The 57,671-nt window shown below is 72.1% G+C and carries 48 protein-coding genes, 1 tRNA gene and 1 pseudogene (1 of these 50 running past the window's edge); 31 read left to right on the top strand and 19 right to left on the bottom strand.

Features of this window, described 5'->3' with window-relative positions; translation table 11 throughout:
- On the bottom strand, positions 1-354 hold the start of the coding sequence (locus IE318_RS21890; protein WP_189902853.1) for a bifunctional SulP family inorganic anion transporter/carbonic anhydrase. It extends 2,223 nt beyond the left edge of the window; the window shows 354 of its 2,577 coding nt (coding positions 1-354); the start codon lies at positions 352-354; its stop codon lies off the left edge, out of view.
- A gap of 274 nt (positions 355-628) precedes the next feature.
- On the opposite strand from IE318_RS21890, the gene IE318_RS21885 reads away from it, so the two are divergent.
- Entirely contained in the window at positions 629-1,900 is a 1,272-nt protein-coding gene (locus tag IE318_RS21885; protein WP_189902850.1) for a polysaccharide deacetylase family protein, read from the top strand.
- A gap of 14 nt (positions 1,901-1,914) precedes the next feature.
- Here IE318_RS21885 and IE318_RS21880 read toward each other — a convergent pair whose 3' ends face one another.
- Complete coding sequence (locus tag IE318_RS21880) at positions 1,915-2,895, bottom strand: ATP-binding protein (protein WP_189902849.1); 981 nt, start codon at positions 2,893-2,895, stop codon at positions 1,915-1,917.
- A gap of 100 nt (positions 2,896-2,995) precedes the next feature.
- Between IE318_RS21880 and IE318_RS21875 the strand changes: the two genes are divergently transcribed.
- Positions 2,996-3,820, top strand: a complete 825-nt coding sequence (locus IE318_RS21875; RefSeq protein WP_189902846.1) for a Fic family protein — start codon at positions 2,996-2,998, stop codon at positions 3,818-3,820.
- Between the two features lie 399 nt (positions 3,821-4,219).
- Here the strand turns inward: IE318_RS21875 and IE318_RS21870 are convergent, their stop codons facing one another.
- Positions 4,220-5,053, bottom strand: coding sequence for an HAD family hydrolase (locus IE318_RS21870; RefSeq protein WP_030177246.1), 834 nt, complete (start codon positions 5,051-5,053; stop codon positions 4,220-4,222).
- A gap of 580 nt (positions 5,054-5,633) precedes the next feature.
- Here IE318_RS21870 and ssd point away from each other — a divergent pair.
- From ssd to IE318_RS21835, 7 genes are all read left to right on the top strand, one after another.
- Positions 5,634-6,737, top strand: a complete 1,104-nt coding sequence (gene ssd / locus IE318_RS21865; RefSeq protein ID WP_189902845.1) for a septum site-determining protein Ssd — start codon at positions 5,634-5,636, stop codon at positions 6,735-6,737.
- Positions 6,738-6,928: 191 nt separating this feature from the next.
- Complete coding sequence (locus IE318_RS21860; protein ID WP_189902843.1) at positions 6,929-8,122, top strand: TadA family conjugal transfer-associated ATPase; 1,194 nt, start codon at positions 6,929-6,931, stop codon at positions 8,120-8,122.
- Between the two features lie 74 nt (positions 8,123-8,196).
- The gene (locus tag IE318_RS21855) at positions 8,197-9,042 is read left to right on the top strand and encodes a type II secretion system F family protein (protein ID WP_189902984.1); all 846 of its coding nucleotides are present in this window, start codon (positions 8,197-8,199) and stop codon (positions 9,040-9,042) included.
- Complete coding sequence (locus tag IE318_RS21850) at positions 9,039-9,833, top strand: type II secretion system F family protein (protein ID WP_189902841.1); 795 nt, start codon at positions 9,039-9,041, stop codon at positions 9,831-9,833. The genes IE318_RS21855 and IE318_RS21850 overlap by 4 nt, the downstream gene beginning before the upstream one ends.
- 97 nt (positions 9,834-9,930) lie before the next feature.
- Positions 9,931-10,131, top strand: coding sequence for a DUF4244 domain-containing protein (locus IE318_RS21845; RefSeq protein WP_078917295.1), 201 nt, complete (start codon positions 9,931-9,933; stop codon positions 10,129-10,131).
- Positions 10,118-10,588: a TadE family type IV pilus minor pilin gene (locus IE318_RS21840; RefSeq protein ID WP_189902839.1), complete on the top strand. Its 471-nt coding sequence runs from the start codon at positions 10,118-10,120 to the stop codon at positions 10,586-10,588. Before IE318_RS21845 ends, IE318_RS21840 begins: the two co-directional genes overlap by 14 nt.
- Positions 10,585-10,977 carry an Rv3654c family TadE-like protein gene (locus IE318_RS21835; protein ID WP_189902837.1) on the top strand — a complete coding sequence of 131 codons (393 nt, stop codon included), beginning with the start codon at positions 10,585-10,587 and terminating at the stop codon, positions 10,975-10,977. Before IE318_RS21840 ends, IE318_RS21835 begins: the two co-directional genes overlap by 4 nt.
- 4 nt (positions 10,978-10,981) lie before the next feature.
- Here IE318_RS21835 and sftH read toward each other — a convergent pair whose 3' ends face one another.
- Positions 10,982-13,477 (bottom strand): DEAD/DEAH box helicase, encoded by a 2,496-nt coding sequence (gene sftH, locus IE318_RS21830; RefSeq protein ID WP_189902835.1) that lies wholly within the window; start codon positions 13,475-13,477, stop codon positions 10,982-10,984.
- An 80-nt stretch (positions 13,478-13,557) separates the two neighbouring features.
- Here sftH and bldG point away from each other — a divergent pair, with 80 nt between their 5' ends.
- From bldG to IE318_RS21775, 11 genes are all read left to right on the top strand, one after another.
- Positions 13,558-13,899 carry an anti-sigma factor antagonist BldG gene (bldG, locus tag IE318_RS21825; protein WP_009189842.1) on the top strand — a complete coding sequence of 114 codons (342 nt, stop codon included), beginning with the start codon at positions 13,558-13,560 and terminating at the stop codon, positions 13,897-13,899.
- A gap of 106 nt (positions 13,900-14,005) precedes the next feature.
- Positions 14,006-14,437 carry an ATP-binding protein gene (locus IE318_RS21820; RefSeq protein ID WP_189902833.1) on the top strand — a complete coding sequence of 144 codons (432 nt, stop codon included), beginning with the start codon at positions 14,006-14,008 and terminating at the stop codon, positions 14,435-14,437.
- Positions 14,438-14,749: 312 nt separating this feature from the next.
- Positions 14,750-17,155 carry a sodium-translocating pyrophosphatase gene (locus tag IE318_RS21815; protein WP_030177267.1) on the top strand — a complete coding sequence of 802 codons (2,406 nt, stop codon included), beginning with the start codon at positions 14,750-14,752 and terminating at the stop codon, positions 17,153-17,155.
- A gap of 196 nt (positions 17,156-17,351) precedes the next feature.
- Positions 17,352-17,963 (top strand): small secreted protein, encoded by a 612-nt coding sequence (locus IE318_RS21810; RefSeq protein ID WP_189902831.1) that lies wholly within the window; start codon positions 17,352-17,354, stop codon positions 17,961-17,963.
- 152 nt (positions 17,964-18,115) lie between these two features.
- Positions 18,116-19,645 carry a DUF7059 domain-containing protein gene (locus tag IE318_RS21805; protein ID WP_189902829.1) on the top strand — a complete coding sequence of 510 codons (1,530 nt, stop codon included), beginning with the start codon at positions 18,116-18,118 and terminating at the stop codon, positions 19,643-19,645.
- A 265-nt stretch (positions 19,646-19,910) separates the two neighbouring features.
- A complete protein-coding gene (locus IE318_RS21800; protein WP_189902827.1) occupies positions 19,911-20,108 on the top strand; it encodes a hypothetical protein in 198 nt (65 codons plus the stop codon).
- 256 nt (positions 20,109-20,364) lie between these two features.
- On the top strand, positions 20,365-23,193 hold the full coding sequence (topA, locus tag IE318_RS21795) for a type I DNA topoisomerase (RefSeq protein WP_189902825.1): 2,829 nt from the start codon (positions 20,365-20,367) through the stop codon (positions 23,191-23,193).
- A gap of 99 nt (positions 23,194-23,292) precedes the next feature.
- Complete coding sequence (gene tmk / locus IE318_RS21790; RefSeq protein WP_189902823.1) at positions 23,293-26,784, top strand: dTMP kinase; 3,492 nt, start codon at positions 23,293-23,295, stop codon at positions 26,782-26,784.
- A 175-nt stretch (positions 26,785-26,959) separates the two neighbouring features.
- Positions 26,960-28,165: a DNA polymerase III subunit delta' gene (locus tag IE318_RS21785; RefSeq protein ID WP_189902821.1), complete on the top strand. Its 1,206-nt coding sequence runs from the start codon at positions 26,960-26,962 to the stop codon at positions 28,163-28,165.
- Positions 28,166-28,447: 282 nt separating this feature from the next.
- On the top strand, positions 28,448-30,019 hold the full coding sequence (locus IE318_RS21780; RefSeq protein WP_373311240.1) for an alpha/beta hydrolase: 1,572 nt from the start codon (positions 28,448-28,450) through the stop codon (positions 30,017-30,019).
- Positions 30,020-30,137: 118 nt separating this feature from the next.
- Positions 30,138-30,211 (top strand) — tRNA-Thr (locus IE318_RS21775).
- Between the two features lie 166 nt (positions 30,212-30,377).
- Here IE318_RS21775 and IE318_RS21770 read toward each other — a convergent pair.
- Both IE318_RS21770 and IE318_RS21765 read right to left on the bottom strand, forming a co-directional pair.
- On the bottom strand, positions 30,378-31,124 hold the full coding sequence (locus IE318_RS21770; protein ID WP_189902817.1) for an SDR family oxidoreductase: 747 nt from the start codon (positions 31,122-31,124) through the stop codon (positions 30,378-30,380).
- Positions 31,125-31,170: 46 nt separating this feature from the next.
- A complete protein-coding gene (locus IE318_RS21765) occupies positions 31,171-31,941 on the bottom strand; it encodes an oxidoreductase (protein WP_189902814.1) in 771 nt (256 codons plus the stop codon).
- A 285-nt stretch (positions 31,942-32,226) separates the two neighbouring features.
- On the opposite strand from IE318_RS21765, the gene IE318_RS21760 reads away from it, so the two are divergent.
- Positions 32,227-33,147 carry a LysR family transcriptional regulator gene (locus IE318_RS21760; protein ID WP_189902812.1) on the top strand — a complete coding sequence of 307 codons (921 nt, stop codon included), beginning with the start codon at positions 32,227-32,229 and terminating at the stop codon, positions 33,145-33,147.
- A 108-nt stretch (positions 33,148-33,255) separates the two neighbouring features.
- Here the strand turns inward: IE318_RS21760 and IE318_RS21755 are convergent, their stop codons facing one another.
- Together IE318_RS21755 and IE318_RS21750 are read right to left on the bottom strand one after the other, a co-directional pair.
- Entirely contained in the window at positions 33,256-33,543 is a 288-nt protein-coding gene (locus IE318_RS21755; RefSeq protein ID WP_189902810.1) for a hypothetical protein, read from the bottom strand.
- A 42-nt stretch (positions 33,544-33,585) separates the two neighbouring features.
- Positions 33,586-33,885 (bottom strand): hypothetical protein, encoded by a 300-nt coding sequence (locus tag IE318_RS21750; RefSeq protein WP_189902808.1) that lies wholly within the window; start codon positions 33,883-33,885, stop codon positions 33,586-33,588.
- Positions 33,886-34,026: 141 nt separating this feature from the next.
- On the opposite strand from IE318_RS21750, the pseudogene IE318_RS46330 reads away from it, so the two are divergent.
- Positions 34,027-34,407: pseudogene (locus tag IE318_RS46330) on the top strand (helix-turn-helix domain-containing protein); the annotation flags it as partial.
- 423 nt (positions 34,408-34,830) lie between these two features.
- Here the strand turns inward: IE318_RS46330 and IE318_RS21740 are convergent.
- Positions 34,831-35,796 carry a D-2-hydroxyacid dehydrogenase family protein gene (locus tag IE318_RS21740; RefSeq protein ID WP_189902806.1) on the bottom strand — a complete coding sequence of 322 codons (966 nt, stop codon included), beginning with the start codon at positions 35,794-35,796 and terminating at the stop codon, positions 34,831-34,833.
- Between the two features lie 397 nt (positions 35,797-36,193).
- Here IE318_RS21740 and IE318_RS21735 point away from each other — a divergent pair, with 397 nt between their 5' ends.
- The gene (locus IE318_RS21735) at positions 36,194-39,328 is read left to right on the top strand and encodes an AfsR/SARP family transcriptional regulator (protein WP_189902804.1); all 3,135 of its coding nucleotides are present in this window, start codon (positions 36,194-36,196) and stop codon (positions 39,326-39,328) included.
- Positions 39,329-39,384: 56 nt separating this feature from the next.
- Here the strand turns inward: IE318_RS21735 and IE318_RS21730 are convergent, their stop codons facing one another.
- From IE318_RS21730 to IE318_RS21720, 3 genes are all read right to left on the bottom strand, one after another.
- Positions 39,385-41,100, bottom strand: coding sequence for a bifunctional 3'-5' exonuclease/DNA polymerase (locus tag IE318_RS21730; protein WP_189902801.1), 1,716 nt, complete (start codon positions 41,098-41,100; stop codon positions 39,385-39,387).
- A gap of 49 nt (positions 41,101-41,149) precedes the next feature.
- Complete coding sequence (locus IE318_RS21725; RefSeq protein WP_506005417.1) at positions 41,150-41,689, bottom strand: Clp protease N-terminal domain-containing protein; 540 nt, start codon at positions 41,687-41,689, stop codon at positions 41,150-41,152.
- Between the two features lie 268 nt (positions 41,690-41,957).
- Positions 41,958-42,584, bottom strand: a complete 627-nt coding sequence (locus IE318_RS21720) for a LysE family translocator (protein ID WP_030177318.1) — start codon at positions 42,582-42,584, stop codon at positions 41,958-41,960.
- A 158-nt stretch (positions 42,585-42,742) separates the two neighbouring features.
- Here IE318_RS21720 and IE318_RS21715 point away from each other — a divergent pair, with 158 nt between their 5' ends.
- Entirely contained in the window at positions 42,743-43,882 is a 1,140-nt protein-coding gene (locus tag IE318_RS21715) for a DUF2786 domain-containing protein (RefSeq protein WP_189902796.1), read from the top strand.
- Positions 43,883-43,918: 36 nt separating this feature from the next.
- On the opposite strand, the gene IE318_RS21710 is transcribed toward IE318_RS21715, so the two are convergent.
- Positions 43,919-44,458: a DUF4232 domain-containing protein gene (locus IE318_RS21710; protein WP_189902794.1), complete on the bottom strand. Its 540-nt coding sequence runs from the start codon at positions 44,456-44,458 to the stop codon at positions 43,919-43,921.
- Between the two features lie 93 nt (positions 44,459-44,551).
- Positions 44,552-45,079: a hypothetical protein gene (locus IE318_RS21705; RefSeq protein ID WP_229903658.1), complete on the bottom strand. Its 528-nt coding sequence runs from the start codon at positions 45,077-45,079 to the stop codon at positions 44,552-44,554.
- Between the two features lie 429 nt (positions 45,080-45,508).
- On the opposite strand from IE318_RS21705, the gene IE318_RS21700 reads away from it, so the two are divergent.
- Positions 45,509-45,778: a DUF397 domain-containing protein gene (locus IE318_RS21700; RefSeq protein WP_030177328.1), complete on the top strand. Its 270-nt coding sequence runs from the start codon at positions 45,509-45,511 to the stop codon at positions 45,776-45,778.
- A gap of 137 nt (positions 45,779-45,915) precedes the next feature.
- On the opposite strand, the gene IE318_RS21695 is transcribed toward IE318_RS21700, so the two are convergent.
- A complete protein-coding gene (locus IE318_RS21695; protein WP_229903657.1) occupies positions 45,916-46,410 on the bottom strand; it encodes an ATP-binding protein in 495 nt (164 codons plus the stop codon).
- Between the two features lie 360 nt (positions 46,411-46,770).
- On the opposite strand from IE318_RS21695, the gene IE318_RS21690 reads away from it, so the two are divergent.
- The 3 genes from IE318_RS21690 (at position 46,771) to IE318_RS21680 (ending at position 49,832) form a co-directional block, all read left to right on the top strand.
- Positions 46,771-47,607, top strand: coding sequence for a Sco1979 family transcriptional regulator (locus tag IE318_RS21690; RefSeq protein ID WP_494487402.1), 837 nt, complete (start codon positions 46,771-46,773; stop codon positions 47,605-47,607).
- A 77-nt stretch (positions 47,608-47,684) separates the two neighbouring features.
- Positions 47,685-49,145: an aldehyde dehydrogenase family protein gene (locus tag IE318_RS21685; protein ID WP_189902790.1), complete on the top strand. Its 1,461-nt coding sequence runs from the start codon at positions 47,685-47,687 to the stop codon at positions 49,143-49,145.
- A gap of 45 nt (positions 49,146-49,190) precedes the next feature.
- The gene (locus IE318_RS21680; RefSeq protein WP_189902788.1) at positions 49,191-49,832 is read left to right on the top strand and encodes a PadR family transcriptional regulator; all 642 of its coding nucleotides are present in this window, start codon (positions 49,191-49,193) and stop codon (positions 49,830-49,832) included.
- A gap of 19 nt (positions 49,833-49,851) precedes the next feature.
- Here the strand turns inward: IE318_RS21680 and IE318_RS21675 are convergent, their stop codons facing one another.
- Complete coding sequence (locus IE318_RS21675; protein ID WP_189902786.1) at positions 49,852-50,088, bottom strand: type II toxin-antitoxin system RelE family toxin; 237 nt, start codon at positions 50,086-50,088, stop codon at positions 49,852-49,854.
- On the bottom strand, positions 50,085-51,377 hold the full coding sequence (locus tag IE318_RS21670; protein WP_189902784.1) for an ion channel protein: 1,293 nt from the start codon (positions 51,375-51,377) through the stop codon (positions 50,085-50,087). The genes IE318_RS21675 and IE318_RS21670 overlap by 4 nt, the downstream gene beginning before the upstream one ends.
- 130 nt (positions 51,378-51,507) lie before the next feature.
- On the opposite strand from IE318_RS21670, the gene IE318_RS21665 reads away from it, so the two are divergent.
- Positions 51,508-52,269 carry a MerR family transcriptional regulator gene (locus tag IE318_RS21665; protein WP_189902782.1) on the top strand — a complete coding sequence of 254 codons (762 nt, stop codon included), beginning with the start codon at positions 51,508-51,510 and terminating at the stop codon, positions 52,267-52,269.
- A 157-nt stretch (positions 52,270-52,426) separates the two neighbouring features.
- Positions 52,427-53,422, top strand: a complete 996-nt coding sequence (locus tag IE318_RS21660; RefSeq protein ID WP_189902780.1) for a DedA family protein — start codon at positions 52,427-52,429, stop codon at positions 53,420-53,422.
- Positions 53,423-53,447: 25 nt separating this feature from the next.
- Here the strand turns inward: IE318_RS21660 and IE318_RS21655 are convergent, their stop codons facing one another.
- Positions 53,448-55,214: a threonine/serine exporter family protein gene (locus IE318_RS21655; protein WP_189902778.1), complete on the bottom strand. Its 1,767-nt coding sequence runs from the start codon at positions 55,212-55,214 to the stop codon at positions 53,448-53,450.
- Positions 55,215-55,343: 129 nt separating this feature from the next.
- Entirely contained in the window at positions 55,344-55,835 is a 492-nt protein-coding gene (locus IE318_RS21650) for an inorganic diphosphatase (RefSeq protein ID WP_030177342.1), read from the bottom strand.
- Between the two features lie 79 nt (positions 55,836-55,914).
- On the opposite strand from IE318_RS21650, the gene dacB reads away from it, so the two are divergent.
- Positions 55,915-57,546 (top strand): D-alanyl-D-alanine carboxypeptidase/D-alanyl-D-alanine endopeptidase, encoded by a 1,632-nt coding sequence (dacB, locus tag IE318_RS21645; protein ID WP_189902776.1) that lies wholly within the window; start codon positions 55,915-55,917, stop codon positions 57,544-57,546.
- Positions 57,547-57,671 lie beyond the last annotated feature (125 nt).

Below are 57,671 nucleotides of genomic sequence, written 5' to 3'. Positions count from 1 at the left end.
GAGGCCGGCGAGAACGGTGATGGCGCAGGTCGTACGCCACCCGTAACGGTGGATCAGGTCGGCGGTGACCACCGTGAGTCCGGCGGCGGGGCCGCTGACCTGCAACGGGGATCCGCCGAGGCGTCCGGCGACGAGTCCGCCCACGGCGGCGGCCACGAGGCCCGCCTGGAGCGGGGCGCCGGTGGCGAGGGCGATACCGAGGGACAGGGGCAGGGCGATCAGGAAGACCGCGACGGCGGCCGAGACATCGGCGCCCGCGAGTCGGGGGCGGCGCCGCGGGGGCGGGCTGTGGGGTGGGTGCGAGTGCTGGGGCCGAGTGGAGTCGGCCGCGTGTGTGGGGGCGCAGGCTGACATGTATCCGGTCTCCTCCGGATCTCTGGTCTTCTCCGGATCAGCTGAACCAATGCTGAGTAAAGCAATCGTAATGCAACGTAAAGCCCGCACATGGATTTTCGGAGCAAACGGGGCAGTTAATCATCTCGATGGGTGAATTTGGTCTTTTATCGGCTTGTCGTACTAATTCCTTCTCGCCCTCGTGCGACCTTGGCGGCGCTGCCGGAATGCCCGGCACCTCACCAGCACACGCCGCCTCGGCGTTGGACGAGAGAAGGAAGAAGGTGGGCCGAACATGGCCGCCATCCAGAGGATCGCCGCGAGCGTCGTAGCCGCCGCGGCCTGCGCCTCGTCGCTCGCCGGGTGCGTGAGCGACACCGACGGTCCCTCACCGGGCCCGCAGGGCGCGCACGGTGCTCCCAAAGCCGTGCAGCAGCCGCCCGGGAGCGTCGTCCGCCTGATCGGGGACGGATCCACCGCGTACACCGGGGCCCAGCCGCACCTGCCCCGGCCGGAGCGGCTGAGAGCGGGTGAGAAGCCCCCGCAGTTCGTCGTGTTCTCCTGGGACGGCGCCGGCGAGGACAGGCAGAAGCTCTTCTCCCACTTCCGCAAGGTGGCGAAGGCCAACAACGCGACGATGACGTTCTTCCTCAGCGGCGTCTACATGCTGCCCAAGGACAAGCGCGACCTGTACGAGCCCCCGCAGCACGCGCCGGGCAGCTCGGAGATCGGCTTCAACGACGCGCAGGGCATCGCCGACACCGCACAGCAGGTCCGCCTGGCGTGGCTGGAGGGCAACGAGATCGGCACCCACTTCAACGGCCACTTCTGCGGCCCGAACGGCGGGGTCGGCCAGTGGTCGGTCGACGAGTGGAAGAGCGAGATCGCCCAGGCCAAGGGCTTCGTGAAGACCTGGAAGACCAACAGCGGCCTGGAGAACCTGGCCCCGCTGCCCTTCGACTACGACAAGGAACTCATCGGCGCCCGCACCCCCTGTCTGGAGGGCCAGAAGAACTTCGTGAAGGCGGCGAGTGAGCTCGGCTTCCGCTACGACAGCAGCGGCGTCGACAACCAGGTGTGGCCGAAGAAGAGAGCCGGCCTGTGGGACCTGTCCATGCAGCTCGTGCCGTTCCCCGGGCACACCTTCGAGCAACTGACCATGGACTACAACTTCATGGTCAACCAGTCGGGGACGCTGACGCAGGGCGACCCCGACAAGTTCGAGTACTGGGGCGACCAGATGCGCGACGGTCTGCTCAAGGGCTTCTACCGGGCCTACGACGGCAACCGCGCACCACTGATCATCGGCAACCACTTCGAGTCCTGGAACGGCGGCACCTACATGCGTGCCGTCGAGGACGTCGTGAAGGAGGTCTGCAACAAGCCCGAGGTGCGCTGCGTCTCCTTCCATCAGCTGGTCGACTGGCTCGACGCCCAGGACCCGCGGGCCCTGGCCAAGCTGCGCACGCTGGAGGTCGGCGAGGCCCCCAAGCAGGGCTGGGCGTCCTTCCTGTCGGCCGACCCGGCCCCGGCGCCCAAGGGTGTGCCCGGGGCGCCGAGGTCCTAAGGGGGTGTCGGTCGTCAGGCGAGGGCGGTGACGCCCTCGCCGAGGACGAAGCCGGGGTCGACCTGAGCCGCCAGGTCGGCCCCGGTCCGCTCGTTCCCCCACGAGGCGGCGTTCTTCAGGTGGAAGTGCACCATCTGCTGTGTGTAGCGCTGCCAGTCGCGCAGCTCGTGCGTGGCGTCGGCGGCGACCTGGAGCGTGCGCAGCGCACGGCGGTTGGCGTCCTCCAGGAGCTCGAACCGGGGCGGCCGGCCCTTCTCCATGGCGCGCACCCAGTCCGAGTGCCCGACGGCCACGAGCAGGTCGTCCCCGACCTCGGCCCGCAGGAAGTCGAGGTCGTCCTGCCCCTGCACCTTGTTGCCGACGACCCTCAGCACGACGCCGAAGTCGCGGGCGTACTCCTTGTACTGGCGATAGACGGAGACCCCCTTCCGGGTCGGCTCGGCGACGAGGAACGTGATGTCGAAGCGGGTGAACATGCCGGAGGCGAAGGAGTCCGAACCCGCCGTCATGTCCACCACGACGTACTCGTCGCGGCCGTCCACCAGGTGGTTCAGATACAGCTCCACCGCACCGGTCTTGGAGTGGTAGCAGGCGACGCCCAGGTCGGCGTCCGTGAAGGGCCCGGTGACCATCAAACGGACGGCGCCGCCCTCGAGTTCCACCTCGCGCGCACAGGCTTCGTACAGCGGGTTGTCCTCGCCCACCCGCAGCAGCCGCGAGCCCTCGCCGGGCGGAGTCGTCTTGATCATCGTCTCCGCGGAGGCGATGCGCGGATTGCTGCCCCGCAGATAGTCCTTGATCAGCGTCAGCCGGTCGCCCATCGCGGGCAGGGCGGCCGCCTCGGCCTCCTCCAGGCCCAGCGCGGCGCCCAGATGCTGGTTGATGTCGGCGTCGATCGCGACGACGGCCGCCCCGGCCGCCGCGAGATGGCGGATGAACAGGGAGGACAGAGTGGTCTTGCCGCTGCCGCCCTTCCCGACGAAAGCAATTTTCATGTTCACCAAGGGTAGTGGTGCGATAGCTGTACGTGGCACCGTGCGTGAAGAAGACCACTCCTTCGGGGACCGGGCTGCTCGGGTGCGTAGGGTCGTACCCATGAGTACGCAAGGCGCGACCGCCGATCCGCTCGCGGCCCTGGGCGCGCTGCCCGGTGTGGCCGAGTCCGTGGAGTCCGTGCGCAAGGCCGTGGACCGGGTCTACGGGCACCGGATCATGCGGCGCCGGAGCAACGCGATCACCTCCGAGGCGGCGCTGCGCGGTGCGCGCGGTTCCGCGGCGCTGTCCGGGGCGGACTGGGCCCTGGAGGAGGTGCGCCGGCGCACCGACTTCAGCGGCGACGACGAGGCACGCGTGCTGGGCGCGGCCCTGCGGCTGACGGCCGAGGCCGGTCAGCTGCTGTCCATCTGGCGGCAGTCGCCGCTGCGGGTCCTGGCGCGGCTGCACCTGGTGGCCGCCGCCGGCACGGAGGACACCGTCGGGCGGCCGCGTCAGGAGGGTGAGGACGTCCATGAGCCGCTGATCGAGCTGCCGCTGCCCCGGGCGGCCGAGGTCTCCGGGCGGCTGGAGGGCCTGTCCGAGCTGATCGTCGCGGGCACTTCCGCGCCCGCCCTGGTCACCGCGGCCGTCGTGCACGGCGAACTGCTGGCGCTACGCCCCTTCGTCTCCCACAACGGCCTGGTGGCGCGGGCGGCCGAGCGCATCGTCCTGATCGCCAGCGGCCTGGACCCGAAGTCGGTCTGCCCGGCCGAGGTCGGCCACGCCGAACTGGGCCGCGCGGCCTATCTGGCGGCCCTGGACGGCTATGTCTCCGGCACTCCGGAGGGCATGGCGGCCTGGATCGGCCACTGCGCCAAGGCCGTCGAGCTGGGCGTACGCGAGTCGACGGCGGTGTGCGAGGCGCTGCAGCGCGGGGCCGCGTGACGGCCGCCTCCAAGGCGACGGGCACAGAGTTGCGGCGGTACGAGATCTCGTACCGCCGCTGGCATGAGCACCGAGTTACCAAGCGTCCTCGATATGTCGCCCATCAGGTCGGGATCTTTGCCCGTCACCTGGTGCGGCTGGCCCGTAATCGACGGGTCGACGTCGCGTGGGTGCCCGGTGTTCATGCGGGGTCCGTGGGGCCGAATGCGTTTTAAAGGTGATCCTCTCGGATGTCCTTCGGTCTCGCGGGCCACTGAGTCCTTTGTACTGCAAGCGGGGGGCAAGCGGAACCCCTGCCCGCACTTCTTTACTTTTAGGTTCAAACAGGACATAAAAGCGCCGGGATGCCGGACGTAATTTCCCGCGCGAGCCCGACGGGCGACCCCCGGCAACCGGGGTTCAGCCGGCCGTGCCCCGGCGCCGGCTCGCGTACCAGACGAGTCCCGCGGTGGCCATGGCCGCTCCCACGGCAGCCGCCGCGACCAGGGCGGGACGCGGCGGCACGGAGAACCCGGGCAGTCGCTGCTTGAGCCGTACCGGACGGTGGAAGTCGAGGACCGGCCACCCGCGCGCGACGGCCTCCCGGCGCAGCGCACGGTCCGGGTTCACGGCGTGCGGGTTCCCCACCGACTCCAGCATCGGAACGTCGGTGACCGAGTCGCTGTAGGCGTAGCAGCGGTCGAGGTCGTAGCCCTCGGACGCGGCCAGCTCGCGCACCGCCTCCGCCTTCGTCGGGCCGTAGGCGTAGTACTCCACCTCACCGGTGAAGCAGCCGTCCTCGCCCACCACCATCCGGGTGGCCACCACCCGGTCCGCGCCCAGCAGCTCCCCGATCGGCTCGACCACCTCCGCGCCCGACGTGGACACGATGACCACGTCCCGCCCGGCGCTGTGATGCTCCTCGATGAGCGAGGCGGCCTCGTCGTAGATGATCGGGTCGATCAGGTCGTGCAGCGTCTCGGCGACGATCTCCTTGACCTGCCGCACGTTCCAGCCGCGGCACAGCGCGGAGAGGTAGGCGCGCATGCGCTCCATCTGATCGTGGTCGGCGCCGCCGGCGAGGAAGACGAACTGGGCATACGCGGTACGCAAGACAGCCCTGCGGTTGATCAGCCCGCCTTGGTAGAACGACTTGCTGAACGTGAGCGTGCTCGACTTCGCAATGACCGTCTTGTCCAGATCAAAGAAGGCCGCCGTGCGGGGCAAGGAGTGGTTTTCCACGTCCCTGAGCATAGGGGCAGCCCATTCGGCGTAAGGTGGGCGCGTGGGTTTGCCTGAGAGGCCTCTCGGGTACACCATGGAAGTCACGGATCGTTCGCGACCGTGCTAACCCGGTCCGACTCCTCCCCCCCCGAGTCGGCCGTGGAGACGACCCCCGCTCTCCCCCCCGGCGGGGGTCGTCGCATGTCCGGGTGGGTTTTCCCCTTCTCCGCACCCTCGTGGTGCCACACCTGCCGTTCCGCATGCCCTCCGCGGCCTGCCCGCGGTCCATCACGGTGAGTAGTCGCGGGGCTGCGCTGCGGCAGTCGCACGAGAACCAGCACAGGGGTCACCGGTTTGGGTGACGGCCATTTTCACAACGGCTGAGTTGTCCACAGATTTCGACCAAGATCCACATCATTTCCCGGTTCGCTGCACCGTGATTCCTGCGCGCACCGCTCGGGGCGAGTTCATGGCCGGTTCCGTTTGTCGGGCGCGTATGGCCGGTTCGTATCGGCCGTCCATATGAAGGCCGGTTGCCGGTTCTTCACATGTTCGGGATTCGCGCGGCCGCGGGGGCCGCGCGAGTGATCCAGCGAAGGGGGACCCACCCGTGACCGGAACCGTCACACACGATCCGCCGCCCGGTACCGGAGGGCGACAGGGCGGACCGCTGATCGTCACCGAGGACGCCGAACTCCTCGACGACCTGCTGCGCCTGTGCGCGGCGGCGGGCGCCACACCCGAGGTCCATCACGGGGTGCCCGAGCGCAGAGGGACCTGGGAGGCCGCGCCGCTGGTGCTGGTGGGGGACGACGCCGCCCGGCGGGTGCGCGGGGCCGCGCGCAGGCGCGGAGTGGTGCTGGTCGGCCGCGACCAGGACGACTCCGGGGTCTGGCGGCGTGCCGTCGAGATCGGTGCCGACCATGTGCTGGTGCTGCCCGACGGCGAGCAATGGCTGGTCGACCGGATCGCCGACGTCGCCGAGGGCGTCGGCCGGCCCGCACTCACCGTCGGCGTCATCGGCGGCCGGGGTGGAGCCGGCGCGTCCACGCTCGCCTGCGCGCTCGCCGTCACCGCCGCGCGGGAAGGCCTGCGCACCCTGCTCGTGGACGCCGATCCGCTGGGCGGCGGGCTCGATGTGCTGCTGGGCGGGGAGGCGGCCGAGGGGTTGCGCTGGCCGGCGTTCGCCGCCTCGCGCGGGCGGGTCGGTGGTGGCGCCCTGGAGGAGTCGCTGCCGGAACTGCATTCGTTGCGAGTGCTCAGCTGGGACCGTGGCGACTGCGTCGCCGTCCCGGCGCAGGCCGTCCGGGCGGTGCTGGCCGCCGCCCGGCGGCGCGGCGGCGCCGTGGTCGTCGACCTGCCCCGCCGTGTGGACGAGGGCGTCGCCGAGGCCCTGGCCCAGATCGACGTCGGCCTGCTCGTGGTCCCCGCCGAGCTGCGGGCCGTGGCCGCCGCCACACGCGTGGCCTCCGCCGTCGGCATGGTCCTGCGCGACCTGCGGGTGGCGGTACGGGGGCCCTACGCGCCCGGCCTCGACGACCGCGAGGTGGCCAGGCTGCTCGGGTTGCCGCTGGTGGGCGAGGTGCCCGTGGAGTCCGGGCTGCGACGGCCCGGCGAGGGCAGGACACCGCCCGGCGGGAACGCGCGCGGCCCGCTGGCCCGGTTCTGCACGGCCTTCTGGGAGCGGGCCCTGATCGAGGCGGGTGCCGCATGAGGCCGGTGGTCGATCCCCGGCGGGGACGGACGGGGGTTCGGGGCGCGTCGACGGGCGCCACGGACGGGTCCGGCCGTGCGGACGGGGCCGGTCCTGTCGGTGGGGTCGGGAGCGCTGACGGGTTGAAGGATGTGGATGGGCAGGCGCGTGCCGAGGGCTTCGGGTACGGCCAGGGGCCCGGGGACTCCGATATGTCCGCGCAGCTGCTGGACCGTGTGCGGCGGTGGCTCGCCGAGAGCGGGGCCGAGCCGACGCCCGCGCGTGTGGCCCAGGCGCTGCGGGAGCAGGGCCGGGTGCTCGGGGACGCGGAAGTGCTCGGGGCGGCCGAGCGGTTGCGGTCCGAGCTGATCGGCAGCGGCCCGTTGGAGCCGCTGCTCGCCGATCCCTCGGTGACCGACGTCCTGGTGTCGGCCCCGGACCGGGTCTGGGTCGACCGTGGAGGCGGACTGGAGCGGGCCGCCGTCGCCTTCCCCGACGCGGCGGCCGTACGACGCCTCGCGCAGCGCCTGGCCGCCGTGGCCGGACGGCGCCTGGACGACGCCCGGCCCTGGGTCGACGCCCGCCTGCCCGACGGCACCCGGCTGCACGCCGTGCTGCCCCCGGTCGCCGTCGGCTGCACCTGCCTGTCCCTGCGCGTCGTACGGCCGCGCGCGTTCACGCTCGGCGAACTGGTGGCGGCGGGCACGGTGCCGCCGGGCGGGGACCGCGTGCTGCGGGCACTGGTGCGGGCGCGGCTGTCCTTCCTCATCAGCGGTGGCACCGGCAGCGGCAAGACCACACTGCTCAGCGCGCTGCTCGGCCTGGTCGGGCCGGGAGAGCGGATCGTGCTCGCCGAGGACTCGGCGGAGCTGCGCCCCGACCATCCGCACGTCGTCCGCCTCGAGACCAGACCCGCCAACCAGGAGGGCGCGGGCCTCGTCACCCTCGAGGACCTGGTGCGGCAGGCGCTGCGGATGCGGCCGGACCGGCTGGTCGTGGGCGAGGTGCGCGGTGCCGAGGTGGTCCATCTTCTGGCCGCGCTGAACACGGGGCACGAGGGCGGCTGCGGCACGGTGCACGCGAACGCGGCCGCGGACGTGCCGGCCCGGCTGGAGGCGCTGGGCACGGCCGCCGGGCTGGACCGGGCCGCGCTGCACAGCCAGTTGGCCGCGGCGCTGTCGGTGGTGGTGCACCTCGTGCGGGACCGCTCCGGGCGGCGGCGGATCGCCGAGGTGCGGGTGCTGGAACGGGACGCTTCGGGGCTGGTGCGGACGGTACCGGCACTGCGCTGGGGCCCGGACGCGTTCGTGGCGGAACGGGGATGGGAGCGGCTGAGGGAGCTGCTCGGCGCGGAGGGTCCGGAGAGGGATCCGGCGATTGCGGAGAGGAAGTGGCGGACGCAATGAGGGAGTTGTTCTCCGTGGGGGAGCCGTTCTCCGGACCGGCGATTTCCGGATCGGCGCCTTCGGGGCCGGTGTCCATGGCGGCGGCCGTGTTGTGTGCCGCAGCTGCCGTGTGGCTGCTGGGCGGGCGGCGCTCCGCGGCGCGGCGGGCGCGGTTGCTGCTCGCCGGTGGCGGGGTGGTGGGCACGGGGCCGCCGGTGTGGGAGAGGGTCCGCGACGAACTGGCCCGCGTCCGCGGGCGGGTGCGGGCCGAGTGGTGGGCGCCGGCGGCCGGGCTGGTGCTGGCGGTTCTGGGCGCCTCGGTGCTGCCGGTCGTCGCGGGGGTGGCCGGAGTGCCGGTGCTGCGCCGGATCCGGCTCGCCCGGGCCGCGCGCCGGGAGCGGGAGCGGCGGGCCGATGCGGTGATCGCCCTGTGTTCGGCGCTTGCGGGGGAGGTGCGGGCCGGGCGCCAGCCGGGCGAGGCGCTGCTGTACGCGGCGCGGGAGTCGGGAGGTCTGGGGGAGGCCCAGGCGGCGGTGCTGGCGGCGGCGCGGTACGGCGGCGACGTGCCCGGAGCGCTCACCACGGCGGCCCGGCAAGCGGGTGCCGAGGGGCTGCGTGGGCTCGCGGCCTGCTGGCTGGTGGCCGTGGACCAGGGCGCGGGCCTGGCCGCCGGGCTCGATCGGCTCGAAGCGGCGCTCCGCGCGGAGCGGGACCAACGCGCCGAACTGCGCGCTCAGTTGGCGGGCTCGCGGGCCACCGCGGTGATGCTCGCCGGGCTGCCGGCCCTGGGTCTTCTGCTCGGTACGGCCATGGGTGCCGATCCCCTGCACGTGCTGCTGCACACGGGAGCGGGCCTGGGCTGCCTGCTGGTCGGCGGGGTGCTGGAGGCCGCGGGGCTGTGGTGGGCCCTCGGGGTCGTGCGACGGGCGGAGGCGGCGTGAGCGGGGATGTTGTCCACAGGCTGGGGACGGCCGCGGGAGCGGCGGTGCTCCTGGCGCTGTCGGTGCGGTGGCTGAGGGCCCTGCGCGGGAAGCGGAGACTGCGGCGGCGGATGGCCGCGCTGCTGGAGACGGCTCAGGCGCTCCAGCGGGAGCGTACCGGTCCTCGCATCCCGGTGCCGGGCGCCCTGTGGTGGTGGTTGTCCGCGGCAGGGGTCGTGGGCGCCGGATGGGTGCTGGTCGGCGCTCCCGCCGGGGTCGTGGCCGGGCTCGCCGGCGCGGTGGGACTGTGGCGACAGCGGCGGCAGGGGGCGGCCCGTCCCGGGGCCGAGTTCGACGCGGCCGAAGCCGCCCGGCAACTTCCCCTCGCGGCCGACCTGGTGGCGGCCTGCATCGCGGCCGGCGCCGGTCCGGTGATCGCCGCCCAGGCGGTGGGGGAGGCCCTGGGCGGGCCTGTGGGCGAAGGGCTGGCACGGGGCGCGGCGGAGGTACGGCTCGGCGGCGCACCGGCCGACGCCTGGCAGCAGCTCGCCTCGATACCGGGCGCCGCGGCACTCGCGCGGCTGCTGGAGCGAGCCGACGAGTCCGGGCTCCCCGCCGCCGGACCGGCCGCGCGGCTCGCCGCCGATGTACGCGCCGACCGGTCGCGCGCCGCCACGGCCCGGGCCCGCCGGGCGGCCGTCCTGGTCACCGCGCCGGTGGGGCTGTGCTTTCTGCCCGCCTTCGTCGCGGTCGGTGTGCTTCCCGTGGTGATCGGCCTCGCGGGAGGGGTGCTGAGAGGGGGTGGTGGCTGACGGGGGCGGTGGACGCGGTGGACGGGCTGGAGGCGCTGGACGGGCGATGAGCGAGCGCGGTGAGTGAACAACGGACCAAGACCTCACGGGGGTTGAGATGTACGCAAAAACACGGGCACGGCTGCGTGCCCTGCTGAGCCGGATGCGCGGAGACGCGGGAATGGTCACGTCCGAGTACGCGATGGGCATCATCGCGGCGGTGGCCTTCGCCGTGCTGCTGTACGAGGTGGTGACGAGCGGGCAGGTGAAGACCGAGCTGCAGAACATCGTGAAACGAGCGCTCAGTGCCCGGATGTGAGCACCGGCGCGACCGGGGAGCCGACCAGGGGTTCGTCACCGCGGAGGCCGCCATGGTCCTGCCCGTGCTGGTGCTGGTGGTGACGACACTGGTCTGGGGACTGCTGGTGGTGCTCGCGCAGATCCAGTGCGTGGACGCGGCCCGGGTGGGCGCCCGGGCCGCCGCCCGGCAGGACCCGGACGGGGCCGTCACCCGGGTGGCGCGCGAGGCGGCACCGCATGGCGCGAGAGTCACGGTGACCCGGCAGGGAGAGTACGTCCGCGTGGTCGTCGTGGCCGAGCCGCCGGGAATGGGCGCACTGCCCTTCCACCTGAGAGAGGAGGCTGTCGCCGAGGCGGAGGAGTCGGTCGGAGCGGCCCGGGACCCGGACCGGACCGCCACGAAGAGCAGGACCGCCACGAAGAACGGGACGAAGAACGGGACGCAGAACGGGACGAAGAGCGGAACAGGCTCATGAGGCACCGGTTCTCCGGCGGCGACCGAGGCTCCGCCACCGTCTGGAGCGTGGGGGCGATCGCCCTGCTGTGCGTGGTGTTCGGGGTCGGTCTCGCCCTGGGACAGGCCGTGGTCACCCGGCACCGTGCTGCCGGGGCCGCCGACCTCGCGGCCCTGGCCGCAGCGGAGCACTGGGCGGAGGGCCGTGCAGCGGCCTGTGCCCGGGCCGACCGGGTGGCGCGCGCACAGGGCGCCGGACTCGCCCGGTGCGCGATCGCGGGTGACACCTCGGACGTCACGGCGGAGTCGGAACGCGGTCCGTTCACGGCACGGGTCAGGGCGAGAGCGGGACCGCCGGATCCGTCGGGAACCGCGTCACCGTTCACCCGAATGGAGCAAGCCGCACCCTGACGGCCTAAGCCCCGCCCTCCTTTTCCTCAAGCTCCTCAGGCTGCTCGGGCAACTCGGGAGCCCCCTTCAGCAGCACCGTCAGCAGTCGGACGGCCCCCCTCTTGTGGAGCGGATCGTTGCCGTTGCCGCACTTGGGGGACTGGATGCAGGACGGGCAGCCGGCGTCGCACTCGCAGGAGGCGATGGCCTCGCGGGTGGCGGTGAGCCAGGCGCGGGCGGTGTGGAAGGCGCGCTCGGCGAAGCCCGCGCCGCCGGGATGGCCGTCGTAGACGAAGACGGTGGGCAGCAGCGTGTCCGGGTGCAGCGGGATGGACACCCCGCCGATGTCCCAGCGGTCGCAGGTGGCGAAGAGGGGCAGCATGCCGATCGAGGCGTGTTCGGCGGCGTGCAGGGCGCCGCCGAGGATCTCCGGGTTGATCCGGGCCTCGTCGAGCTGGTCCTCGGTGACCGTCCACCACACCGCGCGAGTGCGCAGCGTACGAGGAGGGAGGTCGAGTTTCGTCTCGCCCAGCACTTCACCGGTGATGACACGCCTGCGGAGGAAGGAGACCACCTGGTTGGTGACCTCGACGGAGCCGTAGCACAGGCGGCCGTCGCCCCAGGGGACCTCGGTGTCCGTCTCCAGGACGGAGATCGCCGTCGTGTCGCGGGCGACCGTGGTGTACGGCGGGTCGGCCTCCTGGACCAGGGCGACCGAGTCGTCCAGGTCCAGGGAGCGCACCAGGTAGGTGCGGCCCTGGTGGAGGTGGACGGCGCCCTCGTGCACGGTCGTGTGCGCGGCGGCCTCGTCGACCGTGCCGAGCAGCCGCCCGGTGTCCGCCTCGACGATCTGCACCGGGCGTCCGCCCCCGCCGCGGATGTCGGTGAGGTCCGCGGCCCGCTCCCGGCGCGTCCAGTGCCAGGCCTTCGTCCGGCGGCGCAGCAGCTTCGCGGCCTCCAGCTGCGGCAGCAGCTCCGCGCAGGCCGGCCCGAACAGCTCGACGTCCTCGTCGGTGAGGGGCAGCTCGGCGGCGGCCGCGCACAGGTGCGGGGCGAGGACGTAGGGGTTGTCCGGGTCGAGGACCGTGGACTCCACCGGCTGGTCGAACAGGGCCTCGGGGTGGTGGACGAGGAAGGTGTCCAGCGGGTCGTCGCGGGCCACCAGCACGGCCAGGGCGCCCTGGCCGGCGCGGCCCGCCCGGCCGGCCTGCTGCCACAGGGAGGCGCGGGTGCCGGGATAGCCGGCGATCAGCACCGCGTCCAGGCCGGAGACGTCCACGCCGAGCTCGAGGGCGGTCGTGGCGGCCAGGCCCAGCAGTTCGCCGGAGTGCAGGGCGCGTTCCAGGGCGCGGCGCTCCTCGGGGAGGTAGCCGCCGCGGTAGGCCGCGACACGCCGGGCCAGCGGGCGGTCGATCTCGGCCAGCCGTTCCTGGGTGATCACCGAGATCAGTTCGGCGCCGCGCCGGGAGCGCACGAAGGCGACCGAGCGCACGCCCTGGAGGGTGAGGTCGGTCAGCAGGTCGGCGGTCTCGGCGGTGGCCGTGCGGCGGACCGGGGCGCCCTTCTCGCCGTGCAGTTCGGTCAGCGGGGGCTCCCAGAGGGCGAACACCAGTTCACCGCGAGGGGAGGCGTCGTCGGCCACCTCCACCACCGGCAGACCGGTCAGTCGGCGGGCGGCCACCGAGGGCTGTGCCGCGGTCGCCGAGGCCAGCAGGAAGACCGGCGAGGCGCCGTAGCGCGCGCACAGCCGGCGCAGCCTGCGCAGGACCTGGGCGACATGGGAGCCGAAGACGCCCCGGTAGGTGTGGCACTCGTCGATGACCACGTACTTCAGAGCACGCAGGAAGGAGGACCAGCGCGGGTGCGAGGGCAGGATCCCGCGGTGCAGCATGTCCGGATTGGTCAGGACGTAGTTGGCGTACTGGCGGATCCACTCGCGTTCTTCGACCGGCGTGTCGCCGTCGTACACGGCGGCCCGTACGGCGCTGCCCAGCGGCCGGGCCAGGCCCCGTACCGCACGGCACTGGTCGGCCGCGAGGGCCTTGGTGGGGGCCAGGTAGAGGGCCGTGGCGCCACGGCCGTTCGGCGCCTCGGAACCCTCCAGCAGCGTCGACAGCACCGGCACCAGATACGCCAGGGACTTTCCGGACGCCGTGCCCGTGGCGACGACCACGGAGTCGCCGTCGAGGGCGTGCTCGGCCGCGCGCGCCTGGTGGGCCCAGGGGTGTTCGATTCCGCATGCCTGGACCGCCGCGATGACCTCCGGGCGAATCTCTGCGGGCCAGACGGCATGGCGACCCGCCCGCGGGGGCAAGTGCTCCGTATGAGTGATGCGCGCAGCCCTGCTCGGCCCCGAGGTGAGCCGGTGCAGAATCGCGCCCGGAGTCAGGCGGGTTGCGGGGTCCGTCGGGGATCGATCGGATCGGTGATTCTTGGCCATTGGCCCCGAGTGTGTCACCGGCGTGACGGACAATGGAGCCAAGGCGTCGTGCACGCCTGCCGGTAAGTGATTGAATGCCATCGCGGCTGGCGAACCGTCCTGGGGGCCTCTGCCGAGGTGCCCGAGGGGCGACCGCTCGATAGCAAGGTGCTGGAGGATCCGTGGACCTGTCCCTGTCGACCCGTACCGTCGGCGATCGTACGGTCGTCGAGGTCGGTGGCGAAATCGACGTATATACCGCGCCCAAGCTGCGCGAGCAGCTGGTCGAGCTGGTGAACGACGGGAATTTCCACCTCGTCGTCGACATGGAGGGCGTGGACTTCCTCGACTCCACCGGGCTCGGCGTGCTGGTCGGCGGTCTGAAGCGAGTGCGTGCCCACGAGGGCTCGCTGCGCCTGGTCTGCAACCAGGAGCGCATTCTCAAGATCTTCCGCATCACCGGTCTGACCAAGGTGTTCCCGATCCACACCTCGGTCGACGAAGCGGTGGCGGCCACCGACTGACCGCCGGTCCCGGGCCGGTGCCCGGGGCGGAAGAACTACACGCGGGAGACCGGGCTCTCGGCGGCCCGGCCCCGCGACAGCACGCCCGTAGCTCCTAGGGGGATGCATGGCCACCGTCGAACTCCGCTTCAGCGCGCAGCCCGAGCATGTCAGGACCGCCCGGTTGGTGGCGGCAGCGGTGGCGCGCAGGGCCGGAGTGGACGAGGCCGTCCTCGACGAGGTCAGGCTCGCCGTCGGCGAGGCCTGCTCCCGTGCGGTCGGGCTGCATCAGAGCGGCGGCATTGCGGCACCGGTGACGGTGATGCTGATCGAGGAGGAGAAGCAGTTCTCCATCGAGGTCGGCGACGAGGCCCGCCACGCGTCGCACGGCCCCGGGGACGCTCCGGTCGCCGTGGACGACGCGGAGGCCGAGGAGGACGAGATGGGCCTCGCGGTCATCAGCGGCCTGGTCGACGACGTGAAGGTCACGGCCGGGCAGGACGGCGGGTTGATCAAGATGACCTGGCCGACCACACCGCCCACCGCCGTGCTCGCCTGAGCCGACGGCTCACCGTTCTCGTACCGAAGGGCCCCACCGAGGTGGGGCCCTTCGGCATGTCGCGGGACGGGTGAACGTACCTACTATGGGTTGACCATCATTTCGTGAAGTCATTCACGATCGATAGCCCGATAATGGATCAAGGGTCAATGCTCCAGAGGCATTACTGCTTTCGGGTGTCGTAGCGCCCGGCGATCATTTGCTGAGAAGGGTGTGACGGCTGATTCCATTTACCGCACACTGTTTTGATCGGGTTCAGCTACCTACAATCCGTCCACATCTTGAGCTCAGCCCAAGCGTCAAGGAGGACGAATGGCGGGGCTTTCTACCCCTCATCAGTTGGGCCAACCCACAACCTTCGCAGCCGCAGTGCTGACCCACGACAATCGGATCATCGTGGCGGTCATCGCGGCCGTCGCGCTGGCCGCGCTCGTGGTCGCGGGCGTCCTGGTGCGCCAGGTGCTCGCGGCGGGCGAAGGCACCGACAGCATGAAGAAGATCGCGGAAGCGGTTCAGGAAGGCGCGAAGGCCTATCTGGGCCGTCAGCTGCGCACGCTCGGCGTATTCGCCGTCGTGGTGTTCTTCCTGCTCATGCTGCTGCCCGCGGACGACTGGAATCAGCGCGCCGGACGGTCGGTGTTCTTCTTGATCGGAGCCGCGTTCTCGGCGGCCACCGGTTACATCGGCATGTGGCTCGCCGTGCGCAGCAATGTGCGTGTCGCCGCGGCGGCGCGGGAAGCGACTCCGGCGGAGGGTGAGCCGGAAAAGGATCTCACCACCGTCTCGCACAAAGCCATGAAGATCGCTTTCCGCACGGGCGGCGTCGTCGGCATGTTCACGGTGGGGCTCGGCCTGCTGGGCGCCTCCTGTGTGGTGCTGGTGTACGCGGCCGACGCGCCGAAGGTGCTGGAAGGCTTCGGCCTCGGCGCCGCGCTGATCGCGATGTTCATGCGTGTCGGCGGCGGCATCTTCACCAAGGCCGCCGACGTCGGCGCCGACCTGGTCGGCAAGGTCGAGCAGGGCATTCCGGAGGACGATCCGCGCAATGCCGCGACCATCGCCGACAACGTGGGCGACAACGTCGGCGACTGCGCGGGCATGGCGGCCGACCTCTTCGAGTCCTACGCGGTCACGCTCGTCGCCGCGCTCATCCTCGGCAAGGCGGCCTTCGGCAACGACGGGCTCGCCTTCCCGCTGCTGGTGCCCGCGATCGGCGTGATCACCGCCATGATCGGCATCTTCGCGGTGGCACCGCGACGCGCCGACCGCAGCGGCATGTCCGCGATCAACCGCGGCTTCTTCATCTCCGCGGTGATCTCGCTGGCGCTGGTCGCGATCGCCGTCTACACCTATCTGCCGTCGTCGTACGCCGATCTGACCGGCGTCACCGACGCGGCGGTCCGTGGCAAGGACGGCGACCCGCGGATCCTCGCCCTGGTCGCGGTCGCCATCGGCATCCTGCTGGCCGCCGTGATCCAGCAGCTGACCGGCTACTTCACCGAGACCAGCCGGCGGCCGGTCCGCGACATCGGCAAGACCTCGCTCACCGGCCCGGCCACCGTCGTCCTCGCCGGCATCTCCGTCGGCCTGGAGTCGGCCGTCTACACCGCCCTGCTGATCGGCCTCGGCGTCTACGGGGCGTTCCTGCTCGGCGGTACGTCGATCATGCTGGCGCTGTTCGCGGTGGCCCTGGCCGGCACCGGCCTGCTCACCACGGTCGGTGTGATCGTCGCCATGGACACCTTCGGCCCGGTCTCCGACAACGCGCAGGGCATCGCCGAGATGTCCGGCGACGTCGAGGGCGCGGGCGCCCAGGTGCTCACCAACCTGGACGCGGTCGGCAACACCACGAAGGCCATCACCAAGGGCATCGCCATCGCCACCGCCGTGCTCGCGGCGTCGGCGCTCTTCGGGTCGTACCGCGACGCGATCACCACCGGCGCGCAGGACGTCGGCGCCAAGCTGTCCGGACCCGGGGCTCCGATGAGCCTGATCATGGACATCTCGCAGCCCAACAACCTGGTCGGTCTCGTCGCCGGAGCCGCGGTCGTCTTCCTCTTCTCCGGACTGGCGATCAACGCGGTGTCGCGGTCGGCGGGCTCGGTGGTGTTCGAGGTGCGGCGGCAGTTCCGCGAGAAGCCCGGGATCATGGACTTCACCGAGAAGCCGGAGTACGGCAAGGTCGTCGACATCTGCACCAAGGACGCCCTGCGTGAACTCGCCACGCCCGGTCTGCTCGCCGTCATGGCGCCGATCTTCATCGGGTTCACCCTCGGTGTCGGCGCGCTCGGCGCGTACCTCGCGGGAGCCATCGGCTCGGGCACGCTGATGGCGGTGTTCCTCGCCAACTCCGGCGGCGCCTGGGACAACGCCAAGAAACTCGTCGAGGACGGCCACCACGGCGGCAAGGGCAGCGAGGCCCACGCCGCCACCGTCATCGGCGACACGGTCGGCGACCCCTTCAAGGACACCGCCGGTCCCGCGATCAACCCGCTGCTGAAGGTCATGAACCTGGTGTCGCTGCTCATCGCGCCCGCGGTCATCAAGTTCAGCTACGGCAGCGACAAGAGTCTCGGCGTACGGATCGCGATCGCGGTCCTCGCGATGGTCGTCATCGTCGTCGCGGTCTACATCTCCAAGCGGCGCGGAATCGCCGTGGGTGACGAAGACAACGCCGAACAGGTGTCCAAGTCGGCCGACCCCGCGGTGGTTTCGTAGGCGGTCGTACGACAGGCCCAGTTCACGAGGCGGGCGGGCGGCGCACACAAGGCGTCGCCCGCCCGCCGCGTGTGCGCCCGGACCCGCTTCCGTGAGCCTTCTCTCGCTTGGTGCAAATGGCTACAAGAAAGGTCATATGGTGCGCTCGGATCCTGGTTGTCGCCCATACGGCGTGTATGTTCCGGGGCCGAGAGCCATGGAAGGGACCAAACCGGTGAACAAGAAGCTCGCGGCCGCACTGTCCGGCGGTGCGGTACTGGTACTGGCACTGACGGGATGCACCGGCAACAGCGCCGACGACAAGAACGACGCGCTGGACGCCTGGGCCAAGCAGGTATGCGAAGGGGTGCAGCCGCAGGCGAAGAAGATCGAGGCCGCCAACGCCGCGATCCAGAAGGAGACCTCGGACAACAGCTCTCCGGCCGACGTGCAGAAGACCGACGCCCAGGCCTTCCAGGACATGTCCGACGCCTACAAGGCGATCGGCGCCGCCGTGAACACGGCCGGGGTGCCCAAGGTCGACAACGGCAAGAAGAAGCAGCAGGACGCCGTCAAGGAGCTCAACGACCTCGGCGCCTCCTACGCCTCGCTCAAGCAGCAGGTGGACAAGCTCGACACCAAGGACCAGGCGAAGTTCGCGGACGGCCTCAAGGACATCGCGACCCAGCTGGACAAGCTGAGCAAGAGCGGCAGCGACGCCCTGAAGAACCTCGAGGAGGGCGACGTCGGCAAGGCGATGGCCAAGCAGCCGAGCTGCAAGTCCGCCTCCGCTTCCGCCCCCGCGTCGGGCGCGACGACCAACGGCTGACCGGTACGCGCGCGTGCCGCCGCACCACAGGCACGCGCGCGTGCGATGCCGCGCGTACGACTTCGGTGGGACGTGCGCGTACGACAGCGTGAGACGCGCGTGTGCGCGTCGGTGGGACACGCAATGTCGGTGGGAGCCGACACAATGGGTGCGTGAGTGACTCCAGCCTGCCCGCACCGACCGCCCTGCCCGCCGCCGACCGCCCCGATGTCGCCGCCCGGCTCCGGGACGCCCTGCTCGGCGCCTCCTTCACCGCCGACGGCCTGCTCGAACTGCTCGGCGCCCCCGCGTACGCGGCGCTGGCGCGCAGCGAGACCGTGCCCGCGCTCCGCGCGACGCGCGGGGACACGCCGCTGGAACTGCTCGTCCGCCTGTTCCTGCTGCAGCAGCCCGTGCCGGCCGCGCGCGTGGCGGACGTCCTGCCTGTGCCGGAGTGCCTGGAGGCCGGCTGGCTGACGCGCGTCGGCGGGGACGAACTGGCCGCGACCGTGGACGTCAGGCCGTACGGCGGTCTCGACGGCGAGGACTGGTTCATCGTCTCCGACCTGGGCTGCGCGGTCGGCGGCGCGGGAGGCATCGGCAGCCGCGAGGAGGGCGTCGTCCTCGGCGTCGGCGGCGCCTCCACCACCCTGGCCGGCATCACCGTCCGTACGCCCGTCGGTTCCGCGCTCGACCTCGGCACCGGCTCCGGCATCCAGGCCCTGCACGCGAGCCGGCACGCCACCCGGGTGACCGCCACCGATGTCAACCCGCGTGCGCTGCACATCACCGCGCTCACGCTCGCGCTGTCCGGCGCCCCGGCCGCCGATCTGCGCCAGGGCTCGCTGTTCGGGCCGGTCCGGGACGACGAGACGTTCGACCTGATCGTGTCCAACCCGCCCTTCGTGATCTCTCCCGGCGCCCGGCTGACCTACCGCGACGGCGGGATGGGCGGGGACGATCTGTGCCGCACGCTCGTTCAGCAGGCAGGGGAGCGGCTGAACGAGGGCGGGTTCGCGCAGTTCCTCGCCAACTGGCAACACGTGGAGGGGGAGGACTGGCAGGACAGGCTCAGGTCGTGGGTGCCCCGCGGGTGCGACGCGTGGATCGTGCAGCGCGAGGTGCAGGACGTCACGCAGTACGCCGAGCTGTGGCTCAGGGACGCGGGCGACCACCGCGGTGACCCGGCCGAGTACCAGGTGCGCTACGACGCCTGGCTGGAGGAGTTCGAGGCGCGCAAGGTGAAGGCGGTGGGCTTCGGCTGGATCACCCTGCGCCGGACGGGCTCGGCCGTGCCCTCCGTCATCGCGGAGGAGTGGCCGCACCCGGTCGAGCAGCCGCTCGGCGACACCGTGCGCGCGCACTTCGCCCGCCTCGACTATCTGCGGGACCACGACGACGCGGCCCTGCTCGACGGACACTTCCGGCTCGTCGGAGAGATCGTGCAGGAGCAGGTCGGGCTGCCGGGCGCCGAGGACCCGGAGCACGTGGTGCTGCGCCAGCAGCGCGGGATGCGCCGGGCCACCACGGTGGACACCGTCGGCGCGGGCTTCGCCGGTGTCTGCGACGGGACGCTGAGCGCCGGCCGGATCCTGGACGCCATCGCCCAGCTGGTGGGCGAGGACCCGGCGCTGCTGCGCGACCGGACGCCCGCGCAGATCCGGCTGCTGGTGGAGCAGGGGTTCCTGGAGCCGGCTCACTGAGAGCGGGCGGGACCGGGGACAGCGGACAGGGACAGGGACAGACGGCAGCTGACAGGGAACGCACGACAGGGAAACAGACGACAGGGGACAGGGGGCGGCGAACTTTTTTCGGACACGGCCCCGGCGCGCGTGAGCCACCGGCCGATGACCGTACGTGAGCGGGAATGGGAGCCCGTCCGCCCCCCGTTCACCAAGGGTTGGCCCGGCCGTGGTCCGCGCGTGCCAGCCTCCCCGACCGGGGTTCCGGAACGGGGAGGGGATGTACATGGAGAGCGGACCGGCGATCTTCGCTGGGGCGGTGTTCGCCCTGTTCGGAGCGGTTCTGCTGGGGTGGACGGCGGTCCGGGTGCGGCAGCGGGAACCCGTCGCGCTCGGCGTGCACCCGATCATGGCGGCGACCGCCGCGAGCGTGATCGCGCTGGGAGCTCTGGCCCTCGGAGCGTGGTGTTTCTCACGTCTGTGAGGACCGCCACGGCACCCCGGTCCGCGTAATCGGCACGTCACGATACGTGTCCGGCCGGACGGGCGGGTGAGCGGTCCGGGCGGCAGGAAGGGCTGTAGTCGGGTTACCGTTCGAGTGGCCGTTGCGGGCTTTTCCCGTTTGACACGGGGGCGGGCTGTACCGTCACACTCCGCAGCGTCAGCACGACCCGACCCCGGGAAGCCAACGCCTGGGGAGACCCAGCGAGACCCAGCGTCGACCGGAGAGAAGAGCGAAGTTGTCCCCGACCAGCGAGACCGCACAGGGCGGCCGCCGACTCGTCATCGTCGAGTCGCCTGCCAAGGCGAAGACGATCAAGGGCTACCTCGGCCCCGGCTACGTCGTCGAAGCGAGCGTCGGGCACATCCGCGACCTTCCCAATGGGGCCGCGGAGGTCCCCGAGAAGTACACCGGTGAGGTCCGCCGCCTCGGTGTGGACGTAGAACATGACTTCCAGCCGATCTATGTCATCAACGCGGACAAGAAGGCGCAGGTCAAGAAGCTCAAGGATCTGCTGAAGGACTCCGACGAGCTCTTCCTCGCCACTGACGAGGACCGGGAGGGCGAGGCCATCGCCTGGCACCTCCAGGAGGTCCTGAAGCCGAAGATCCCGGTCAAGCGGATGGTGTTCCACGAGATCACCAAGGACGCGATCCGCGAGGCCGTCGCCAACCCGCGCCAGCTCAACCAGAAGCTGGTCGACGCCCAGGAGACCCGCCGCATCCTCGACCGCCTCTACGGCTACGAGGTCTCGCCGGTGCTGTGGAAGAAGGTCATGCCGCGGCTGTCGGCCGGCCGTGTGCAGTCGGTCGCGACCCGGCTCGTGGTCGAGCGGGAACGCGAGCGGATCGCCTTCCGCTCCGCCGAGTACTGGGACCTGACGGGCACCTTCGCGACCGGCCGCGCGGGCGACCCGTCCGACCCGTCGTCGCTGGTCGCCCGCCTGCAGACCGTCGACGGCCGGCGCGTGGCCCAGGGCCGGGACTTCGACTCCCTGGGGCAGCTGAAGTCCGCGAACACCCTCCACCTCGACGAGGCGAACGCCCGTGCGCTCGCCGCGGCCCTGGAGAACACCCGCTTCTCCGTCCGCTCCGTCGAGTCCAAGCCGTACCGCCGCTCGCCGTACGCCCCGTTCCGTACGACGACGCTGCAGCAGGAGGCCAGCCGCAAGCTCGGCTTCGGCGCGAAGGCGACCATGCAGATCGCGCAGAAGCTGTACGAGAACGGCTACATCACGTACATGCGTACGGACTCCACGACCCTGAGCGACACGGCGATCGCCGCCGCCCGCGCCCAGGTCACCCAGCTGTACGGCGCCGACTACCTGCCGCCGCAGCCGCGTACGTACGCCGGGAAGGTCAAGAACGCGCAGGAGGCGCACGAGGCGATCCGCCCCTCGGGTGACCGTTTCCGCACCCCCGCCGAGACCGGCCTGACCGGCGACCAGTTCAAGCTGTACGAGCTGATCTGGAAGCGGACCGTCGCCTCCCAGATGAAGGACGCGACCGGGAACAGCGTGACCGTGAAGATCGGCGGCACCGCTGCCGACGGCCGGGACGTCGAGTTCAGCGCCTCCGGCAAGACGATCACCTTCCACGGCTTCCTCAAGGCCTACGTCGAGGGCGCCGACGACCCGAACGCCGAGCTCGACGACCGCGAGCGGCGCCTGCCCCAGGTCGCCGAGGGCGACGCGCTGTCCGCCGAGGAGATCACGGTCGACGGCCACTCGACCAAGCCCCCGGCCCGCTACACCGAGGCCTCGCTGGTCAAGGAGCTCGAGGAGCGCGAGATCGGCCGCCCGTCGACGTACGCGTCCATCATCGGCACGATCCTCGACCGCGGCTATGTGTTCAAGAAGGGCACGGCCCTGGTGCCGTCCTTCCTGTCCTTCGCCGTGGTGAACCTCCTGGAGAAGCACTTCGGACGGCTCGTCGACTACGACTTCACCGCCAAGATGGAGGACGACCTCGACCGCATCGCACGCGGCGAGGCCAAGGCGGTGCCGTGGCTGAAGCGGTTCTACTTCGGCGAGGCCAACGGCATCGGCGGCGCGGCCGAGGCCGGCAACGGCGACGGGGACCACCTCGGCGGGCTCAAGGAGCTGGTGACGGACCTGGGCGCGATCGACGCGCGCGAGGTGTCGACGTTCCCGGTGGGCAACGACATCGTGCTGCGCGTGGGCCGCTACGGGCCGTACATCGAGCGCGGTGAGCGGGAGACCGAGGCACACCAGCGCGCCGACATCCCCACCGACCTGGCCCCGGACGAGCTGACCGTCGAGCTGGCCGAGGAGCTGCTGGCCAAGCCCAGCGGCGAGCGAGCGCTGGGCACCGACCCGGAGACCGGACGCCCGGTCGTCGCCAAGGCCGGCCGTTACGGTCCGTACGTCACCGAAGTGCTCCCCGAGGGCACGCCGAAGACGGGCAAGAACGCGGTCAAGCCGCGCACGGCCTCGCTCTTCAAGTCGATGTCCCTGGACACGGTGACGCTGGACGACGCGCTGAGGCTCATGTCGCTGCCGCGTGTCGTCGGCACCGACGCGGACGGCGTCGAGATCACCGCGCAGAACGGCCGCTACGGTCCGTATCTGAAGAAGGGCACGGACTCGCGCTCGCTGCAGTCCGAGGACCAGCTCTTCACGATCACGCTGGAGGAGGCGCTGGCGATCTACGCCCAGCCCAAGCAGCGCGGTCGGGCCGCGGCCAAGCCGCCGCTGAAGGAGCTGGGCGAGGACCCGGTCAGCGGCAAGCCGGTCGTGGTCAAGGACGGGCGGTTCGGTCCGTACGTCACCGACGGCGAGACCAACGCGACCCTGCGCTCCGACGACAGCGTCGAGACGATCACCCCCGAGCGCGGCTTCGAGCTGCTCGCGGAGAAGCGCGCGAAGGGCCCCGCCAAGAAGACCGCGAAGAAGGCGGCCGCCAAGAAGACGACGGCGAAGAAGACGACGTCCACGGCGGCCAAGAAGACCGCGGCCAAGAAGACGACGACCGCCAAGAAGACGACCACCGCGAAGAAGACGGCCGCGAAGAAGGCGACCGCCTCGAACGCGGCGGCGGAGGACTGATCACGGGCAGAGCGCGCCCCGGCACCGCTTCGGTGTCGGGGCGCGCACACGTTCGGACGGTCACGGCGTGCTGTCGGTGCGTCCCGATAGGCTGAACGCATGACGCGAGCCGAGCAGCCAACGGCCCACACCCCGGCCCCCGACGACGCACTGGTGGCGGATTCCCGCGAGCGTGCCGTCCGCGCCCTGTTGCGCCGCCCGCAGCTGAAGCGACTGTGGAGCGCACAGCTGGTGGGGGGCATCGGGGACACCCTCGCGCTCCTGGTCCTGGTCGTCCTCGTCCTGCAGGCGACTCTCGCCCAGGGCTCCTTCGGCGGCGGCTACCGGGGCGTGGCGTTCGCGGTGGCGATCGTCTTCGCGGCGCGGATCCTCGCGACCGTGCTCTTCGGCGCGGTCCTCCTCGGCCCGCTCACGTCGCTGACCTCCCAGGAGGGGCCGCTCGACCGGCGCTGGACCATGGTCGGCGCGGACGGGCTGCGGGCCGCGCTGATGATCGTCGCGCCGCTGTGGATCGACTGGACACCGGGCAACGCGCCGACCGTCCTGGTGGTCACCGTCTTCGTGACCGGGATCGCCGAGCGCTTCTGGACCGTCTGCCGCGAGAGCGCCGCCCCCGCCCTGCTGCCCGCACCGCCTCCGGAAGGCGCCACCGTGCGGCCCCTGCCGGACCACATGGACGCCCTGCGCCGCCTGTCGCTGCGCACGAACTTCCTGGCGATCCCGCTGGCCGCGGCCGCACTGGTCGTCGCGTCCCTGTTCAACAACCTCCTGGGCACCGGCGTCGCCTGGTTCGACCAGCACCAGGCGGCCCTCGGCGCATACGTCGCGGCCGGTCTGTTCGCCGCGTCCCTGTCCGTGCTGACCTCCCTGGAGCTCCCCGGCACCCGCACCCCGCGCGCGCGGTCCCCGCTCGAGGGGCTGCGCCGCCCGAGGACGGGCACCGGCGTCGACAAGGGCCGCACGGGGGCCGTTCCGCTGCTCGTGCTCGCCTCCGCCGCCGTCGCCGGTGCGATCGCCGCCGCGGTCTCCGTCTGCGTGCTGCACGCCGCGGACCTCGGCGGCGGCCCGGTGCTCTACGGCCTGGCGGTGCTCGCCCTGACCGGCGGGGTCGCAGTCGGCATCCGTACGGCACCCAGGGCACTCGTGGCGCTGTCCCGGCGGCGGCTGCTGGCGCTGGCCATCGCCGTCACCGGTATCGCGCTGCTCGCCGCCGGACTCGTCCCGGACGTCACCACCGTCCTGCTGATCCTCGCCGTGGCCGGCGTGGGCGCGGGCATCGCCGCCAACACCGGGCACACCCTGCTCGACCAGGAGGCCGAGGACTACCGCCGGCCGCGCATGACCGAGCACCTGCACGCGGTGGTACGGGTCTTCGTCGCCCTCGGTGCCGTGCTCGCCCCGGTGGTCGCGGCCGGAATCGGCCCCCACCGGCTGGAGAACGGCCGGTTCGTGTTCGCGCACGGCGGCGCCGCCTTCACGCTGATGCTGGTCGGCGCGCTGCTGCTGCCGGTGGCCGCGCTGGTGCTGGCCAAGGTCGACGACCGCTCCGGCGTACCGCTGCGGCAGGACCTGGTCGACGCGCTGCGAGGCGACGACCCGGTGACGGCACCCGCGCAGTCGGGTTTCTTCATCGCCCTGGAGGGCGGCGACGGCGCCGGGAAGTCCACCCAGGCCGAGGCGCTCGCCGACTGGATCAGGTCCAAGGGACACGAGGTCGTGGTGACCCGCGAGCCGGGCGCGACACCGGTCGGCAAGCGGCTGCGGTCCATCCTGCTGGACGTGTCCTCGGCCGGCCTGTCGCACCGCGCGGAGGCCCTGCTGTACGCGGCCGACCGCGCGGAGCACGTCGACACGGTGGTGCGGCCGGCGCTGGAGCGCGGTGCCGTCGTGATCTCCGACCGGTACATCGACTCGTCGGTGGCCTACCAGGGCGCGGGCCGCGACCTGTCGCCCACGGAGATCGCCCGCATCAACCGCTGGGCGACGAACGGGCTCGTGCCCCATCTGACAGTCCTGCTGGACGTGTCACCGGACGTGGCCCGGGAGCGGTTCACCGAGGCGCCGGACCGGCTGGAGTCCGAGCCGGCGGAGTTCCACGCGCGCGTGCGCTCCGGTTTCCTCACCCTGGCCGCCGCCGACCCCGGCCGCTACCTCGTGGTGGACGCGGGCCAGGAGCCCGAGGCCGTCACGACCGTCGTACGGCACCACCTCGACCAGATGCTGCCGCTGTCCGAGGCCGAGGTGAAGGCCCAGGAGGAGGCGCGGCGGCAGGCCGAGGAGGAGGCCCGCCGCAGGGCCGAGGAGGAGGCCCGGCGCAAGGCCGAGGAGGAACGCCTGGAGCGTGAGCGCCAGGAGCAGCTCGCCCGGCTGCGCGCCGAGGAGGAGGAGCGCAAGCGGCGCGAGCTGGAGGAGGCGCAGCGCCGCGAGGCCGAACGTCAGGCCGAAGAGGCCCGGCAGCGGGCCGAGGAAGCGCGCCGGCGCGCCGAGGAGGAGCGTGCCCGGCTGCTCGCGGAGGAGCAGGCCCGGGCGGAGGCCGAGGCCCGCCGCAAGGCCGAGGAGGAACGCCTGCGCCGGCAGGCCGAGGAGGAGGCCCGGCTGCGGGCCGAGGCCGAGGCGCGCCGCCTGGAGAAGCAGCAGAAGGCCGAGGAGGCCCTGCTGCGGGCGGAGGAGGCCCGGCGGGCGGCCGAGCAGGCGGCTGCCGCCGCGCAGGCCGGTCCGCGCCGGTCGGCGCCTCCCGCCGCCGATGCCACGCCGCCGGAGGCGGTGACCGTGCCGACGCCGGTGGTGACGCCGACGGACGCCGCGGGTGGCCCGGCGAACCCGCCGGGCGGTCCGACGGGTGGTCCGACGGACGAGACGGCGGTCCTGCCGCCGGTACGGGACGACGAGCGGGGCGAGGCCTCGGGTGAAGGCGCGGCCGAGGGTTCAGACGCGCCCCAGGGGCCCGGGTCCGCACCCGACTCCGAGGTCACGGCCGAGCTGCCGCAGCCGACCGTGCCTCCGGCCGGTCCGGGAAGCGCGGGAACTCCGGGAGCGCCGGAGGTACCGGGAGCGGCGGACGAGACGGCGGTCCTGCCGCCGGTCGGTGCCGGGGAGCCCCCGGCCGGGACGGCGGAAGAGACGGCGGTCCTGCCGCCGGTCGGTGCCGTAGAGCCCCCGGCCGGGGCGGCCGACGAGACCGCGGTGCTGCCCCCGGTGCGGTTCGACGACCCCGCGGATGCGCACGGTGCCCGGAGCGCCCAGGGTGCTTCGAGCGACAGGGACGACAGGGACGACCGGGACCTCCGGGGCGGGGACATCGCGGACCGCGTTCCGCCCGGGTTCTTCCGGGACGAGCGGCCGGCGGCCGCCCGGCCGGACGGTTCCGACGACCGTACGCGCGAGCTGCCGCAGATCGAGGCCGAGGGCGGCGCGCCACGGCGTCCCCGGCCGGACTGGGCCGAGGAGACCCCGCTGGACGACCTGCCGACCCTGGCGGACGAGCTGCTGGGACCGCACGAGTACCAGGAGGGCGGCGAGGCCGGGGAGGAGTACGACGACGGCCACGGGAACGGACGGGGCCGCGGACGCGGCCGCGGCCGCCGGGGCTGACCCGGAACCTGCGGAGCCTCTCCGCCGGAACCTGCGGAGGGTCCCTCCACACCCTCCGCAGGCCGGTCCATGCCGTCGTCGGCCTCTGGCCCGGTCGGCCGCCGGACTCGTTGTCAGTGGCTGCCCGCACAATGGATCCCGGAGCACGAACCAGGACGGAAGGGCGGCGTGACCCATGAGCGTGTGGGACGACCTCGTCGGGCAGGAGCGGGTCAGCGAGCAGCTGGCCGCCGCCGCCCGGGACGCCGACGCCCTGGTCACAGCGGCCTCCGGTGACGCTCCGCCGCCGGAGGCGTCGAAGATGACGCACGCGTGGTTGTTCACCGGGCCGCCCGGGGCCGGGATCACCCAGACGGCGCGGGCCTTCGCCGCCGCGCTGCAGTGCGTGAGCCCCGACCGAGCGCTCGGTGGCGCCCCCGGCTGCGGTTTCTGCGACGGCTGTCACACCGCGCTGGTCGGCACCCACGCCGACGTCAGCACGGTCGCCGCCGTCGGCGCCGAGATCCTGGTCAAGGACATGCGGGACACCGTCCGCAAGTCGTTCACCTCCCCGGCGAACGGCCGCTGGCAGGTGATCCTCGTCGAGGACGCCGAGCGGCTGAACGAGAAGTCCGCCAACGCCGTCCTGAAGGCGGTCGAGGAGCCCGCCCCGCGCACGGTGTGGCTGCTGTGCGCGCCCTCGATCGAGGACGTCCTGCCCACGATCCGCTCCCGCTGCCGCCACCTGAACCTGCGCACGCCGTCGGTGGCCGCCGTCGCCGACATGCTCGTGCGCCGCGAGGGAGTGGAGCCCGACGTCGCGGCCGCCGCCGCCCGCGCCACGCAGGGCCACGTGGACCGGGCCCGCCGCCTGGCCACCGACCCGGCCGCGCGCGAGCGCCGCGCCGCCGTCCTGAAGCTCCCGCTCCGCCTCGACGAGATCGGCGGCTGCCTCAAGGCCGCCCAGGAGCTGGTCGACGCCGCGTCGGACGACGCCAAGGCGCTCGCCGAGGAGATGGACGCCAAGGAGACCGAGGAGCTGAAGGCGGCGCTGGGCGCGGCCCAGGGCGGCCGGCTGCCGCGCGGCACGGCGGGCGTGATGAAGGACCTGGAGGAGAAGCAGAAGCGCCGCCGCACGCGTACGCAGCGCGACAGCCTCGACCTCGCCCTGACCGATCTCACCGCGCTGTACCGCGACGTCCTCGCCCTCCAGCTCGGCTCTCGTGTCGCGATCGCCAACGCGGACGTGGAGGACGTCCTGGAGCGCATCGCGCGCGGCAGCTCCCCGGAGTCGACCCTGCGCCGGATAGAGGCGATCGCCGCCTGCCGCGACGCCCTCGACCGCAACGTGGCCCCGCTGCTGGCGGTGGAGGCGATGACGATGTCCCTGAGAGCCGGCTGACGGGTCCGGCCGACAGGAGCGGCCGGACAGAGGCCGGCAGGTCCGGCCGGACGGATCGGGTCGGCGGGTCGGTGGCGCCAGGCGGCCCCGCTGGTGCTGTTGACGGCTTCACTCGTACGAGGCGCGCTGCCCACGAAGCGCACCGGAGCGGTCGCAGAGAGTTACGCTCGCCTGATGTACATCAGGCGCGCCCTTCGTCCGACCAGTCAGGGTCCCCGAGGTTCCCGGAGTCCCCGAGGTTCCCGAGATCCCCAGGCTCCTCGACCCCCCGTCGCCACCCACGTGGCCCGCCTGGCCCGCACAGCCCGCGCGGGCGGCGTCTTCCTCGCGGCCGCCGCCCTGCTCGTCTCGGCCTGCTCCTCCGCGAGCACACAGCACCGGCCCGCCCCCGCGGCGAACGCGGTCCTGGCCGCGTTGCCGCGGTCCACGCCCTCCGCCCTCGCGCCGTACTACGTCCAGAAGCTCACCTGGCGCGACTGCGGGGCCCCCGGCTTCCAGTGCGCCACGCTGAGGGCACCGCTCGACTACGCCGACCCGTCCGCGGGCGACATCCGGCTGGCCGTTGCCCGCAAGAAGGCCACGGGACCGGGCAGCCGCCTTGGCTCGCTGCTGGTGAACCCGGGCGGCCCGGGCGGCTCGGCCATCGACTACCTGCAGCAGTTCGCCGGCGTCGGCTATCCGGAGGAGATCCGCGCCCGCTACGACCTGGTGGCGATGGACCCGCGCGGGGTCGCCCGCAGCGAGCCCGTGGAGTGCCTCGACGACCGGGACATGGACACCTTCACCAAGACCGACATGACTCCCGACGACCGCGCCGAGACCGACGCGCTCGTCGGCGGGTTCCGGAGGTTCGCGGAGGGCTGCGGCGCGCACGACCCCCGGGTGCTGCGGCACGTCTCCACCGTGGAGGCTGCCCGCGACATGGACGTGCTCCGGGCGGTCCTCGGCGACCAGAGGCTGAACTACGTGGGGGCGTCGTACGGGACGCTCCTCGGCGCGACGTACGCCGGGCTGTTCCCGGGACGGGTGGGCCGTCTCGTCCTGGACGGCGCGATGGACCCGTCCCTGACCGCGCGCCGGCTGAACCTGGACCAGACGGCGGGCTTCGAGACCGCCTTCCAGTCGTTCGCGAAGGACTGCGTGCGCCAGAGCGACTGCCCACTCGGCGGACCGGGCACCACTCCGGCCCAGGCCGGCGACCACCTCGAGGCCTTCTTCCGCAAGCTGGACGCACACCCCCTGCCCACCGGGGACCCGGACGGCCGCCGCCTCGTCGAGGCGCTCGGCACGACCGGGGTCATCGCGGCGATGTACGACCAGGGGGCCTGGCCGCAGCTGCGCGCGGCACTGACGGCGGCGATGAAGAAGAACGACGGCGCCGGCCTGCTCTCCCTCTCCGACACCTACTACGAACGTGACACCCGGGGCCACTACAGCAACCTGATGTTCGCCAACGCCGCCGTGAACTGCCTGGACCTGCCCCCGGCCTTCTCCGGCCCGGCCGCAGTGGAGGAGGCCCTGCCCTCCTTCCGGAAGGCGTCCCCGGTCTTCGGCGAGGGCCTGGCCTGGGCGTCCCTGAACTGCGCGTACTGGCCCGTCAAGCCCACCGGCGAGCCGCACCGCATCGAGGCGAAGGGGGCGGCCCCCATCGTGGTAGTCGGCACCACACGCGACCCGGCCACCCCCTACCGCTGGGCCCAGGCCCTGGCCTCCCAGCTCTCCTCGGCCCGCCTGCTCACCTTCGTCGCCGACGGCCACACCGCCTACGGCCGCGGCAGCCGCTGCATCGACTCCGCCATCGACGCCTACCTCCTCCACGGCACCCCGCCGACACAGGGAAAGCGCTGCTCGTAGCCCCCACACCCGCCCCACGCCCCGCCCCGGAAGACCCTCACCGGGGCGGGTACGAAGCACCCCCGGAAACTGTGTAGACTTACCGACGTTGCCGATCGCACCATGGTGCGAGCAGCACGCCGCTTTAGCTCAGATGGCCAGAGCAACGCACTCGTAATGCGTAGGTCTCGGGTTCGAATCCCGAAAGCGGCTCCGTCGGAAATGCCCAGGTCACCCAATCTGACCTGGGCCTTTCTTATTTCCTTGATCGACTCGCGGTCTACACCACTACCTCGATTGGGCTCCAGAACGGCGCGTCCTCCGAAGCAGGAACTTCCCCGCCGTCGCAACCTCCCGCACATGGCCGCCGTTCGGTGGCTCACAGCTGAGTGGCGCCCCCGTCGACGGCGAGCTCGGCGCCCGTGGTGTAGGTGGCCTCAAAGGCCAGGAACGCGGCAGCCCTGGCGATCTCGTCGGGGGTGCCGAAGCGCTGCATGGGGTTGTGTGCTGCTTGCTGCGCCTTGAACTGCTCGGCAGCCTCTGCGGTCATCCCGCTGCTCTCCAGGATTCCTGTGTCGATGGGCCCGGGGCTGAGCGCGTTGACCCGGACCCCGTGCGGGAGCAGTTCGCTGGCCAGACTTCGGGCCAGCGAACGCAATGCCGCCTTGCTGGCCGCATAGGCACTGGTCTCTGGCAAGCCGATGACGTTGGCGACCGAGGTGGTGAGGACGACGCCGGCGCCCTGGCTCAGCAGCGGGGCAAGCTTCTGCACCGTGAAGTAGGCACCCTTGGTGTTGATCGCGAAGAGCTCGTCGTACACCTCCTCGGTCATCGACTCGAACGGCATCGTGCGGGCGATGCCGGCGTTGACGAAGAGCGCCTGGAGGCTGCCGAGTTCGCGCTTGACGTGGTCGGCCAGGGCATCCAGGTCCGAAAGCGAGCTCACATCGCCTTGGACGGCCGTCGCGTTCTCGCCGAGCTGCCTCCGAGCGGCGTCGAGCCTAGCCCGGGAACGGCCGGTGATCACCACACGTGCTCCGCCGTCGGCGAGAAGCCTCGCCATCGCGAATCCCATGCCACTGGCGCCGCCCGTGATCACAACATTCTTACCGCTGTACTCGTCCATGCCTTTTGTTCCTTCGCTTTCCCGGAACGATGATGCCCGGTAATCGTCAGCCTTTGGGGAATTCGCCGCCGTCGACGATGAGACCGCTCCCGGTCACCCAGCTCGCCCGCTCGGAGACGAGGAACAAGACCGCGTTGGCGATGTCGTCCGGCCGGCCGTCGCGCCCCAGCGGCGGCGTGGTGTTGTCCAGACCCGGGCCCTCGCTGATCTGCGCCCACTGCTCCCGCGTCGCCTCGCCCCCCGGAGTGGTGGTCCGACCGGGAGAGACGCTGTTGACCCGGACCCCGAAGCCGGCCAGCTCCAGGGCCAAGCCCCGGCTGTAGTTCTCCAGTGCCGCCTTCGCCGCCGTGTAGTGCAGGAAGGGCGGCGCCACGGTCGGCGTCGCGGCCGACGAGATGTGCACGATCGCACCTGAACGCCGCTCACGCATCCCTGGTGCCAGCAGCGCGTCCAGGCGCACGGCCGCCAGGAGGTTCAGGTTCAGGGCGTCCTGCCACCCCTCGTCGGGGATGGCCAGCGCACCGTTGTACGGCTGCGCGCCACCCACGTTGTGAACCAGAATGTCCACTCCGCCGAGCCTCTCCTCCGCGGCTGCGGCAAGCGCCTCCGCTCCGCTCCGCGTCCGCACGTCGGCCGCCACGAAAGAAACTCCCTCAGGCACCAGGCTCGCCGCCGACCTGGCAGTCGTCAGGACCTCAGCGCCCGCGTCCAGGAGCTGGCGCACGATGGCCGCGCCGATCCCGCGAGAACCGCCTGTGACCAGCGCCCGCTTCCCCGCCAGCTCGCGCACAACCGATCCGTTCTCGTTCGTGGTCATGCCACAATTCCCCTTATTCGATAATTCGGTCTCGCAAGAATGATCGGCGCGCCCGGAATGTGGCTGTCGAAAAACAGTCACGCAATGCGCGACGCCGACCTTTTTCACGCTACGCGACGGGAAATCGCGGGGCAAAGACCAAATAGCAGCCGAGGCTATAGGCCGTTCCTATGGCATCAAGCCTGGGAGTAAAAGACCCACCTCGCCTGTTGGCACGACGATGGTGCAACGACAACGACCGAGGTGGGCCGCCTCCCGGGGCCGACGCCGAGAGGACGGAAGGCCATGACCCTTCGCCAGTACGAGTACGCCCTGGCCGTGGCCGCAGAGGGATCCGTAACCGCGGCGGCGGAGCGGCTGCACGTCGCCCAGCCGTCGATGTCCCAGCAGATCCGCAGCCTCGAACGCGACCTCGGTGTGAGCCTGTTCGCCCGCACGCCGACCGGTTTGACGCCTACCGCCGTCGGACGGGCCTTCCTGCGGGAGGCACAGGTCGCGGTGAACGCGGCGCGACGCGCCCGGGCGACAGCTCGGGCCGCCGCCGACGACCTGGGCGGGGAGCTGCTGGTCTCGGTGCAGATGGGATTCGGCACACGACAGCTGCCACACGCGCTCGCTGCACTGCGCCGCCGCTACCCACGACTGGAGGTCACCGTCTTCGAGGAGCCAAGCGCCGCCGAGCTGGACCGAATGTGCCGCCGCGGAGTGCTCGACCTTGCGCTGATGGCAGCCTGCGAACAGTCGCCCGACACCGCACACCGTCTGGGGGCCGAAGAGTTCGTCGTAGTACTGCACCCAGGGCACCCGCAGATCGCCGCCGACAGGGTCGATCTGAGTGACCTGGAGGAGCAGTCTTGGGTGAGGTTCGACGACGACAGCGCCCTCGACGCCATACTCCGTCAGGTGCTGCAGGACAACGAGCTCACCCCGATCACCGCCGCCCGCGTGACCCAGACAGCGACCGCCGTACGCCTGGCCGCCCAGGGGCTGGGTACGGCGCTCGTCCCCGCGTCCGCCGTACCGCACGAACACGAACACCTCACCCGGCCGCTGTTCCCAGCAGTTTCCCAGCCGGTCATCGCCGTCCTCCGGGACAGCGTGGGCCCGGCCGAGACGGCCCTGCTCGACCTCCTCCGCCAGGAGACCTGGCCCCAGGCCACTTCGCTTCTCACCGCCTCACCGACGACCGAGAGGGACGCGGGCTGACCGACTCACCAGCGCGAGCCACCGCTCGTTGGCGGGGTCGGCGACCTTGCAGGCAGCGCCACGCGACCGACACGTGGCCGCATTCGAGCCGCCGGACCGCCCGATGCATCACTTTGCGTCGAGGTCGGGCTGGACTTCCAGGACGCAGGCGGCGTCTTCCAGCCCGGTGCCTTCCCCGTCCTCCCACACAATGACCCGGACATGCTTCATGTGGCCGTTGGCGGTCCAGTCGTCTGCCAGGTCGCGCACGACGAGGGCGGCGACGTACTCGGCATCCTTGGTGGGCTCGTCGGTGGTGATGGTGCCGCGCCACTGCTGGGGGTCCCCGTAGGGGCGCCACCCCGCGGAACCGTGCGGTTCATCCACCCGGTATGCCCAGTCCGTCTGCATGCCCATACCACCGATCCTGTCACCGCGAGGAGTCTCATGCGCCGGAGGTCACGCTGAGTCGATGTCCGACGGCGGTCGGACGTCCACGATGAAGTCCGGGTCCTCCGGGTCACGCTCCTCGTCGTGCCAAAGGATGACCCGCACGTGCCTCGCCCGGGGGAGGCCGCGCATCTCCCACTCCGTCAGCAGGTCGGCGACGACGAGGGCGGCGGCGTATTGGGGGCCCTCATTCGCATCGTCGGTGGTGATCGTTCCCTGCCACCGTTCGGCGTCGCTGCCGTAGGGGCGCCATCCCTCGGAGCCGTGCGGCTCGAACACCCGATATGCCCAGTCCGTCTCGGTGTTCATAGCACCGATGCTGTCACCGAGGGGCCCTGAGCCCTCGCATCGGAGGGATGCCCGCCGAAAGCGGCTCGGTCGAAGGCCAGGTCACGTAGTTCGTGACCTGGCCTTTTGGTTGTTTCGGGGGTTTCGCGGCGCTGGGCCGCGATGCCGGAGGCTCCTGCCCTTGCTTGGCCCCATTGGTCTAGTCCAAACTGGCCATTGGTGAAGCTCTGCAGAGTCGGCCGTGCACGATCCGTAGTGCCGTCGCCGGTCCTGATCGACAGGTCGCGGTCATCGGACGAGGGGGATGCCATGTCGGAGAGGACGCCGGTCCCGGGGCTTCCCCGGGTGGGGCATGCGGGCGAGCCGGGACCGCTGGGCCCGCGGCTCCAGTCGTTCCGCAGGCGGGCCGGGCTGAGCCAGGAGGTGGCCGCGTCACGGGCCGGGATCAGCACCAGGGCGCTGCGCGACATCGAGCGCGGCCGGGTCCGGCGGCCCCAGTCGCGTACGCTCCAGCGCCTGGCCCAGGCGTTAGGGCTGACCGGTGGCGAGCTGACGGACCTGCTGGCCGCCGCCCGCACCGGGCCTCCGCGCGGCGCCGGCCGGCCGCGCCTGCTGATCCTCGGCCCGCTCTCCCTCCAACGCGGCCGGACCCCCGTCCCGGTCACCAGCCCGATGCTGCGCCGTCTGCTCGGCCTGCTGGCGCTCAAGCACCCCGAGCCCGCCACTCAGCAGGAGATCACCGACATCCTCTGGCCGTCCGGGCCGCCCGGTTCCCACCAGAGCCTGGTCCACACCTACGTCAGCCAGGTACGCCGGCTGCTGGAACCGGGCGGCTCCCGGACAACCGCCCCGGCCTCCGGCACCGGTCGCCCCGAGCCTTCGGAAGCGGCGGTCCTGAGCGTTCGGCAGGGCTCGTGCCCAGGCCTTCGGCGGGGCTCGTGCTCAGGCCTTCGGCGGGGCTCGTGCTCAGGCCTTCGGCAGCAGTCGTATCGGGGCGCCGGCCAGGTACGCCTCGATGGCCTCGACCGCCTGGCCGTAGTAGCGCTCGTAGTTCGCGCGGGAGACGTAGCCCAGGTGCGGGGTGGCCAGCAGGCGCGGGGCGGTGCGCATCGGATGGTCCGCGGGCAGCGGTTCGGTGTCGAAGACGTCGATGCCCGCGCCGGCGATACGGCCCTCGTGCAGGGCGGTGAGCAGGGCGTCCTGGTCGACGATCGCGGCGCGCGAGGTGTTGACCAGGTACGCCGTCGGCTTCATGAGCGCCAGCTCGGGGGCGCCGAGCAGGCCGCGGGTGCGGTCGCTCAGGGCCAGGTGGACCGAGACGAAGTCCGCGGCCCCGAGGAGGGCTTCCTTGGTGGGGGCCAGGGTCACACCGACCTCGTCCGCCCGCTCCTTCGTCAGGTTCTGGCTCCATGCCGTGACCTCCATGCCGAAGGCGAGACCGACTCGGGCGACCCGGCTGCCGATCCTGCCGAGTCCCAGCAGGCCGAGGCGGCGGCCGTACAGGTCGGCGCCCACGGTGGACTGCCAGGGGCCGCCGGAGCGCAGGGCGTCGTTCTCCCGCACGAGTCCGCGGGCGAGGCCCAGCAGCAGGGCCCAGGTGAGCTCCACCGGCGGGGTCGAGGAGCTCTCGGTGCCGCACACGGTCACACCGTTGGCGCGCGCGGCGGCGTAGTCGATCACCGAGTTGCGCATGCCGGAGGCGACCAGCAGCTTCAACCGTGGGAGCCGGTCCAGGAGCGAGGCCGGGAAGCGGACCCGTTCGCGCAGGGTCACCACGATGTCGACGTCCACCAGCGCCGCGGCCAGCGCGTCCTCGGTGGCGAAGTGTTCGGCGTACGAGATCACTTCCACCCGGCCCGCCAGGGGGGACCAATCGGCGGCGGTGGTCGCGGCGTTCTGGAAGTCGTCGAGCACGGCACAGCGCAGTCGCATGTCTGTTCTCTCCCTCGGGTCGCCCGGCGATTCTCCCTCTCGCGTTCGCCTCTCCCTCGCGTCGCCCGGCGATTCGACGCCGGGACAACCGGCGGATCCGAGGCTGGGGCTTGCGAGCCTGGTCGGGCGGGGCGCAGGGCGGGTACGGGCCCGGGTTCACGGCGCGGACGGGGTCCCGGTCGTTCACCTCCGCCGACCGGGACCCCTCGCGTCCACGGATCAGGCCGACGGCGACACTCCCCCGAGTTGCGCACCCCGTGCGCGCGCCGGTCGGGCCCCGATCCGATGAAATGATCACATCAGGTCCGGCCAACAGATCGCTAACATGGGACCGGTTGTTCTCCTGGCGGAGAGGGGCGGTCGCGGCCGCCCGGAGAGGCAGTGAACGGACGGTGTGATGCGCGGCGAGCTGCGGTTCGGGCTGCTGGGACCGCCGGTCCTGTACGAGCCCGCCCCCGGTGAGTACGCGGTCCGTCCCATCGGCAGTCCCAAGGTCCGCGCCCTGCTCGCCGCGCTGCTGCTGGAGGCCGGGCGGGTCGTCTCCGTCGAGTCGCTGAAGGAGGCGCTGTGGGGCGCGGCGCCGCCGGTCTCCGCGCAGGCCTCGCTGCACAACCACGTGGCCCGGCTGCGCCGGCTCCTCGACGACCCCGAGCGTCTGCGCGCCGTACCGCCCGGCTATCTGCTGCGGGTCGGGCGGGGGGAGCTGGACCTCCATCTGTTCGAGGCGCGGGTCGCGGAGGCGCGCGCCGCGCACGCCGGCGGGGAATGGGCGCGGGCTGCGCGCGCCTGCGCCGACGCGCTCGCGCTGTGGCGGGGCACGCCGCTCAGCGGCCTGCCCTCCGGTTTCGGCGGGTACGCCCTGGTGCAGCGCCTGGAGGAGGCGCGACTGCTGCTCCTCGAGTGGCGCTACGACGCCGAGCTGGGCCTCGGCGGCACCCGGCCCTCCGGACTCGTGCCGGAATTGGCGGCGCTGGCCGCCGAGCACCCGCTGCGCGAGGCGTACCACCGTCAGCTCATGCTCGCCCTGCACCGCACCGGCCGGCAGGCGGAGGCGCTGGCCGTCCACCGCGATCTGCGCGCCCGGCTGATCGAGGAACTCGGCGTCGAGCCGGGGCCCGCCGTGCGGGAGGCTCACCTCGAAGTACTCAGGGGCGCCGGGGGCGAGCACCGCGACGGCGCGGAAGGGCCCGTCGCCCCGGCATCACCGCCCGAGGGCACCCCGCAGCCGCCGCGCCCCGCGCAACTCCCGCCCGCACCCGCCCACTTCACCGGACGGGACGACGTCCTGCCCGCCGTGCGCAGGGCGCTGACCGCGAACCACGGCGAGGGCGACGGCAGTCCGCTCGTCGTCCTCAGCGGCATGGCCGGCGTCGGCAAGAGCGCGCTCGCACTGCATGTGGCCCATGGCCTGGCAAAACGTTTCCCCGATGGGCAGCTCTACGTCAACCTCCACGGCGCCACGCCCGGCATGGCCCCTCTCGCCCCGGCACAGGCCCTGCGCTCCCTCCTCCTCGACCTGGGAACCGAGCCGCGCCACGTCCCCGAACACCCCGACGCGGCCGCCGCGTTGCTCCGGTCCCTGCTCGCGCCGACGCGCACACTGCTGGTGCTGGACGACGCCGGGAGCGCCGCACAGATACGGCCGCTGCTGCCGGCCGGCGCCGGCTGCGCGGTCATCGTGACCAGCCGCTCCCCGCTGACCGCCCTCGACGGCGCCCGCCGCTTCCCGCTCACGCCGCTGTCCGCGCCCGACAGCGCGGCACTCCTGCGGGCGGTCTCCGGACGCGACGACCGGGACGGCCTCGACGCGGGGCACCCGCTCGTCGAGCTCACCGGCCGCCTCCCGCTCGCCCTGCGCGTCGTCGCCGCCCGGCTGGCCGCCCGGCGCGCCCTCACCCCGGACGCGCTGGCCGGGCAACTGGCCGCCACCGAAGGGCGGTTGCACCACCTGGAGTACGACGACCTGAGCGTGCGCCGCTCCCTGGCCGTCGCCCACGACGCGCTCGCCGCCTCCGAACGCGAGGCCGACCGCGACGCGGCCCTCGCCCTGCGCCGCATCGGCGCCCTCGACCTGCCCGCCTACGGTGCGGCCCTGCTCGCCGCCCTCACGGGCACCGACGAGCGCCGCGCCGAGGCCGCCCTGGACCGCCTCGTCGACGTGGCCCTCCTGGAGGAGACGGCACTCGGCCGCTACGCCCCGCACGACCTCGTGCGCGACTTCGCCCGCGAACTGGCGACATCCGAAGCGCGTGCCGCCGCACGTCCCGCCGAGGGCGGCGGTGCGGGCTCCCGGACGGTGCGTGGCCAGGGCGCGGCGGACGGGATGGACCCGGTGGACGCGGTGGGCGCGGCGGACGGGATGGACGTCGTAGAAGTGGCCCTGCGCTGGTATGCGGCCGTGGCGGAGCGGGTGCTCGCCGCGGTCGTCGAGCCCGGTCATGAACGGGACGACCGCCGCCGTCCCACTGTGTCCGAACCGTCCGAGTCCGAACCGTCCGAGAACACCGCCGGCGTCCTCGCCGTTCCGTCCTTCGGGTCCGCCGAGGAGGCCGCCGAATGGGGGCGCGGGGAGCTGGCGAACGTCGTCGCGCTGGCCGAGCGCTACGCCGGCACCGACCCGGTCGGCGCGCGGCGGGACGCGTACCTCTCCCGCCTCCTGCGCCTCTTCTTCCCCTACGTCCAACGCAGCGGGCGCGTCGCCGAGATGGAGGTTCTCGGTCGGGCCGCGCTCGCCGTGGCGCGCCGACTGGGGGACGAGGCGGCCGAGGCGTACGCGCTGAGCGATCTCGCCGGGCTGCACTTCCTGACCGGCCGGCACAGCGACGCCCTCGCCCTGAACGACGCCTCGCTCGCGATCTGGCGGCGGCTCGGCGTCGTCTCACGCATCCGGCGCGGCCTCAACAACCGCGGTCTGCTCCTCGAGGGGCTCGGCCGGTACGCCGAGTCCGGGCAGGCGCTGCGGCAGAGCCTGGCGTACTCGCGGCAGCTCAACGACCCCTACGGCGAGGCCGTCACCCACAGCCACCTCGGCAACCTCTACGAGCACACCGACCCGCGCGCCGCCATCGGGCAGCACCGGCGTTCGCTCGCCATCGGCGACGAGATCGGCGCCGTCATCGTCCAGCACACCGCGCACTGCAACATCGGCTACGCCCACCTCGCCCTCGGCGAACCGGCCGCCGCCGCCCGGCACTTCGAGGAGAGCCTGCGCATCCTCGGCGGGCACGGCGACTGGCACGGCGAGTCCCAGACCCGGCTCGGACTGGTTCGCGCGCTGCGGCAGTTGGGCCATACCGAACGCGCCCACCGCGAGTGCGTCGAGCTGCTGTGCCGCGCCGACGCCCGCGCCGACCGCTACACGGGCGGTCTCGCCCGCCACCAGCACGGGCTCCTGCTGCGGGACCAGGGCCGCACCGAGGAGGCCTACGCGCAGTGGCGCACCGCGCTCGCCGCCCTGGACGGCACGGACGAGAAGGCGGTGACGGGCGAGCTGCGGCGGCTGCTCGCCGACCCGCCGCCGGGCGCACGCTGACCCGGTGGTGCCGGGACGGCGGTCGGTCCGGAGTCGGTCCGGGGGCGCCGCGGTCGTCACTTGGCGTCCGCGTAGCACTCCACCACCGCCGTCGTGAACGGGAACCGCACCGGGGTCTCACCGAAGGTGAGGCGCCCCGCCAGCTCCGCCGCCTCCCGGATGGCCTCGACCACCGTCTCGGCCTCGTCCTGCGGGCAGTGCACGATCACCTCGTCGTGCTGGAAGAAGACCAGTTCGGCCGCCATGTCCCGGCAGGCGCGGCGCAGCCCGGCGAGCAGCAGCAGGGCCCAGTCGGCGGCGCTGCCCTGCACCACGAAGTTGCGGGCGAAGCGGCCGCGGGCGCGGGAGTTGCCGGAGGCGTAGCCCGGCATCCAGCCCTGGTCGGCGGACTGTCCGGCGGGCCCCCCGGCGGGGTGCTCGGCCGGGTCGTCCTGAGGGAGACCCGCCTCCTCCGCCGCGTCCTCGGCCGCCCCGGCCGCCGGCGGGCACGTCCGCCCCAGCCAGGTCCGCACCAGCCGGCCCTCCTCGCCGGCCCGCGCCGCCTCGTCGACATAGGCCACCGCGCGGGGGAAGCGGCGTCTGAGGGCGGCCAGGTTCTTCAGGCCGTCGCCCGAGGTCTGGCCGTAGACCGCACCGAGCACGGCGAGTTTGGCCTGGGCGCGGTCGCCGGAGAAGGCGCGGTCGGAGACCGACTGGTACAGGTCGCTCTCCCGGCCGGCCACCTCCATCAGCCCGGGGTCGCGGGAGATGGCCGCCAGCACGCGTGGCTCCATCTGGTCGGCGTCGGCGACGACCAGCCGCCAGCCGGGGTCGGCGACCACCGCCCGCCGGATCACCTTGGGGATCTGCAGCGCGCCGCCGCCGTTGGTCACCCAGCGCCCGGTGACCGTCCCGCCCGCGAGGAACTCCGGCCGGAACCGCCCGTCCCGCACCCAGTCCTGAAGCCAGGACCAGCCGTGGGCGACCCAGATCCGGTAAAGCTTCTTGTACTCCAGCAGGGGCTCCACCGCCGGATGGTCGACGGACCGCAGCTCCCACCGGCGGGTGGAGCCGACCTTGATCCCGGCCCGGGCGAAGGCCTTGACGACGTCGGCGGGCAGGTCGGGGCGGACCCGGCGGCCGAAGGCGGCGGACACCTCGTCGGCGAGCTCGGCCAGGCGGCGCGGCTCCCCGCCGCCCGCGTACCGCTCGCCGAGCAGCTCGTGCAGCACGCGGCGGTGCACGTCCGCGCTCCAGGGCAGGCCGGCCCGGTTCATCTCGGCCGCCACCAGCATGCCCGCCGACTCGGCGGCGGTCAGCAGACGCATGCGGTCCGGGTGCGCGGTCCGCTCGTGCCGCCGCTGCTGTTCGGCGTAGACCGCGAGCAGATCCGCCAGCGGCAGACCTACGCCCTGCGGCTCGAAGAGCGAGGACTGCGCGCCCGGCGCGGCGGACCGCTGCGGCGGATCCGGCGGTACGGGGCCGCCGCGCAGCCGCGCCAGGGCGGCGGCCGCCGAGCGGGGCTCGCCGTGGCGCCCCTCGTGGCCGAGGAGGAGCGTCTCGGCGTCCTCGATGTCGTAGCACCGCTCCACTCGCACCCCCGCGGCGAGCAGACGCGGATAGACCTCGGCGGTGGACCGCCACACCCACCGCGTGACGTCCGGCCTGCTCCGGACGGCCTCGGCGAGGTCCGCCTCCTCGCGCACCGGCCCGGCGGGCAGCCCGTCCGGGCCGAGGGGGGCGAGCTCCACGCCACCTTCCTCGGCCGGAGCCAGAGCCCACCGGTCGGTCATGTCGCGAGTGTCGCAGGCGGCACTGACAACGGCCCTCCGGCCTGCGGTTTCAGTCCTGCAGCTTGTCGAGCTCCTCCTTCTGCTTGATCAGCTCCTCGATCGCCTCCGCGATGTACCGCTCGGTCGTGGCCTTGTCGATGCCGAGGCCGCTGAGGACGCCGTGGCCGTTCTCGTGCTCCAGCAGGGCCAGCAGGATGTGCTCGGTGCCGATGTAGTTGTGGCCGAGACGGAGGGCCTCGCGGAAGGTGAGTTCCAGGACCTTCTTGGCGTCGGAGCCGTACGGGACGAGCTCGGGCGCGTCGTCGGCGGCGGGCGGGAGCGCGGCGGTGGCGGCCTCTTCGACGGCGTCGAGCGAGACGCCCTGCGCGGTGATCGCCTTCGCGGCGAGGGCCTCCGGCTCGGCGAGCAGGCCGAGGACCAGGTGCGCCGGCAGGCCCTCGGCGCTGTGGGCGTCCTTGGCCTTGCTGTGTGCGGAGACCACCACGTTCCGGGCGCGCGCGGTGTAGCGGCCGAAGCCCTGGCTGGGGTCGAGGTCGGTCGACTCCTTGGGCACGAAGCGCTTCTGTGCCGCCTGCCGGGTGACGCCCATGCTCTTGCCGATGTCGGTCCAGGACGCGCCGGAGCGCCGTGCCTGGTCCACGAAGTGGCCGATCAGGTGGTCGGCCACGTCGCCCAGGTGGTCGGCGGCGATGACCGCGTCCTGGAGCTGGTCGAGCGGTTCGGTGTGGGCCGTCTTGATGGCCGCGATGAGGTCGTCGAGACGGATCGACGCCGTGGTGGGGTTCGTCGTCATGTGTCAACCTTAGGTTGACACCCCAGTGGTGTCAACCCGAAGTTGACGATCACATGGTGACCTCCTACTTCGGCGCCGCCGCGAGCCGCACCGCCAGCCCCGCGAACACCGTCCCGCTGAAGATGTCCAGTCCCCGCGCCACCCGGCGGCTGCGCCGCAGCAGCGCGGAGAGCTTCCCGGAGAGCAGGCCGACCGAGCCGTCCACCAGAAATCCCATCACCGTGATCGTGGTCCCCAGGAGCAGGAACTGCTCGCGCACATGGCCCAGTTCGGGGCTCACGAACTGCGGAAGGAAGGAGGCGTTGAAGAGAATCACCTTCGGATTGAGCAGGTTGGTGACGGCTCCCCGCCAAAAGGCCCGCCGCCGCCCCGAGCCGCTCGTCCCGTCCGCCTCGACCGGGCCCCCGCGGCTCCGGAACGCCTTGACCGCGAGGTACAGCAGATAGGCGGCGCCCGCCCAGCGCAGGGCGTGGTACAGCGTCGGCAGTGCCGTGAACAGCGCCGAGAGGCCGAGCGCGGCGGCCACCGTGTGCACGAACATCGCGCAGGCCACACCCAGCGCGGCCAGTACCCCGGTCGCGGGGCCGCCGCGGCCGCCCACCGCGACGATGAACATCATGTCGGGGCCCGGTGTGACGCAGAGGACGAAGGCGGCGACGAGGAACGCCGCGTAGAGAGATGTGTCGACCATGCCTGCCATGCTTGGGGCCGCCGATGCCGGGGGCGAGCGATTTTCGGGGGGCGGGACGGGCGCGTACCGGGTGCCGCGAGTCCACCGGCGGGCCCCCGGCCGTCCACTGTCCACAGGGTGTGGACGGACTCGCGCACCCTCCATGACACGATCGACGTGTGAGCACGTCCAGCACCGTCGAGCGCGCCTTCACGGCCGCCCTCTACTCCGCCACCGCGAGATCCGGCCATGACGACGCCCTCGACACGGGCGCCTCCCTGCTCGCGGCCGACCCCGCCGCGGACGCCGAACTGGCCCGGCGCGGCGAGGAGTTCGTCGCGACCGCCTGGCGGCGCGGCTGGCAGCCCGCCGATGTCGTACGGATCGTGCGCCGGGAGCTCGACGAGGTCCACGTACGGCTCGTGGCGGCGCTGATCCGCGCGCAGTCCGCCGACGACCGCCCGCGCGGCCGGCGCTGGGCCGCCCAGCTGGACGAGCTGACGCGCGACGAACCGTCCCGTACCGACCGCTTCTCGTACGCCACCGCCGTGCTGGAGCTGTACCGCCTGCTGCTGCGGCTGCCCACGCTCGAGAGCCTGGACGCCTCCGCGGGGCCCGCGTCCGCGCCCGCCGCCCGGCACGGCGACGGCGAGTCGCGCATGCTGGGCCGGATCCGCGCGCTGCTCGCCAAGGCGGAGGCGACCGGCTACCCGGAGGAGGCCGAGGCGCTCAGCGCGAAGGCGCAGGAGCTGATGGCCCGGCACAGCGTCGACGAGGCGCTGCTCGCCGCCCGCGCTCCGTCCCCCGACGCCCCCGGTGCCTGCCGCATCGGCGTGGAGCCGCCGTACGAGCAGACCAAGGCCGTGCTGCTGGACGCCGTCGCCACCGCGAACCACTGCCGCGCCGTGTGGAACGAGGCCCTCGGCTTCTCCACCGTCGTCGGCTTCGAGGGCGACCTGGAGGCGGTCGAGCTGCTCTACACCTCGCTGCTCGTCCAGGCCACGACCGCGATGACCAGGGCGGAGTCGGCGCAGCGAGCGGGCGGACGCAAGCGGACCAAGACCTTCCGGCAGTCCTTCCTCGCCGCCTACGCCCACCGCATCGGCACCCGGCTCGAGGCCGCCGCCAGGACCCAGGTGACCGAGGACCTCCTCCCCGTCCTGGCGACCCGGGACGTCGCGGTCACCGACCGCCTGGAACGCATGTTCCCGGAGACGACCACCACCCGTCTGCGCGGGGTGAGCGACGCGGCGGGGTGGACCGAGGGCGCCCAGGCGGCGGACCGGGCGCAAGTGGAACCGCGGCGCCCGCTGAGCTGAAATCTCTCCCGGGCCGCCCCGGCCCCCGGGGACGGCTCAGTCCCCGGCCTGCTGGAAGGCCGTCACCGATGCGTCCGGGTCGCTCGCGGTCTCCTTGCCCTGTACGGGGCCGTACGACCACGTGAAGCTCCGGGGCTCGGCCGCCGCGCCCGGCAGGCCGATCTTCAGTGAGGTCGCCGCCAGGCTCTTGCCGTCGCCCTCCTTGCCCCGGACGTAGGTCAGGGTGAAGGTCGCCGTGTCGCCCTTGGCCAGGGTCAGCTTCTGCGGGGTGCCGGTCCTGTCCTGTGCCACGGCCGCCGAGGCGCTCCCCGCGGACAGGGTGACGCCCGGGAAGCCGTCCAGGGTGCAGCGGGCGCCCTGGTTGGTGAGCGTGACCGGTACGTTGCCGGTGTCCCCGGCGGCGGGTGCGGCGTTGGCGGGGCCGACCTGCAACCCGACCTGGTCGATGCGGCAGGCGGTGGAGTCGGTGTTCTTGCTCCCGGTGTCGCTGCCGCTGCCGTCGCTGCCGCCGCTGTCGCAGGCGGTGAGCAGGAGGGCCGCGGCGAGGGCGGTGACGGTGATCGGAATGGCGCGCATGAGCTGGTTCCTTGGGTCGTGACGATGCTCAAGGATCATCACGTACGAGCGGGCGGCACGGTTGCCCGTCCCGCCACCGGCCTTGTGTGTACGTCAGGAGCCGAGGCTCGCCGTGGGCAGCCCCGAGGGTAGCGTCGCGCCCTCGGACCGCGTGTACGTCTCCGTACCGAGACCACCCTCCCAGGTCACCTGGAGCGTGGTCTTGTTGACGGAGTCCACCGTGCCCGTCGTCCGGGACTTGCAGTCGCGGAGGTGGATCACGTCCTTGCCGGACTCCTCGCCCGCGCTTCCGGTGCAGGTGGTCCGGTCGGTGGAGAACAGCGCCACCTCGTCGTCGGTGACCATCAGGACCACCGCCTTGCCGTCGGTGGTGGCGAGCCAGCTGCCGGTCAGTCCGCCGTTCTTGGCCGTGGTGCCGCCGGACCCGCCGCCCGTGCTGTTCGTCCCGCCGCTGTCGTCGTCGGTCGCGGACGAGGACGCGCCGGGGGTCGCGGAGGCCCTGGAGCCGGACCCCGATCCCGAGCCGGATCCGGACCCCGACCCGCTGTCGCACGCGGTCAGCGCCAGCGCGCCGAGCAGTCCGGCGGCCGCGATCCGCACCGCCCTGGCCGTTGTGTTCACCGTGGTCACCACAAGCCCCCAACCTGGAACCGGCCGGCCGCGCCGCGGCCCTGCCACCGCAGCAAGTTACCAGGAGTCACAGCGGCCATCGGCGAGTTCTTCCCGTCCATCGGACTCTCACATGAACACTGGAACAAGAACGGCGCCGGCTGCGTCCTTTCCTGTGCACGAGGGATTCGATTCGGACGAACTCGCGCGGACGACGGTACGGAAGATCTTGAACGGGGGCCTGCGAGCGCATGTCCTGGTGGTTCCGGGGCAGGCGCCGAAACAGGTTCGGTAAAGCGCTCGTCAAAGCTGTAACCGCTGAAACACTCCGCGTGCACGTGCATCCGCTCATGCATGTGCACATGAACAAGGTTATGATCCGGTTCAGTTGACCGATGCATCAATGGCCACACCAGCCAGTGCACCACCGGGGAGCGACCTGTGGACCACGACGTTGAGGGCGTGTACGAGGAGTACGACGTGTACAACGGCATGGCGGCCACGCTGCTGCGCGAAGTGGCCTGGCAGAAGAGCCGGCACAGCAATTCGCAGGGCTCCTGCGTGGAGTTCGCGCGGCTGCCGGGCGGAGACGTGGCTGTGCGCAACTCGCGCTTTCCCGACGGTCCGGCGCTCGTCTATACGCGCGCGGAGATCGAGGCGATGCTCCTGGGCGTGAAGGACGGCGAGTTCGACCACCTGATAGCAGGGTGAGGCCCCCTGACGGCGGACTGGCGCCCCCCTGGCGGCGGGCCGTACACGCCGTCACCCACACGACCGGCCCGAAATGACGGTGGGTTGACGATCCGTGACGCGCGTAGAACCGCGGCGTCGAAAGACGCCGCGGTTCCTCAGTCGCGGGGTTGGAGCCGGAACAGCGCCCAGACGACCTTGCCGCCCAGCGTGCCGGCCAGCGGATGCCAGCCCCAGCTGTCGCTGAAGGAGTCGACGAGGAACAGGCCGCGGCCCGACTCGGCGGAGAAGTCGTCCGTGTCGCGGGCCACCGGGCTGTCCTGGCTGGGGTCGCGCACGGCGCACACCAGCCGCTCGGTCCAGTGCATCAGGTGCAGCCGCACCGGCGAACCCGGCCCGAGCGTTCCCTGTTCGCACCCGCGCGCGGCCGATGCGATAGGAAGCGCGTGCCGCAGGGCGTTGGTGACCAGTTCGGAGACCACCAGGCAGACGTCGTCGAAGCGGTCGCCCAGTTCCCACTGGTCGAGCGTTCTCCGGGTGAAGCGTCTGGCCTCGCGCACGGCCTCGAACCGGGCCGGAAGGGCACAGGAGGCGGCGTCGGACACGGCCGCGGGGTCCAGCGGCGGAAGGCCCTGCCGTAACGGCTCGAGCATGGTCGATCCATTCGTCCCCATGCGAGGCACTCCCGGGAAATCGCGGTCGTTGCGATGCTGTGGTCGTGGCGATGCAGCGGTGGCGCGGGGACCATGGTTTCGGATGCGCACAGCAGATGCAAGGGCAGATGCACGTGCACGAGACCGAATTGGACCCTCCCGTACCGCTTACTGGCCATTTTTTCCGCCATCTTCTCGTCCGCCGTATGCCTCCTTCTTGCCTCCGGCTGCGCGTTTTCTTTGATCTCTTTCCGTTTCCGTAATCGTACGAGTACTGCTCGGAGTGATTTAGTGGCAGACTGCGGCCCCTGAAGACGGTTGGGGAGGCTGGCGAACGTGAGCGCGGGAGAGCCCGGATCGGTGGTGCGGCGCATGCTGCTCGGCTCGCAACTCAGGCGGCTGCGCGAGGCACGGGGGATCACGCGTGAGGCGGCGGGGTACTCGATCCGCGCCTCGGAGTCGAAGATCAGCCGGATGGAGTTGGGCCGGGTGAGCTTCAAAACGCGTGATGTGGAAGACCTGTTGACCCTGTACGGCATCACGGACGACGCGGAGCGCACCTCGCTCCTCTCGCTCGCCAGGGAAGCCAACGTGGCGGGCTGGTGGCACAGTTACACCGACGTCCTGCCCACCTGGTTCCCCACCTATGTGGGTCTGGAGGGTGCGGCGTCGCTGATCCGCGTCTACGAGGTGCAGTTCGTGCACGGTCTGCTGCAGACCGAGGCGTACGCCCGCGCGGTGGTCCGGCGCGGCATGCAGGGCGCGAGCGAGGCCGATGTGGAACGGCGGGTGGCGCTGCGCCTGGAGCGGCAGAAGCACCTCGTCTCCGAGAACGCCCCCGAGCTGCACATCGTCCTGGACGAGGCGGCCCTGCGCCGCCCGTACGGCGACCGCGAGGTGATGCGCGGCCAGTTGCAGCACCTCATCGACATCTCCGAGCGGTCCAACGTACGGCTGCAGGTCATGCCGTTCAGCCTGGGCGGGCACGCCGGCGAGTCGGGCGCCTTCACCATCCTCAGCTTCCCCGAGTCCGACCTGTCGGACGTCGTCTACATGGAGCAGCTGACCAGCGCCCTCTACCTGGACAAACGCGAGGACGTCGCCCAGTACGAGAAGGCGCTGAAGGAACTCCAGCAGGACAGTCCGGGACCGGACGAGAGCCGCGACCTGCTGCGCGGTCTGCTTCAGCTCTCTTGAGTACCCGGGCAACTCGCCTCGTTCGCACGTACGATGACATCGCATCAGTGAGCGCGCCCCGGGATTCGAGGGATCACATGTCGTCCTACTTCACCGACCTGGCCCAGCAGTACATCGACGGCGAGTGGCGCCCGGGCACCGGCTCCTGGGACATCATCGACTTCAACCCCTACGACGACGAGAAGCTGGCCTCGATCACCATCGCCACGACCGACGAGGTGGACCAGGCCTACCGGGCAGCCGCCCGCGCCCAGAAGGAATGGGCCGCGACCAACCCCTACGCCCGCCGCGCGGTCCTGGAGAAGGCGCTGCGGCTGGTCGAGGAGCGCGAGCGGGAGATCACCGAGGTGATCATCGCCGAGCTGGGCGGCACCCACGTCAAGGCCGGCTTCGAGGTCCACCTGGTCAAGGAGTTCCTGCGCGAGTCGATCCACCTGGCGCTGCGTCCGGAGGGACAGATCCTTCCCTCGCCGGGCGAGGGCAAGGAGAACCGGCTCTACCGCGTTCCGGTCGGGGTCGTGGGCGTGATCAGCCCGTTCAACTTCCCCTTCCTGCTGTCGGTCAAGTCGGTCGCGCCGGCCCTCGCGCTCGGCAACGCCGTGGTGCTCAAGCCGCACCAGGACACCCCGATCGCCGGCGGCACCCTGGTCGCGAAGATCTTCGAGGACGCGGGGCTGCCGGGCGGCGTGCTCAACGTCGTCGTCACGGACATAGCGGAGATAGGAGACGCCTTCCTGGAGCACCCGGTGCCCAAGGTGATCTCCTTCACCGGTTCCGACCGGATCGGCCGCCACGTCGCCACCGTCTGCGCCGCGCACTTCAAGCGCTCCGTGCTCGAACTGGGCGGCAACAGCGCCATCGTGGTCCTGGACGACGCCGACCTCGACTACGCGGTCGACGCGGCCGTCTTCAGCCGGTACGTCCACCAGGGCCAGGTCTGCATGGCGGCGAACCGCATCCTGGTGGACCGTTCGGTCGCCGAGGAGTTCACCCGGAAGTTCGTCGCCAAGGTGACGTCGCTGAAGGTCGGCGACCCGCGCGACCCGCGGACCGTGATCGGCCCGCTCATCAACTCCACCCAGGCGAACGACGTGTCGGCCGCCGTCGAGCAGGCGCTCGCCGAGGGCGCCACGGCCCTGGTGCGCGGCACCACCTCCGGCAACCTGGTCTCGCCCTCCGTCCTCACGGACGTGCCCGCCGGCTCCGCCCTGCTCCGTCAGGAGGTCTTCGGACCGGTCGCCTTCCTCATCCCCTTCGACGGCGAGGAGGAGGCGGTCCGCATCGTCAACGACACCCCGTACGGACTCAGCGGCGCCGTGCACACGGCGGACGTCGAGCGCGGGGTCGCCTTCGCCCGGCAGATCGACACCGGCATGTTCCATGTGAACGACGGCACCGTCCACGACGAGCCCCTGGTCCCCTTCGGCGGCGAGAAGCACTCCGGCATCGGCCGCCTGAACGGCGAGACGACGGTGGACGCCTTCACCACGCTGAAGTGGATCTCGGTACAGCACGGACGGAGCGGCTTCCCGTTCTGACGCCCGGAACGAGGCGGCGGAGCAGCGGGCAATAACCTGGGCAGCATGTCCGCGATCCGTCTCCTCGTGCTCGGCGCGGTGCGCCAGCACGGGCGCGCCCACGGCTACCAGGTGCGCAACGACCTGGAGTACTGGGGCGCCCACGAGTGGTCCAACGCCAAGCCGGGTTCGATCTACCACGCCCTGAAGCAGATGGCGAAACAGGGACTGCTGCTCGCGCACGAGATCGCGCCGTCCACGGCGGGCGGCCCGCCGAGGGTCGAGTACGAGATCACGGAGACGGGTGCCGAGGAGTACTTCACCCTGCTGCGCGAGTACCTCACCGCCCACGACCAGAGGCCCGACGTGCTCACCGCCGCGCTCGGCTTCATGGTCGACCTGGAGCGGGCGGAGGTCCTCGAACTCCTCGAGGAGCGGGTGCGCGGCATCGAGGAGTGGCGCAGGTCGGTCACCGAGTACTACACACCCGAGGAAGGCCCCGGCCAACTCGGCCACATCGGCGAGATCATGAACTTCTGGGTGCACTCCGCCGACTCCGGCGCCCAGTGGACCCGCGGTCTCATCGACCGCATCCGCGACGGCGCCTACACCTTCGCCGGCGAGGGCGAGCCGTTCGTCGGCGTCCTCGAGGAGGGGCAGGAGAACCCGTACGCGACCGCGATGCGGCATCCGGGAGATGGCCGCTGAGCGTGACGCCGACTTTCGGCTACCGTGCCTGATCGCTACGGCCGACAGTGAGCACCTCGACTGCTGCTGTCTTGTCCTGGACCTCGTACAGAGCGCGGTAGTCACCCAGCAGCAGTCGGTAGACGTCGGTGCCACCGAGGCGGGAGGCGTTGGTGGGGCCGGGCGATCCCGCGACGTGGAACCCGATGTCGCCACGGCGACGGCCGTGCGGGACCTGCTGACGCCGTATCCACCGCCCGGACGGGGCGGTGGTCACCGCACCGCCGTCCCGTCCGTCCGCAGCTGCATCTGCGGACGGCCGGTCACCAGCAGCCAGGCCGGGAGCGAGGCGAGGCACAGCAGGGACAGGATCGTCGGCGAGGAGACCAGGACGGCGGCCGTGAACAGGCTCACCCAGCCCTGCCGGGTGATGGCCAGGAGCATGCCGAGCACGCCCGCCGCCACGGCCGGCGCGGGGGGTACGGCGGGCACCAGGGCGTGCGCGGCGAGGCCGAGCGCGGCCCCGATGAAGACGGACGGGAAGATCCGGCCGCCGCGGAAGCCGCAGGACGCGGCGACGAGCAGCGCGGCCAGCTTCACCACCGCCATCGCCGCGAACTGCCCCGCCGTCCGGTCCTCCGGGTGCCGCGCCAGCTCCGCGACCTCCGAGAGCCCCTTGAACAGCGTCAGATGCCCGCCCACCGCCCCCAGCAGACCGAGGACCAGGCCGCCGGCCGGGAGCGTGAGCATCGGGTGCCGGAGCCGGGCGAAGGCCCGGTGCACGTACGGGAAGGCCTGGACGGCGGCGAGGCCGAGCAGCGCGCCCGCGGAGGCGATCACCAGCACCGCAAGGGTGTCGCCCCAGCGGGGCGGCCCGAAGGGAGGCAGGCCCAGGTCGAACGTGGGATGGGCCACCAGGCCGGTGGTCATGGCGCCCGCGGCACCCGCGGCCAGCGGCGCGAAGAGGCTGTCCCACAGCGCCCCCTTCATCGGCCGCCCGGCCAGCGCCTCGGAGACCACCAGCGCGGCGGCGACGGGCGTACCGAACAGCGCGCCGATCGTCGCCGCCTCGGCCAGCGCCGGCCACAGCGAGCCCGGCAGCCCGGGCCGCAGCCTGCGGCCCAGCCACAGCGCCAGGGCCGCGTTCGCCATGATGATCGGGTTCTCCGGGCCCAGGCTCGGACCGCCCGCCAGCATCAGCATGGTGGCCAGCAGCAGACCGGGCACCACGGCCGGGGACGGCGGGGCCGCCGCCAGGCCCAGCGTGGCCGGGTCGGGGCCCGCGTGCCCCGGCGCCTTCCACACCACCAGGCCCACCAGGACGCCGGTCGCGGTCAGCATGACCACCATCCACGCCACCGAGTAGCGGCCGATGCCCAGCGCGTCCGGCAGATCGCCCCACAGCGCGCCCTGGAGCCGCTCGGCAACCCCGCTCACCAGCAGGTACAGCAGGCTGGAGCCGACACCGACGACGAGCGCGGGCAGGATCAGCGGCAGCAGCACGCGGGCCGGGGCCGACGGTGCCGCCCGGGCGGCGGGCGCCTGCTGCGCGCTGTCCTGGGCCACGGGCTCACGATAGGGCGGACAAAGGTCGCGAATCGGGAGCAACATCCGGAGGAGGCCGAGGGAGAAACGGACTTGCACCTCACGTCACGTGAGGGCCGACCGTGGAGTGCGTACCGAGAAGGGAGCGGAAGTGAGCTACACCGTGGGACAGGTCGCCGGTTTCGCCGGAGTGACGGTGCGCACACTGCACCACTACGACGACGTCGGCCTGCTCGTCCCGGGCGAGCGCAGCCACGCGGGCCACCGGCGCTACAGCGACGCCGACCTCGACCGGCTGCAGCAGATCCTGTTCTACCGGGAGCTCGGCTTCCCGCTCGAGGAGGTCGCGGCGCTTCTCGACGACCCGGCCGCGGACCCGCGCGCGCACCTGCGCCGCCAGCACGAACTGCTGACCGCCCGGATCGAGAAGCTGCAGAAGATGGCCGCAGCCGTGGAGCACGCCATGGAGGCACGCAAGATGGGGATCAACCTCACACCGGAGGAGAAGTTCGAGGTCTTCGGGGACCACGACCCCGACCAGTACGCGGACGAGGTCGAGGAGCGCTGGGGCGACACCGAGGCCTACCGGCAGTCCCGGCAGCGGACGGCCGGCTACACCAAGGAGGACTGGAAGCGCGTCACCGACGAGTTGAACGCGATCCACCACCGCATGGGTGACCTGCTCGCCCAGGGTGTGCCCGCGGACTCCGAGGCGGCCATGGACGTCGCCGAGGAGCACCGCCTGTTCATCACGCGGTCGTACTACGACTGCGCGCACCAGATGCACACCTGTCTCGGCGAGATGTATGTCTCCGACCCGCGCTTCACGGCGACGTACGAGGAGATCCGGCCGGGCCTGGCCGCGTACATGCGGGACGCGATCGTCGCCAACGCCGCCCGCCACACCGTGTAGGCCGCCCTGGCCCGGGGTCATTCCCGGGCCAGGGCCTCGGGCCCCCTCGGCATCGGTGGAACCAGGGGCGTACACCATCCGTTGATAGCTTTGTGCGGCAGAACAACGGAGGCCGAACCGCCGCCGTCCGTCCTCACCCCCTCAGGAGCCCGGAACCGTGACGACGCTTGCCCTCGGCCCGAGCTGGCTCGATCCGAACTACCTCCTCGACACCTACGGCATCTGGGGTCTGCTCCTCGTCGTCTTCGCCGAGTCCGGCCTGCTCATCGGCTTCTTCCTGCCGGGTGACTCCCTGCTGTTCACGTGTGGCCTGCTGATCACGTCGCACCAGCTGGACTTCCCCCTGTGGGCGGCCGTCGCGCTGATCTGCCTCGCGGCGGTCCTCGGCGACCAGGCCGGCTACATGTTCGGCAAGAAGGTCGGTCCCTCGCTCTTCAACCGCCCGGACTCCCGCCTGTTCAAACAGGAGAACGTCACCAAGGCGCACGAGTTCTTCGAGAAGTACGGCCCGAAGTCCCTGGTCCTGGCCCGCTTCGTGCCCATCGTGCGGACCTTCACGCCGATCATCGCGGGCGTCAGCGGTATGCGGTACCGCTCGTTCCTGGTCTTCAACGTGATCGGCGGCGTCCTGTGGGGCGCGGGCGTCACCCTGCTCGGCTCCTGGCTGGGCAACATCGCCTTCGTCAAGGACAACATCGAGGCGATCCTCATCCTGATCGTCCTCGTGTCGGTGGTCCCGATCGCCATCGAGTTCCTGCGGGCCCGCTCCAAGGCCAAGAAGGCGCCGCAGGCCCCGGCACGGCAGCAGCAGCCGCACGAACAGCAGGCATATCAGCAGCAGGCGTACCAGCAGCAGCCGGTCATGGACGACGCCACGACCCGCCTGCGCCGCATCGAGCCGCCGTACCAGGACACTCCGTACCAGGACGCTCCTTACCAGGAGTCGCCGTACCAGTACGGCGACCAGGGCCGGCCGCAGGAGCAGCAGCAGCAGTACGGCGGCGGCTACGACCAGCAGTACTACGGCGGGCAGTACCCCCACCAGCCCTACGGCGATCAGCAGCAGCCCTACGGCGATCAGCACGGCGGCGACCACGGCCGGACCCAGGCCCCGCAGTACCCGAACAACGGCGGCTACCACCGCGCCCCGTAGACGGCGCTCCCGTCGCAGACGCCCCTCAGAAGCCCCTCGTGCGCTTGGCGGCCCGGCGGCCGGCCGCGCTGCCGGCGCCCGGCAACCTGAGGAACAGCCGGGAGATCTCCGACCCCAGGTTCACCCCGATCGCGATGGCCATGGCGAGCGACACCGCCTTGGCCAGCGACACGAGTCCCTTGTCGATGTTGTTCTGCGCGATCGACAACAGGCCGAAGTACGTCGCCGAACCCGGCAGCAGCGGACCGATCGCGGCGGTCGTGTACGGCAGCGCGGAGGCGAACCGGTAGCGGGACAGCAACTGCCCGAACAGGCCCACCAGGCCCGCTGCGACCGCCGTGGACGCCACGGGGGAGATGTCGGCGACGTAGTGCATCGCGCCGTACACCACCCAGGCGACGCCGCCGTTGAGCGTCACCAGCAGCACGGTGGACCGTTCCTGCTGGAGCAGCACGGCGAAGGTCAGCGACAGCAGCATCGACGCGAGGATCTGCACCACCGGCTGCTCGTTGACGCCCAGTGCCACGTCGGGATTGAGCTGGGCACCCAGCTTCACGCCGAAGTAGAGCACCACCAGCACGCCGGTGACGATGCCGACGAAGAAGTACATGACCTCCAGCAGGCGCGCGGAGGCGGTGATGTAGAAGCCGGTCAGGCCGTCCTGCACGCCCGCCACCAGCGCCCGCCCCGGCAGCAGCGCGAACAGTCCACCGGTGATGACCGCGGACGCCTTCACGTCGACATGCGCCACCGTGAGCGCGACGCCCAGCGCGGCCGGCGGCATCGCGGCCACGGTGAACTGGTAGAACTCCGGCAGCCCGCGCCCCGCGCACAGCCATGCCAGCCGGTCGCCGAGCATCGCGCCGAACGCGGCGGCGACGAACACGATCAGATCGCCGCCGACGAGGACGGAGGCCGCGCCGGCGAGCAGTCCGGCGGCCCCGGTCAGTGCCCAGCCGGGGTAGGGGTGCCGGTTGCGGCGGATCTCCGCCAGCCGGCGGTAGGCCTCCTCCAGGGAGACATGGGTCTCCGGGTCGCTCAGGTCGTCGACGAGCTGGAAGACGGCCGCGAGGCGGGTGTAGTCGGTGCCCCGGCGCCGTACCGTCCGCTGCGCCGAGACGGGGTCGTCCACCAGGGACGGCTGGTAGGAGATGGACAGCAGGGTGAAGGTGACCGTCGGCTCGCAGCGGTCCAGGCCGTAGGAGCGGCAGACCGCGAACATCGCCGTCTCCACGTCCTCGGCGCCCTCACCGCCGGCGAGCAGCAGCTCGCCGATGCGCAGGGTCAGGTCGAGGACGCGTGGGACGGCGGGGCCTTCCTCCTCCGTCTTCGGGACCGTTTCCAGGGCCGGGCGCTCGGCCACCGGCATGCGCAGCATCGTGCGCATCCGGTCCTGCCAGGGGATGTCCTTGGTCAGGCTGACCGCAGGGATGCCGCCCGGCGGGGTGAAGGCGGCCGGCGCCTGCCGGGCGCTGTAGGTGCTCGGCAGGCTGAACGCGGAGCCCTCGGCCTCCGGGACCGTGTGCTCGGGCACCGTGAGGCCGTCGGGGATCGCGAACTCCGAGGTGGCCTCCGACTCGCTGCCCGCCCTGGGCAGGGCCAGTCCCTCGGGAACGGCGAACTCCGACGTCGTGGACGACTCGCTGTCCGTTCCCGGTGCCGCCGGCGCCGCTGGAGTCACTTTCGGCACCTGGATCACCTGCGTCGCCTGTGTCACCGACGAATCCGCAGGAGCCTTGAACGCGCTCCGCGCCTCGTCCGACTGCGGCTTGCGGTCCTCCGCATCCGTCACTGGGCAACGCTCCCTGAACGACACCTTCCGTCAGCCACAGTATGCGCGGACACCCCCACCCACGCGCCAAAGGGCCGCGTCACCCCCGAGGGGTGGACGCGGCCCGCGGGCGTCGTACCGGGCGTACGGTCAGTGACCGCCGTGCTCCTGGGCACGCTTGATGGACCGCTCGATCTCCGCCTCGGCGTCGGCGCGGCCGACCCAGTTGGCGCCCTCGACCGACTTGCCCGGCTCCAGGTCCTTGTAGACCTCGAAGAAGTGCTGGATCTCCAGGCGGTCGAACTCCGACACGTGGTGGATGTCCCGCAGGTGCTCCACACGCGGGTCGGACGCCGGGACGCACAGCAGCTTGTCGTCGCCGCCGGCCTCGTCCGTCATGCGGAACATGCCGATGGCGCGGCACTTGATGAGGCAGCCGGGAAACGTCGGCTCGTCCAGGATGACCAGCGCGTCCAGCGGGTCGCCGTCCTCGCCGAGGGTGTTCTCGACGAAGCCGTAGTCGGCCGGGTAGCTGGTCGAAGTGAAGAGTCGACGGTCCAGGCGGATACGACCGGTCTCGTGGTCCACCTCGTACTTGTTCCGCGAACCCTTCGGGATCTCGATCGTGACGTCGAACTCCACCGGTGGCTCCTCCATGATCAGCACATAGTTCTGGTGATTAAGTGTCCCTCACGCACGTGTGTGATCGCGAAAGGGGCTGGTGGTCGTGCCGGAGCTGAGGGGCTGGCGGGCCGCGAGACCGCGTCTGACAGGCCTGGCGCGGGCCGCGAAGCCGCGTCTGGCACGGCTGGCGCAGGCCGCCCGACCAGGTCTGGTCCGGGCCGTGCGGTCCATGAGACCGCAGGTCGCACGGCTCACGGGGGCCACCCGGCCACGGCCCGCCGGGCCGACGGCCTGGCGGTTCACCGCAGGCGCCGCCACCGCCGGGCTGGCACTGGCCGCCGGTGTGGTGACCGCCGCCGGTCCCTGGGACTCCACCGGCCAGCGTACGGCCGAGCGGGACCGGGCAGTCGCCCTGGAGCGCGCGGGTGGCACAGATCACGGCCGTGCTTCCGATACGTCCGGTACGTCCGACGCGGCGGCCGACGGACCGAGGCCCGCGCCCAGCGCCGCACCCGTGCTGGTGGGCCTCGGCAGCGGCGGCAGCCTGGTGAAGTCGGCGGCCGGCGGACCGGCCCTCGCCACCGTCCTCGACCCGCTCCTGCGCGACCCCGCCCTCGGCACCCGCCACTCCGCCGTGGTCGTCGACATCGCCACCGGTCGGCGGCTCTACGGCCGTGACGTCGGCGAGGCGCTCACCCCGGCCTCCACCACCAAGATCGCCACCGCGGTCGCCGCCCTGTCCGCCCTCGGCCCCGACCACCGCCTCACCACCCGCGTCGCCCTGGAGCCCACCGCCGGGAACCTCGTCCTGATCGGTGGCGGCGACCCCACCCTCACCGCCCACGCGGACGCCCACGGCTGGGCGAGCCTGCGCACCCTCGCCGACGCGACGGCGGCCGCCCTGAAGAAGCGTGGGCTCGGCAAGGTCACGCTGTCGTACGACACGTCCCTGTACGCCGGTCCGGACCTGCACCCCATCGGCGTGAACGAGAACCTCGCCCCGGTCACCGCACTGATGGCCGACGAGGCCCGCACCGACGACTCCGGCAGCGGCCCGGCCCCGCGCGAGGCCGACCCGGCGGCCGCGGCCGCCCGCGCCTTCGGCCGCTTCCTCCAGGGCCACGGCATCCGTACCACCGACCCCCGACCCGCCAAGGCGACCGGCCGCGCACAGGCCCTCGCGTCCGTCTCCTCGCCCCCGCTGTCCGACGTGGTCGAACGCATGCTCACCAACAGCGACAACGACATCGCCGAGGCCTTGGCGCGCCAGACGGCCGCCGCGACCGGCGGGCGCCCGGACTTCGCCGGCGGCGCCCGGGCGATCGCCGCCCGGCTGAAGGCACTCGGCCTGCCCCTGGACGGCGCGGAGTTCCACGACGGCAGCGGCTTGAACCGCGACGACAAACTCACCGCGGACCTGCTGACCGCGCTGCTGCGCGAGGCCGCCGACCCCGCCCACCCCGAGCTCCGCCCGGTCCTCACCGGTCTCCCCGTCGCCGGCTTCACGGGCACCCTGACCGACCGCTACACATCCGACGGCGCGGCCGGGATCGTACGAGCCAAGACGGGCACACTGACCGGCGTTAACACCCTGGCGGGCACGGCCGTCGACCAGGACGGGCACCTCCTGGCCTTCGCCTTCATGGCGGAGGGCACGACCGACCCCCAGGCGGCCCAGTCGACCCTGGACAGGACGGCGACGGCGTTGTCGGCCTGCGGCTGCAGCTAGGTGTGTTGTCCCGGGACGTTGGTGACACGCGTGCTGGGTGCTTGAACGGGTGAGGGCCTTCTGGGTTCGGTGTGGATTGCGACATCTACCGCCGACCGCCAGGAGGCCCTCGTGTCCCACCGTAA

Origin of the sequence: Streptomyces spiralis (assembly GCF_014654675.1) — a bacterium.
In the GTDB taxonomy this organism is placed as follows: Bacteria; Actinomycetota; Actinomycetes; order Streptomycetales; family Streptomycetaceae; genus Streptomyces; species Streptomyces spiralis.
This window is presented reverse-complemented; position numbering and strand designations above follow the sequence as displayed.

What these genes read in the sequence shown, in the direction of transcription:
- IE318_RS21885 (WP_189902850.1), top strand. Translation starts at nt 629, where the DNA reads ATGGCCGCCATCCAGAGGATCGCCGCGAGCGTCGTAGCCGCCGCGGCC.
- IE318_RS21880 (WP_189902849.1), bottom strand. Translation starts at nt 2,895, where the DNA reads ATGAAAATTGCTTTCGTCGGGAAGGGCGGCAGCGGCAAGACCACTCTG.
- IE318_RS21875 (WP_189902846.1), top strand. Translation starts at nt 2,996, where the DNA reads ATGAGTACGCAAGGCGCGACCGCCGATCCGCTCGCGGCCCTGGGCGCG.
- IE318_RS21870 (WP_030177246.1), bottom strand. Translation starts at nt 5,053, where the DNA reads ATGCTCAGGGACGTGGAAAACCACTCCTTGCCCCGCACGGCGGCCTTC.
- IE318_RS21860 (WP_189902843.1), top strand. Translation starts at nt 6,929, where the DNA reads ATGTCCGCGCAGCTGCTGGACCGTGTGCGGCGGTGGCTCGCCGAGAGC.
- IE318_RS21855 (WP_189902984.1), top strand. Translation starts at nt 8,197, where the DNA reads ATGGCGGCGGCCGTGTTGTGTGCCGCAGCTGCCGTGTGGCTGCTGGGC.
- IE318_RS21845 (WP_078917295.1), top strand. Translation starts at nt 9,931, where the DNA reads ATGTACGCAAAAACACGGGCACGGCTGCGTGCCCTGCTGAGCCGGATG.
- IE318_RS21835 (WP_189902837.1), top strand. Translation starts at nt 10,585, where the DNA reads ATGAGGCACCGGTTCTCCGGCGGCGACCGAGGCTCCGCCACCGTCTGG.
- sftH (WP_189902835.1), bottom strand. Translation starts at nt 13,477, where the DNA reads ATGGCATTCAATCACTTACCGGCAGGCGTGCACGACGCCTTGGCTCCA.
- IE318_RS21820 (WP_189902833.1), top strand. Translation starts at nt 14,006, where the DNA reads ATGGCCACCGTCGAACTCCGCTTCAGCGCGCAGCCCGAGCATGTCAGG.
- IE318_RS21815 (WP_030177267.1), top strand. Translation starts at nt 14,750, where the DNA reads ATGGCGGGGCTTTCTACCCCTCATCAGTTGGGCCAACCCACAACCTTC.
- IE318_RS21810 (WP_189902831.1), top strand. Translation starts at nt 17,352, where the DNA reads ATGGAAGGGACCAAACCGGTGAACAAGAAGCTCGCGGCCGCACTGTCC.
- IE318_RS21800 (WP_189902827.1), top strand. Translation starts at nt 19,911, where the DNA reads ATGGAGAGCGGACCGGCGATCTTCGCTGGGGCGGTGTTCGCCCTGTTC.
- tmk (WP_189902823.1), top strand. Translation starts at nt 23,293, where the DNA reads ATGACGCGAGCCGAGCAGCCAACGGCCCACACCCCGGCCCCCGACGAC.
- IE318_RS21785 (WP_189902821.1), top strand. Translation starts at nt 26,960, where the DNA reads ATGAGCGTGTGGGACGACCTCGTCGGGCAGGAGCGGGTCAGCGAGCAG.
- IE318_RS21770 (WP_189902817.1), bottom strand. Translation starts at nt 31,124, where the DNA reads ATGGACGAGTACAGCGGTAAGAATGTTGTGATCACGGGCGGCGCCAGT.
- IE318_RS21765 (WP_189902814.1), bottom strand. Translation starts at nt 31,941, where the DNA reads ATGACCACGAACGAGAACGGATCGGTTGTGCGCGAGCTGGCGGGGAAG.
- IE318_RS21760 (WP_189902812.1), top strand. Translation starts at nt 32,227, where the DNA reads ATGACCCTTCGCCAGTACGAGTACGCCCTGGCCGTGGCCGCAGAGGGA.
- IE318_RS21755 (WP_189902810.1), bottom strand. Translation starts at nt 33,543, where the DNA reads ATGGGCATGCAGACGGACTGGGCATACCGGGTGGATGAACCGCACGGT.
- IE318_RS21750 (WP_189902808.1), bottom strand. Translation starts at nt 33,885, where the DNA reads ATGAACACCGAGACGGACTGGGCATATCGGGTGTTCGAGCCGCACGGC.
- IE318_RS21740 (WP_189902806.1), bottom strand. Translation starts at nt 35,796, where the DNA reads ATGCGACTGCGCTGTGCCGTGCTCGACGACTTCCAGAACGCCGCGACC.
- IE318_RS21735 (WP_189902804.1), top strand. Translation starts at nt 36,194, where the DNA reads ATGCGCGGCGAGCTGCGGTTCGGGCTGCTGGGACCGCCGGTCCTGTAC.
- IE318_RS21730 (WP_189902801.1), bottom strand. Translation starts at nt 41,100, where the DNA reads ATGACCGACCGGTGGGCTCTGGCTCCGGCCGAGGAAGGTGGCGTGGAG.
- IE318_RS21725 (WP_506005417.1), bottom strand. Translation starts at nt 41,689, where the DNA reads ATGGGCGTCACCCGGCAGGCGGCACAGAAGCGCTTCGTGCCCAAGGAG.
- IE318_RS21720 (WP_030177318.1), bottom strand. Translation starts at nt 42,584, where the DNA reads ATGGTCGACACATCTCTCTACGCGGCGTTCCTCGTCGCCGCCTTCGTC.
- IE318_RS21710 (WP_189902794.1), bottom strand. Translation starts at nt 44,458, where the DNA reads ATGCGCGCCATTCCGATCACCGTCACCGCCCTCGCCGCGGCCCTCCTG.
- IE318_RS21695 (WP_229903657.1), bottom strand. Translation starts at nt 46,410, where the DNA reads ATGCTCGAGCCGTTACGGCAGGGCCTTCCGCCGCTGGACCCCGCGGCC.
- IE318_RS21685 (WP_189902790.1), top strand. Translation starts at nt 47,685, where the DNA reads ATGTCGTCCTACTTCACCGACCTGGCCCAGCAGTACATCGACGGCGAG.
- IE318_RS21680 (WP_189902788.1), top strand. Translation starts at nt 49,191, where the DNA reads ATGTCCGCGATCCGTCTCCTCGTGCTCGGCGCGGTGCGCCAGCACGGG.